The sequence below is a fragment of the Bacillus sp. EB106-04-04-XG123 genome (assembly GCF_058791855.1).
In genome coordinates this window covers 519,044-576,714 of the sequence record NZ_JBYTDZ010000001.1, presented here as the reverse complement: position 1 = coordinate 576,714, position 57,671 = coordinate 519,044, and the positions used below count along the sequence as shown (strand labels likewise).

Annotated in this window: 55 protein-coding genes, 3 pseudogenes and 3 riboswitches (2 of these 61 running past the window's edge); of the genes and pseudogenes, 43 read left to right on the top strand and 15 right to left on the bottom strand. The window is 40.7% G+C overall.

Annotation, left to right across the window (positions count from 1 at the left end; genetic code table 11):
* Positions 1-597, bottom strand: partial view of an acyltransferase family protein gene (locus AC3WTB_RS02925; protein WP_492333278.1) — the 5' portion only. The gene continues 423 nt to the left of window position 1, outside the view; the window shows 597 of its 1,020 coding nt (coding positions 1-597); its start codon is at positions 595-597; its stop codon lies off the left edge, out of view.
* 293 nt (positions 598-890) lie between these two features.
* Here AC3WTB_RS02925 and AC3WTB_RS02920 point away from each other — a divergent pair, with 293 nt between their 5' ends.
* From AC3WTB_RS02920 to AC3WTB_RS02910, 3 genes are all read left to right on the top strand, one after another.
* Positions 891-3,101, top strand: coding sequence for a PAS domain S-box protein (locus tag AC3WTB_RS02920; RefSeq protein ID WP_492333277.1), 2,211 nt, complete (start codon positions 891-893; stop codon positions 3,099-3,101).
* A gap of 1 nt (position 3,102) precedes the next feature.
* The gene (locus AC3WTB_RS02915) at positions 3,103-3,594 is read left to right on the top strand and encodes a methylated-DNA--[protein]-cysteine S-methyltransferase (RefSeq protein WP_492333276.1); all 492 of its coding nucleotides are present in this window, start codon (positions 3,103-3,105) and stop codon (positions 3,592-3,594) included.
* 89 nt (positions 3,595-3,683) lie between these two features.
* On the top strand, positions 3,684-3,821 hold the full coding sequence (locus AC3WTB_RS02910; RefSeq protein WP_162860203.1) for a hypothetical protein: 138 nt from the start codon (positions 3,684-3,686) through the stop codon (positions 3,819-3,821).
* A gap of 24 nt (positions 3,822-3,845) precedes the next feature.
* Here the strand turns inward: AC3WTB_RS02910 and mtnA are convergent, their stop codons facing one another.
* Entirely contained in the window at positions 3,846-4,907 is a 1,062-nt protein-coding gene (gene mtnA / locus AC3WTB_RS02905; RefSeq protein WP_059376918.1) for an S-methyl-5-thioribose-1-phosphate isomerase, read from the bottom strand.
* A 6-nt stretch (positions 4,908-4,913) separates the two neighbouring features.
* On the bottom strand, positions 4,914-6,107 hold the full coding sequence (gene mtnK, locus AC3WTB_RS02900) for an S-methyl-5-thioribose kinase (RefSeq protein WP_330545004.1): 1,194 nt from the start codon (positions 6,105-6,107) through the stop codon (positions 4,914-4,916).
* Positions 6,108-6,187: 80 nt separating this feature from the next.
* A riboswitch (SAM riboswitch) is annotated at positions 6,188-6,345 on the bottom strand.
* Positions 6,346-6,509: 164 nt separating this feature from the next.
* Between mtnK and AC3WTB_RS02895 the strand changes: the two genes are divergently transcribed.
* The 6 genes from AC3WTB_RS02895 to AC3WTB_RS02870 all read left to right on the top strand — a co-directional run bounded on the left by AC3WTB_RS02895 (position 6,510) and on the right by AC3WTB_RS02870 (position 11,556).
* Positions 6,510-7,700 (top strand): pyridoxal phosphate-dependent aminotransferase, encoded by a 1,191-nt coding sequence (locus AC3WTB_RS02895; RefSeq protein WP_492333275.1) that lies wholly within the window; start codon positions 6,510-6,512, stop codon positions 7,698-7,700.
* A gap of 44 nt (positions 7,701-7,744) precedes the next feature.
* Positions 7,745-7,846: riboswitch (SAM riboswitch) on the top strand.
* A 102-nt stretch (positions 7,847-7,948) separates the two neighbouring features.
* On the top strand, positions 7,949-9,169 hold the full coding sequence (gene mtnW, locus AC3WTB_RS02890) for a 2,3-diketo-5-methylthiopentyl-1-phosphate enolase (RefSeq protein ID WP_268502099.1): 1,221 nt from the start codon (positions 7,949-7,951) through the stop codon (positions 9,167-9,169).
* The gene (locus AC3WTB_RS02885; protein WP_492333274.1) at positions 9,169-9,864 is read left to right on the top strand and encodes a 2-hydroxy-3-keto-5-methylthiopentenyl-1-phosphate phosphatase; all 696 of its coding nucleotides are present in this window, start codon (positions 9,169-9,171) and stop codon (positions 9,862-9,864) included. Before mtnW ends, AC3WTB_RS02885 begins: the two co-directional genes overlap by 1 nt.
* Entirely contained in the window at positions 9,828-10,466 is a 639-nt protein-coding gene (locus AC3WTB_RS02880; protein WP_059376919.1) for a methylthioribulose 1-phosphate dehydratase, read from the top strand. Before AC3WTB_RS02885 ends, AC3WTB_RS02880 begins: the two co-directional genes overlap by 37 nt.
* Before the next feature lie 16 nt (positions 10,467-10,482).
* The gene (locus tag AC3WTB_RS02875; RefSeq protein WP_024426834.1) at positions 10,483-11,013 is read left to right on the top strand and encodes a 1,2-dihydroxy-3-keto-5-methylthiopentene dioxygenase; all 531 of its coding nucleotides are present in this window, start codon (positions 10,483-10,485) and stop codon (positions 11,011-11,013) included.
* Positions 11,014-11,313: 300 nt separating this feature from the next.
* Positions 11,314-11,556, top strand: a complete 243-nt coding sequence (locus tag AC3WTB_RS02870) for an aspartyl-phosphate phosphatase Spo0E family protein (protein WP_039178071.1) — start codon at positions 11,314-11,316, stop codon at positions 11,554-11,556.
* A gap of 46 nt (positions 11,557-11,602) precedes the next feature.
* Here the strand turns inward: AC3WTB_RS02870 and kinD are convergent, their stop codons facing one another.
* Positions 11,603-13,108: a sporulation kinase KinD gene (kinD, locus tag AC3WTB_RS02865; RefSeq protein WP_492333273.1), complete on the bottom strand. Its 1,506-nt coding sequence runs from the start codon at positions 13,106-13,108 to the stop codon at positions 11,603-11,605.
* Between the two features lie 204 nt (positions 13,109-13,312).
* Here kinD and mhqR point away from each other — a divergent pair, with 204 nt between their 5' ends.
* Entirely contained in the window at positions 13,313-13,768 is a 456-nt protein-coding gene (gene mhqR / locus AC3WTB_RS02860) for a MarR family transcriptional regulator MhqR (protein ID WP_034281539.1), read from the top strand.
* Between the two features lie 28 nt (positions 13,769-13,796).
* Here mhqR and motB read toward each other — a convergent pair whose 3' ends face one another.
* From motB to AC3WTB_RS02845, 3 genes are all read right to left on the bottom strand, one after another.
* Positions 13,797-14,567: a flagellar motor protein MotB gene (gene motB / locus AC3WTB_RS02855; RefSeq protein WP_039178076.1), complete on the bottom strand. Its 771-nt coding sequence runs from the start codon at positions 14,565-14,567 to the stop codon at positions 13,797-13,799.
* Positions 14,560-15,354, bottom strand: a complete 795-nt coding sequence (gene motA / locus AC3WTB_RS02850; RefSeq protein ID WP_024424680.1) for a flagellar motor stator protein MotA — start codon at positions 15,352-15,354, stop codon at positions 14,560-14,562. Before motA ends, motB begins: the two co-directional genes overlap by 8 nt.
* A gap of 377 nt (positions 15,355-15,731) precedes the next feature.
* Positions 15,732-17,834: an ATP-dependent Clp protease ATP-binding subunit gene (locus AC3WTB_RS02845; protein WP_059376921.1), complete on the bottom strand. Its 2,103-nt coding sequence runs from the start codon at positions 17,832-17,834 to the stop codon at positions 15,732-15,734.
* Positions 17,835-18,078: 244 nt separating this feature from the next.
* Here AC3WTB_RS02845 and AC3WTB_RS02840 point away from each other — a divergent pair, with 244 nt between their 5' ends.
* The 6 genes from AC3WTB_RS02840 to AC3WTB_RS02815 all read left to right on the top strand — a co-directional run bounded on the left by AC3WTB_RS02840 (position 18,079) and on the right by AC3WTB_RS02815 (position 22,211).
* Positions 18,079-19,122, top strand: coding sequence for a YkvI family membrane protein (locus AC3WTB_RS02840; RefSeq protein ID WP_058838977.1), 1,044 nt, complete (start codon positions 18,079-18,081; stop codon positions 19,120-19,122).
* A gap of 71 nt (positions 19,123-19,193) precedes the next feature.
* Positions 19,194-19,238, top strand: a riboswitch (PreQ1 riboswitch).
* Positions 19,239-19,397: 159 nt separating this feature from the next.
* Positions 19,398-20,054, top strand: a complete 657-nt coding sequence (queC, locus tag AC3WTB_RS02835) for a 7-cyano-7-deazaguanine synthase QueC (RefSeq protein WP_366204678.1) — start codon at positions 19,398-19,400, stop codon at positions 20,052-20,054.
* A complete protein-coding gene (gene queD, locus AC3WTB_RS02830) occupies positions 20,055-20,495 on the top strand; it encodes a 6-carboxytetrahydropterin synthase QueD (RefSeq protein WP_366204679.1) in 441 nt (146 codons plus the stop codon). It abuts the gene before it with no gap.
* On the top strand, positions 20,488-21,219 hold the full coding sequence (gene queE, locus AC3WTB_RS02825) for a 7-carboxy-7-deazaguanine synthase QueE (RefSeq protein ID WP_047202223.1): 732 nt from the start codon (positions 20,488-20,490) through the stop codon (positions 21,217-21,219). Before queD ends, queE begins: the two co-directional genes overlap by 8 nt.
* 15 nt (positions 21,220-21,234) lie before the next feature.
* A complete protein-coding gene (gene queF / locus AC3WTB_RS02820) occupies positions 21,235-21,732 on the top strand; it encodes a preQ(1) synthase (protein WP_003211403.1) in 498 nt (165 codons plus the stop codon).
* A 260-nt stretch (positions 21,733-21,992) separates the two neighbouring features.
* Positions 21,993-22,211, top strand: coding sequence for a nitrile hydratase subunit beta (locus AC3WTB_RS02815; RefSeq protein WP_151284240.1), 219 nt, complete (start codon positions 21,993-21,995; stop codon positions 22,209-22,211).
* A 123-nt stretch (positions 22,212-22,334) separates the two neighbouring features.
* Here AC3WTB_RS02815 and AC3WTB_RS02810 read toward each other — a convergent pair whose 3' ends face one another.
* Positions 22,335-22,523, bottom strand: a complete 189-nt coding sequence (locus AC3WTB_RS02810; protein ID WP_003211747.1) for a YkvS family protein — start codon at positions 22,521-22,523, stop codon at positions 22,335-22,337.
* 167 nt (positions 22,524-22,690) lie between these two features.
* Here AC3WTB_RS02810 and ykzS point away from each other — a divergent pair, with 167 nt between their 5' ends.
* The 6 genes from ykzS (at position 22,691) to AC3WTB_RS02780 (ending at position 29,223) form a co-directional block, all read left to right on the top strand.
* Entirely contained in the window at positions 22,691-22,885 is a 195-nt protein-coding gene (ykzS, locus tag AC3WTB_RS02805) for a protein YkzS (protein WP_039178090.1), read from the top strand.
* Between the two features lie 306 nt (positions 22,886-23,191).
* Complete coding sequence (locus tag AC3WTB_RS02800; RefSeq protein WP_058837793.1) at positions 23,192-23,842, top strand: cell wall hydrolase; 651 nt, start codon at positions 23,192-23,194, stop codon at positions 23,840-23,842.
* Positions 23,843-23,955: 113 nt separating this feature from the next.
* A complete protein-coding gene (locus AC3WTB_RS02795; RefSeq protein WP_039178095.1) occupies positions 23,956-25,272 on the top strand; it encodes a polysaccharide biosynthesis protein in 1,317 nt (438 codons plus the stop codon).
* 54 nt (positions 25,273-25,326) lie between these two features.
* Complete coding sequence (gene stoA / locus AC3WTB_RS02790; protein WP_125586301.1) at positions 25,327-25,815, top strand: endospore biogenesis thiol-disulfide oxidoreductase StoA; 489 nt, start codon at positions 25,327-25,329, stop codon at positions 25,813-25,815.
* Between the two features lie 290 nt (positions 25,816-26,105).
* Positions 26,106-28,025, top strand: coding sequence for a heavy metal translocating P-type ATPase (locus AC3WTB_RS02785; protein WP_492333272.1), 1,920 nt, complete (start codon positions 26,106-26,108; stop codon positions 28,023-28,025).
* A 103-nt stretch (positions 28,026-28,128) separates the two neighbouring features.
* Complete coding sequence (locus tag AC3WTB_RS02780; RefSeq protein ID WP_075611328.1) at positions 28,129-29,223, top strand: M24 family metallopeptidase; 1,095 nt, start codon at positions 28,129-28,131, stop codon at positions 29,221-29,223.
* Between the two features lie 54 nt (positions 29,224-29,277).
* Here the strand turns inward: AC3WTB_RS02780 and AC3WTB_RS02775 are convergent, their stop codons facing one another.
* Positions 29,278-29,421, bottom strand: coding sequence for a hypothetical protein (locus AC3WTB_RS02775; protein ID WP_180272402.1), 144 nt, complete (start codon positions 29,419-29,421; stop codon positions 29,278-29,280).
* A 93-nt stretch (positions 29,422-29,514) separates the two neighbouring features.
* On the opposite strand from AC3WTB_RS02775, the gene AC3WTB_RS02770 reads away from it, so the two are divergent.
* The 11 genes and pseudogenes from AC3WTB_RS02770 (at position 29,515) to AC3WTB_RS02720 (ending at position 41,070) form a co-directional block, all read left to right on the top strand.
* The gene (locus AC3WTB_RS02770) at positions 29,515-30,504 is read left to right on the top strand and encodes a LacI family DNA-binding transcriptional regulator (protein ID WP_492333271.1); all 990 of its coding nucleotides are present in this window, start codon (positions 29,515-29,517) and stop codon (positions 30,502-30,504) included.
* Positions 30,505-30,565: 61 nt separating this feature from the next.
* Positions 30,566-31,414 carry a glucose PTS transporter transcription antiterminator GlcT gene (gene glcT, locus AC3WTB_RS02765; protein ID WP_175297138.1) on the top strand — a complete coding sequence of 283 codons (849 nt, stop codon included), beginning with the start codon at positions 30,566-30,568 and terminating at the stop codon, positions 31,412-31,414.
* Positions 31,415-31,615: 201 nt separating this feature from the next.
* Positions 31,616-33,715 (top strand): glucose-specific PTS transporter subunit IIBC, encoded by a 2,100-nt coding sequence (ptsG, locus tag AC3WTB_RS02760; RefSeq protein WP_039178107.1) that lies wholly within the window; start codon positions 31,616-31,618, stop codon positions 33,713-33,715.
* Between the two features lie 93 nt (positions 33,716-33,808).
* Positions 33,809-34,075 carry a phosphocarrier protein HPr gene (locus AC3WTB_RS02755; RefSeq protein ID WP_003211078.1) on the top strand — a complete coding sequence of 89 codons (267 nt, stop codon included), beginning with the start codon at positions 33,809-33,811 and terminating at the stop codon, positions 34,073-34,075.
* Positions 34,075-35,793 carry a phosphoenolpyruvate--protein phosphotransferase gene (gene ptsP / locus AC3WTB_RS02750; RefSeq protein WP_492333270.1) on the top strand — a complete coding sequence of 573 codons (1,719 nt, stop codon included), beginning with the start codon at positions 34,075-34,077 and terminating at the stop codon, positions 35,791-35,793. The genes AC3WTB_RS02755 and ptsP overlap by 1 nt, the downstream gene beginning before the upstream one ends.
* 115 nt (positions 35,794-35,908) lie before the next feature.
* Positions 35,909-36,136, top strand: coding sequence for a transcriptional regulator SplA domain-containing protein (locus AC3WTB_RS02745; protein ID WP_003211490.1), 228 nt, complete (start codon positions 35,909-35,911; stop codon positions 36,134-36,136).
* 82 nt (positions 36,137-36,218) lie between these two features.
* Positions 36,219-37,247: a spore photoproduct lyase gene (gene splB / locus AC3WTB_RS02740; RefSeq protein ID WP_039178111.1), complete on the top strand. Its 1,029-nt coding sequence runs from the start codon at positions 36,219-36,221 to the stop codon at positions 37,245-37,247.
* 116 nt (positions 37,248-37,363) lie between these two features.
* A pseudogene (locus AC3WTB_RS02735) lies at positions 37,364-38,386 on the top strand (cache domain-containing protein); the annotation flags it as partial.
* Positions 38,378-39,325 (top strand): methyl-accepting chemotaxis protein, encoded by a 948-nt coding sequence (locus tag AC3WTB_RS02730; RefSeq protein WP_369880170.1) that lies wholly within the window; start codon positions 38,378-38,380, stop codon positions 39,323-39,325. The pseudogene AC3WTB_RS02735 and the gene AC3WTB_RS02730, both read left to right, overlap by 9 nt.
* 73 nt (positions 39,326-39,398) lie before the next feature.
* Positions 39,399-40,184 (top strand): SDR family oxidoreductase, encoded by a 786-nt coding sequence (locus AC3WTB_RS02725; RefSeq protein WP_059376947.1) that lies wholly within the window; start codon positions 39,399-39,401, stop codon positions 40,182-40,184.
* Positions 40,185-40,197: 13 nt separating this feature from the next.
* Complete coding sequence (locus AC3WTB_RS02720; protein ID WP_144490627.1) at positions 40,198-41,070, top strand: NAD(P)-dependent oxidoreductase; 873 nt, start codon at positions 40,198-40,200, stop codon at positions 41,068-41,070.
* A gap of 106 nt (positions 41,071-41,176) precedes the next feature.
* Here the strand turns inward: AC3WTB_RS02720 and AC3WTB_RS02715 are convergent, their stop codons facing one another.
* Complete coding sequence (locus tag AC3WTB_RS02715) at positions 41,177-41,977, bottom strand: CAP domain-containing protein (RefSeq protein WP_039178119.1); 801 nt, start codon at positions 41,975-41,977, stop codon at positions 41,177-41,179.
* Positions 41,978-42,314: 337 nt separating this feature from the next.
* Here AC3WTB_RS02715 and AC3WTB_RS02710 point away from each other — a divergent pair, with 337 nt between their 5' ends.
* Entirely contained in the window at positions 42,315-44,441 is a 2,127-nt protein-coding gene (locus AC3WTB_RS02710) for a peptidoglycan D,D-transpeptidase FtsI family protein (RefSeq protein WP_126681757.1), read from the top strand.
* 156 nt (positions 44,442-44,597) lie between these two features.
* Positions 44,598-46,427 carry a PAS domain-containing sensor histidine kinase gene (locus AC3WTB_RS02705; protein ID WP_059376958.1) on the top strand — a complete coding sequence of 610 codons (1,830 nt, stop codon included), beginning with the start codon at positions 44,598-44,600 and terminating at the stop codon, positions 46,425-46,427.
* A gap of 25 nt (positions 46,428-46,452) precedes the next feature.
* On the opposite strand, the gene AC3WTB_RS02700 is transcribed toward AC3WTB_RS02705, so the two are convergent.
* Positions 46,453-47,622, bottom strand: a complete 1,170-nt coding sequence (locus AC3WTB_RS02700; RefSeq protein WP_492333269.1) for an aminotransferase A — start codon at positions 47,620-47,622, stop codon at positions 46,453-46,455.
* A gap of 293 nt (positions 47,623-47,915) precedes the next feature.
* Here AC3WTB_RS02700 and AC3WTB_RS02695 point away from each other — a divergent pair, with 293 nt between their 5' ends.
* Positions 47,916-48,800, top strand: coding sequence for a cation diffusion facilitator family transporter (locus AC3WTB_RS02695; protein ID WP_492333268.1), 885 nt, complete (start codon positions 47,916-47,918; stop codon positions 48,798-48,800).
* 64 nt (positions 48,801-48,864) lie between these two features.
* Here the strand turns inward: AC3WTB_RS02695 and AC3WTB_RS02690 are convergent, their stop codons facing one another.
* On the bottom strand, positions 48,865-49,017 hold the full coding sequence (locus tag AC3WTB_RS02690; RefSeq protein ID WP_180272403.1) for a hypothetical protein: 153 nt from the start codon (positions 49,015-49,017) through the stop codon (positions 48,865-48,867).
* Between the two features lie 301 nt (positions 49,018-49,318).
* Here AC3WTB_RS02690 and AC3WTB_RS02685 point away from each other — a divergent pair, with 301 nt between their 5' ends.
* Together AC3WTB_RS02685 and AC3WTB_RS02680 are read left to right on the top strand one after the other, a co-directional pair.
* Positions 49,319-49,858: an RDD family protein gene (locus AC3WTB_RS02685; protein ID WP_268474445.1), complete on the top strand. Its 540-nt coding sequence runs from the start codon at positions 49,319-49,321 to the stop codon at positions 49,856-49,858.
* A gap of 119 nt (positions 49,859-49,977) precedes the next feature.
* A pseudogene (locus AC3WTB_RS02680) lies at positions 49,978-50,470 on the top strand (IS3 family transposase); the annotation flags it as partial.
* A 133-nt stretch (positions 50,471-50,603) separates the two neighbouring features.
* Here the strand turns inward: AC3WTB_RS02680 and AC3WTB_RS02675 are convergent.
* Positions 50,604-51,182, bottom strand: coding sequence for a hypothetical protein (locus tag AC3WTB_RS02675; protein ID WP_410559513.1), 579 nt, complete (start codon positions 51,180-51,182; stop codon positions 50,604-50,606).
* Positions 51,183-52,284: 1,102 nt separating this feature from the next.
* On the opposite strand from AC3WTB_RS02675, the pseudogene AC3WTB_RS02670 reads away from it, so the two are divergent.
* The 3 genes and pseudogenes from AC3WTB_RS02670 to AC3WTB_RS02660 all read left to right on the top strand — a co-directional run.
* Positions 52,285-52,446, top strand: a pseudogene (locus AC3WTB_RS02670) (IS3 family transposase); the annotation flags it as partial.
* A gap of 209 nt (positions 52,447-52,655) precedes the next feature.
* Positions 52,656-53,966: an MFS transporter gene (locus tag AC3WTB_RS02665; RefSeq protein ID WP_492333267.1), complete on the top strand. Its 1,311-nt coding sequence runs from the start codon at positions 52,656-52,658 to the stop codon at positions 53,964-53,966.
* 73 nt (positions 53,967-54,039) lie between these two features.
* Positions 54,040-54,948 (top strand): chemotaxis protein, encoded by a 909-nt coding sequence (locus AC3WTB_RS02660; RefSeq protein WP_024424709.1) that lies wholly within the window; start codon positions 54,040-54,042, stop codon positions 54,946-54,948.
* Between the two features lie 36 nt (positions 54,949-54,984).
* On the opposite strand, the gene AC3WTB_RS02655 is transcribed toward AC3WTB_RS02660, so the two are convergent.
* Complete coding sequence (locus AC3WTB_RS02655; RefSeq protein WP_008356877.1) at positions 54,985-55,446, bottom strand: YkyB family protein; 462 nt, start codon at positions 55,444-55,446, stop codon at positions 54,985-54,987.
* A gap of 234 nt (positions 55,447-55,680) precedes the next feature.
* On the opposite strand from AC3WTB_RS02655, the gene AC3WTB_RS02650 reads away from it, so the two are divergent.
* A complete protein-coding gene (locus AC3WTB_RS02650) occupies positions 55,681-55,857 on the top strand; it encodes a hypothetical protein (protein WP_180272404.1) in 177 nt (58 codons plus the stop codon).
* A gap of 92 nt (positions 55,858-55,949) precedes the next feature.
* Here the strand turns inward: AC3WTB_RS02650 and AC3WTB_RS02645 are convergent, their stop codons facing one another.
* Entirely contained in the window at positions 55,950-56,867 is a 918-nt protein-coding gene (locus AC3WTB_RS02645; protein WP_492333266.1) for an AraC family transcriptional regulator, read from the bottom strand.
* Between the two features lie 113 nt (positions 56,868-56,980).
* On the opposite strand from AC3WTB_RS02645, the gene AC3WTB_RS02640 reads away from it, so the two are divergent.
* On the top strand, positions 56,981-57,671 hold the 5' portion of the coding sequence (locus AC3WTB_RS02640; RefSeq protein WP_492333265.1) for a DMT family transporter. 206 nt of this gene lie beyond the right edge of the window; the window shows 691 of its 897 coding nt (coding positions 1-691); its start codon is at positions 56,981-56,983; the stop codon falls past the right edge of the window.

Sequence of the window (57,671 nt, the reverse complement as noted above, 5' to 3'; positions counted from 1 at the left end):
CAGGAAGACAGCCATTAATACAAAAAGTGCTGCCAGTTTTCCTTTGCTTGTACGAATGAATTCAAAATGCTGCTTTTTTAGATAGAATCCAGCTAAAAACATAGGCAAAAAGACAAACGTACGTGATAAGCTGAGTGTATTGCTGATGCTGTCCACATAACCGACAAGTAATGCAATCGATAAACTGACGATCATCGCCCAGTGGAACGGCAGTTTTGAAAAAGGAATGAGCAGCAAATTCCAAAAGAATAAACTAATTAAAAACCATAAGGACCATTGCGGATCAATTGGATTTAAATTGGCCATGCTTTGATCCTGTAATAGGTAATAGTAAACCGAATAGATCACCTGAAAGATTAAATATGGGATGATCAGCTTAACGGCGACTTTTTTCATAAAGCCCGGTTTTCTAAACCCTTTTGCAAAAAAGCCAGAAACTAAAATAAAGGCGGGCATGTGAAAGGTATAAATAAACTTGTATAAATAGAGCATCCAGTCATTATCGTGAATGAATGATCGTAACAAATGACCAAAAACAACTAGAAAAATCAGAAGGAATTTCGCATTATCAAAATAACTATCTCGTGAAGATGCCATAACATCACCTTTCCTGCTCGATTTCAAACATAAATGTTCTAAGTGCACTGTTCCCTTATTTGCCCCATTCTAAAATACATTTTCGCTTAATTCGCTATTTGATGTGAAATTGTAGAACGGTTGTAAAAGAAGCGTAAGAAAAGTGAATTGTTATACAATCCTGTCATCCAAATGAAATAAATGAGACAGTCTTCGTGTAAAAAGTTAACTTTTTTTATGAGTCGAATGAAGGAACAATGAAAATATTGTAGAAATATTGTAGAGGAATGAGGCTGGAAAAGGAGTGTAAGAGAATGACTGAAACGCTCGATGGCAATAGATTAACCCCTGCAGGAGATATCAGAAAATTAGAAAAAGAGAACGAATATTTGCGAACTGAGTTGATGCAGCAAAAAATGCTGTTAAATAAGACGCTAGATGCCATTTTTATATTTGATCAACACCTCAACATCATCCAAGCCAACGAAGCAACATGCAGGCTTGTTCAGACACCGAAAGAAGACCTCCTCAATAAATCCGTTCTAGATTTCCTATACGGCATCCCGAAAGATAAAGTTGAATGCTCACTCGATCTATTTTTTCGAAAAGGTACGTTAAAAAGAGAAATCTCCATTCAGCTGGAAAATGGCGAAACAAAATACATTGAATTTGTCGCAGAGCATGACACGATGAATCAGCAATATATAGTGGTCATGCGAGACATTTCTTCAAAGAAAATATTAGAACGAGAACGCTCCATGAATGAGCAGCTGTTCAAAGATTTGTTTGACCGAGCCATTGACGGGATGGTCATATTTGATCAGGATGGCTGCATGATTGATGCGAATCATTCTTTTTGTCAGAGCTTTGAACTGCAAAAGACGGATTTAACCGATCGCTATTTACATGAATTTGTCGAAGGCGATAATCTTCCAGCTTTGCAGCATCTTTTAACGTCACTTAAAGAAACAGGGAAAGCAAAAGGGGAGCTTCCTGTTACCCTTCAATCTGGCCAGCAAAAATTATTCGAACTCACCATTACATCAAATGTGATGAGTGGTTTTTATATGTCCATCATGCGGGATATTACAGAAAAAAGGCTAATGGAAGAGAAGCTGTTAAAAAGTGAAGAACGCTTTAGAGAAATTTTCGAAAATGCAATGGATGCCATCATTATATGGGCGGACGATGGAGAGATTGTGAGAGCCAATGAATCAGCCTGCCGAATTTTTGAATTACCGATGCACTCGCTGATTGGCAAAAAGCTCACCGACTTTCTCGTCAAATCTGATAAGAGATATAGACCAACAAGAAGACGTTATATCCGCAATCATGAAATAAGGGAAGAGCTATTGTTCAAAATGGCAAATGGGCAGTATAAAGAGCTTGAGTTTACATCAAAGTATGCGGTATTAGAAGGACAGCACTTAACCATTTTACGTAATGTAAGTGATCGAAAAAGAATGGAGCAGGAGCTGCGCGAAAGTGAGCTCAAATTCCGTAAAGTATTTAATGGGTCAATGGACGGCATTGTTCTTTTTGATAATCAATACCGAATCATTGAAGTCAATCCATCTGCAAGCGAGCTGCTTCAATTGAAGGACGATCATTTAACAGAAATGAATCTTTTCCACATCCTTGCCCCTTATCAAATTGAAAATTTGGCTCAACCAGCCGAGGCGATGTCATTAGATGAAATGGACAATGAGGTTCCATTTGTACTGAACCATCCAGATCAGCGTATACTGGAATTCTCTTTTAAACGCAACATTATCCATAATATGAATTTGGCGATCTTTAGAGATGTGACAGAGCGGAAGGAACTAGAAGAGCGGGTGAGAAAATCAGATACCCTTCATGTGGTCGGAGAGCTTGCTGCTGGAATTGCTCATGAAATTAGAAACCCGATGACAGCCTTAAAAGGATTCATTCAGCTGTTAAAAGGAAATATAGAAGGGGAGTATTCGCTCTATTTTAATGTCATCACATCAGAGCTGAAAAGAATTGAATCCATCATCACCGAATTTTTGATTTTAGCGAAACCGCAAGCCATTGTATATGAAGAGAAAAATGTGGTGCAAATTGTGAAGGATACGATGGATCTCCTGCACGCACAAGCGAATCTTGGCAATGTTCAAATGCATCTCAATGTGCTGGACGAGATACCACTGATATATTGTGAACAAAACCAATTAAAGCAGGTCTTTATTAACATTTTAAAAAATGCAATTGAAGTCATGCCGCGCAAAGGAAATGTCTATGTGAGCATTCAGCGAAAGGGCGAGGAGCATATTGTCATTTCCTTGCGTGATGAAGGCTGCGGAATGGCGGAGGATAAGCTAAAGCGTCTAGGTGAGCCTTTTTATACAACGAAAGAAAGAGGAACTGGACTTGGGTTAATGGTTAGTTATAAAATTATTGAAGAGCATCAAGGAACCATTGAGGTAGAAAGTGAGGAAGGCGTAGGAACCGTCTTCCATCTCACGCTTCCACTAAGGCAGCAGAAACAAGAAGGAGAGCAGTAACGTGTATTATACCGTCTATCACGCACCCATCGGGGCATTATACATACTAGAAAAGGACGGTGCCATCATCGAGGTGATGTTTGATGATGAGCCGTTTTTAGCAAAAAAGCAGGCAATGAATCTAAACCAAGCAGATACGCCTGTCTTACAAGAAGCGAAAAAGCAGCTAGATGAATATTTCAAGGGAGAGCGTCAAGTATTCGATCTCCCGCTCAAGCAAACAGGTTCTCCGTTCCAAGAGCAGGTGTGGGGAGCATTGTCGACCATTCCATATGGTGAATCAAAAAGCTATGCAGACATTGCAGAAGCGATAGGCAATCCCAAGGCTGTAAGAGCCATCGGACAAGCTAACAGACGAAATGCATTACCTATTTTTATTCCGTGTCACAGGGTGATTGGAAAAGACCGGTCTCTGACGGGCTATGCAGGATCGAAGACAGACATGAAAGCGGTCCTCCTTGAATTAGAAGGCATCCCATTTGTTCAAAAATAAATCGATTGACCTGTTCCGAATTTTTCCTAAGCGACATATCCTTTTATTAAGCTAAAAAAGTTGGTTGAGGGAAAAAGGAGGGCGCTGGCATGTTTTGGGGCAAAAAAGGTAAAATGTATGCCGTTACGTCACTATGTGTCAAAATGAACGTCTTGACGGAAGAACAGAAAAAAGAAATCTTAACAAAAACGAATCAAGAAACAAAAAAGCGCGGTGCTCTTAAATGACAAGAACACGGCGCTTTTTTACGATCATTGGGAGATGCTTTCGGCGAAAAGAGCATCAATCTCTTCTGCATAGTTCGATGTGATAATTCCCTTTTCTGTAATGATGCCTGAAATAAGATGATGAGGAGTGACATCAAAGGCGGGATTGAATACTTGAACATCGGGCGGTGCAATGGGGACACCGTTTAATTCCTTTACTTCCAGCGGGTCGCGTTCTTCAATTGGAATATCTGACCCGTCACGGGTGGATACATCAAAGGTTGAAAGCGGTGCTGCTACAAAAAACGGAATGTGAAAATGTTTGGCTAGAACGGCAAGACCTAACGTTCCAATCTTATTCGCTGTATCTCCATTACGGGCGATACGGTCAGCTCCAACAATGACAGCAGAAATTTGCTTTTCTTTCATCGTATGGGCGGCCATGTTATCTGTAATGAGTGTCACATCCACGCCGCCTTGCATGAGCTCCCATGTTGTCAGACGAGCGCCTTGAAGAACAGGGCGTGTTTCACATGCATAAATGTGAAGGTCAAGATTTTTCTTTTTGGCTAAATAAAAAGGAGCAAGGGCTGTTCCGTACCGGCTCGTTGCGATGGAGCCTGCATTACAAATGGTCATGATACGGTCACCTGATTTAAAGAGCTGGAGTGCATTTTGACCGATTTGTCTGCATGTTTCTTCATCTTCAATTTGAATTTGAATGGCTTCATGGACAAGATCAGTTTTAGCTGCATTCACTGATGCTGCACGCTGAATGCGCTGCAGCAGCCGGTCTAATGCCCAGGCGAGGTTCACAGCGGTTGGACGAGCACTGTTTAAATATTCTTTGATTCGAATCACTTCTTGTTTAAAAACATCGATTTCTTCTGTCTCAATGGCTTGCGCACTAAGTGCCAGTCCAAATGCTGCTGTAATGCCAATCGCAGGCGCTCCGCGTACTTTTAATGTCACAATTGCATCATACACATCTTCTTTCGTATATAAATGCTCAAAGACGGTTTCGGCCGGTAATTTTTGCTGATTTAAAATGTGAATACGGTTTTCTTCCCATTCGACAGAACGGGGGACTTCAAATTCTTTTGACAAAACCCGTCACTCCTTTACAGATGGCTGGAATAATGCGACGAGGTCAGACGCTGTTTCCACTGCATGATATTGTTTGATAAATGTTTTTCCAAGTGTCAGTGCTGCTTTTTTCTGCTGAATCCGTCTAGTTGGAGATGGAATCGCATCAAGATCAGCGGCATGAGCAAGACCAATTGTTCGGCGGACAAGCTCACAGCCGGCAAAGCCTGTCGCTTCTTTTAAAATCCGGTCAAACGTTGTTTCTAAAAAGCTGTCCGATACACTAAATGCTTCAATGCTGTCCTCTTTCCAAGCTTTTGTGAACACTTCTTTGAATGTTGACCATACATTGACGACATGGTCAAAAAGGTGCTGCTGCTCGTGTTCATTCTCGCGAGATAAAGCATTCAGGAACAGATTGGCGATAAAGTGGCCGATATCGAATCCAAAGGGACCGTAAAACGCGAATTCTGGATCAATGATTTTCGTTTCAGTCTCATTTGCAAAAATACTGCCTGTATGAAGATCTCCATGAACCAATGTTTCAGCTGATGTCAGGAAGATACGCTTCAATTCTGCTGCTTTGGCTTGCAGCTCAAGATCTGCCCAAAGCGCTTCTGCTGATTCTCTTAATTCTTCTTCGAAGTCATTTGTTTCACTATCAAAGAAAGGGTCTGTGAAGACGAGTTTTTCTGTGATATCACACAGGTCAGGGTTCGTAAATTGCTTCACAAATTGTTTTTTGATTTTAGGATTTGTCGCAAAGTCAGATGTGTAAAAAAGTGTTTTTCCTAAAAATTCTCCAACATGATCAGATAAATGCGGATATTGTTTTCCGGCAATTAGCCCTTTTCTGACGATTTCTAAGTGTGAGAGATCCTCCATGGCTGTCACTGCAAGAGCTGTATCCGAGTAATAGACCGCTGGTACGAGATGCGGCGCATATTCTGACTGTTTGATCAGGGCAGCACTTTCAATTCTTGCCCGGTCTAATGTAAGAGGCCAGCTCTCACCAACCACCTTTGCATAAGGCAGCGCCTGCTTGATGATCAATCCTTTTTCTTGTTTGTGATCATAAATATGAAAGACGTAATTTAAATTCCCGTCGCCGATTTCAGTACAAGTCAAATGACTGCTTTCTTGGATTAAGCCAAGTCTAATTGCGAGTGCAACTGCCGAGCTTTCTGTTAGTTCTTCATATGATGCCGTAAGTGTAACCAATTGCTTCCCCTCCAAATCATATAAAAAAGCCTCTTTCTCCTGAGAGAAAGAGGCTTGATGGTGTGTATGCTCAAAGCCTCTCTTATCTCTCAGCACATGCGTCTGATGGAATTAGCACCGTGCCCTATAAGACAATTGTCTTGGCGCGTTACTTGCTGCGCCCCACTTCACAGTGGTATTAACGGTCGGTTGCTGTTGGGGTCAAAAGGCCAAATCCCTCGCCCAACTCTCGATAAGAGAAATCAATATGTAATTGTTTCGTGTCTGTTTGCATTTCTTAATTCAAGATATTATCAGAGCTGCGCTTTACATGTCAATCTTTTTTCAAAATTGCTTTACAATTCATAAAACAATCCATTACAGTGATTGTATTGTTACGTAACTTGAATAGAAGGTGAAGAAATGGAATTCCAGCAATCAGATGTGTTGAAACAATTACCGAAACAATTTTTTGCGTCCCTTGTCCAAAAGGTGCAGAAAAAAGTGCAGGAAGGGGCAGATATCATTAATTTGGGGCAGGGAAATCCTGATCAGCCAACTCCTCCCCACATTGTAAAAGCCATGCAGGAAGCGGTAGCAAAACCTGAAAATCATCAATACTCCTCATTCCGTGGAACAGCGAAATTAAAAAAGGCCGCTGCCGCTTTTTATGAAAGAGAATATGGCGTTACGCTTGATCCAAAGACGGAAATTGCGATTTTATTTGGCGGGAAAGCAGGGCTTGTTGAGCTGCCTCAATGTCTGCTGAATCCGGGTGATACGCTTCTCGTCCCTGACCCAGGTTATCCTGATTATTGGTCAGGTGCTGTACTTGCTGGAGCTCATATGGTGACCATGCCACTTCTTGAAAAAAATGATTTTTTACCTGACTACGATTTGCTGCCTGAGGATGATAAGAAAAAGGCAAAATTAATGTATTTAAATTACCCCAACAATCCGACGGGGGCTACGGCAAGCCGTTCATTTTTTAAAGAAACCGTTACATTTGCGAAAGATCACAAGCTTTGTGTTGTCCATGATTTTGCATATGGCGGCATTGGATTTGATGGGGAAAAGCCGATCAGCTTTCTGCAAGTAGATGGAGCGAAAGAGACGGGAATAGAAATTTACACATTGTCTAAAACGTACAATATGGCAGGGTGGAGAGTAGGATTTGCAGCAGGGAATCCGTCTGTTATTGAAGCGATTGAGCTTTATCAGGATCATTTGTTTGTCTCGTTGTTTAAAGCCACGCAGGATGCAGCAGCGGAAGCCCTATTAAGCGATCAAACATGCGTACGGGTGCAAAATGACCGATATGAGAAAAGGCGGAATGTGTGGATAGCTGCCTGCAAAGAAATTGGCTGGGAAGTCAGTGCACCAAAGGGATCATTTTTTGCTTGGTTAAAGGTGCCAGAAGGATATACATCTGAAGCCTTTTCTGATTTATTATTAGAAAAAGCACATGTTGTTGTAGCGCCAGGTAACGGCTTTGGTGCTCACGGTGAAGGGTACGTGAGAGTAGGGCTTCTTACAAGCGAGGAGCGGTTACAAGAAGCTGCTCAGCGCATCGCTGCCTTGAAGCTGTTTGAAAAAAAGCCATTGACAACATAAAAAAATGGTGCGATAATTCAGGCAATATTTAAGAAAATTGAATATTCTTATCAAGAGTAGGCAGAGGGACTAGCCCAATGAAGCCCGGCAACCGACTTCCATGAAGCACGGTGCTAATTCTTGCAGCAAGCGCTGAGAGATAAGATTCGGAAGAATGACACGAAACAACCTCTTTAAGGCGCTCAAGAAGCACTTGAAGAGGTTTTTTTATTGAACATATGCATGATGCAATCGAAAGGGGATTCCTAGTGAGTGAATTACTGGCAACATACGTATTAACACATCGAGAGGATGAACAAATAAATCGAAAAGCGGAGCAGATCGCGCTTGGTTTAACAGTTGGATCATGGACGGATTTGCCGCAGCTCAAAAAGGAGCAGCTTCAAAAGCATAAAGGCCGAGTTGAAAAAGTATTAGAAAAGGCTGCTCCAGCCGAAAATGGTCTTTATCAATCAGAGGTGACCATTGCTTATCCTGAGGCAAACTTTTCAGCAGATTTACCAGCTGTTTTCACGACAATTTTTGGAAAGCTTTCACTAGACGGAAAAGTGAAGCTAGTCGATATCCAATTTTCTGAAGAATTTAAAAAAAGCCTGCCAGGACCGGTATTTGGAATTGATGGCATACGAAATAAGGTAAATGTATTTGATCGTCCATTATTGATGAGTATTTTTAAAGGTGTTATCGGCCGTGATATGCAGGATTTAAAAGAGCAGCTCCGTTTACAGGCATTAGGCGGGGTTGACCTCATCAAAGACGATGAAATTTTATTTGAAAGTCCATTAGCTCCTTTTGAAGAGCGAATCAAAGAAGGAAAAGAGATTTTAAAAGAAACCTATGAAGAGACAGGACACCGCACGCTGTATGCTGTCAATTTAACGGGCAGAACCTTTGACCTGAGGGATCGAGCGAGAAAGGCCGCTGAACTTGGAGCAGATGCGCTCTTATTCAATGTCTTTGCTTACGGTCTTGATGTCATGCAAAGCTTAGCTGAGGATCCAGATATTCCACTGCCTATTATGGCGCATCCCGCAGTGAGTGGTGCATTGACATCCTCTCCTGAATATGGATTCTCGCATTCTCTTCTTTTAGGCAAATTAAACCGATATGCTGGCGCTGATTTGAGCCTCTTTCCCTCACCTTATGGATCGGTTGCACTTCCGAAAAAGGATGCCCTTGGAATCTATGAAGCTTGCGTGAAAGAGGATACGGTTCAAAAAACATTCCCTGTCCCGTCAGCAGGCATTCATCCAGGAATGGTTCCAGTATTGATCAAAGATTTTGGAATTGATCATGTGATTAACGCAGGCGGAGGCATTCACGGACATCCGCGGGGAGCCATCGGCGGAGGGAAGGCATTTCGTTCGATCATTGATGCCGTGATACATGAAGAGTCTATCCAAGATAAGGCGGCTTCCTGCCAAGACTTAAAAGCGGCACTTGATCTTTGGGGAAGGGTAGCAGAATAATGAAAAAACCAATTGTGTGTTGTGATTTTGATGGAACAATTACAAAAAATGATAATATCATCCGCATCATGAAACAGTTTGCACCGAGTGAATGGACGAAACTGAAGGATGGTGTCCTGTCAAAGGAAATTACCATTCAAGAAGGCGTTGGGCAGATGTTTCAATTACTGACAAGTGATCAGAAGGAAGCCATTCAATCATTTATTTTAGAGGATACAGAGATTCGAGAAGGATTTAAGCAATTTGTGGATGAGGTAAAAAAAGCAGACATTCCTTTCTATGTACTTAGTGGGGGGATGGACTTTTTTGTCTACCCCATCCTCGAAGGCATTGTCGATCGAGACGATATTTATTGCAATCATGCATCATTTGGGGAAGAGCATATTCAGATTGAATGGCCGCATGCCTGCGATACGCAATGTCAAAATGGATGCGGATGCTGCAAGCCCTCAATCATTCGAAACCTGACTCATGAGGATGATTTCATCATCATGATCGGAGATTCAGTGACTGATGTGGAGGCAGCGAAACATGCAGATCTTACGTTCGCGCGCGACTACTTGCTCAATGAATGTCAAGAGCTTGGGCTCGTACATAAGGAGTTTGACACATTTATTGATCTACACGCGCAATTTGTTCAAATAAAGGAAGTGAAGGAATGGCAGACGCAAAGAGCAAACGCTGGCAGGAGCTAGCAGACGTTAAACGTGAACTGGCCCAAAGAGACTGGTTTTTCGGAACAAGCGGTAATTTATCGATCAAGGTGTCGGATGATCCAATCACGTTTTTGGTGACGGCAAGCGGCAAAGATAAACGAAAAGAAACAAACGAAGATTTTGTGCTAGTAAATGCGGCAGGCCAGCCCCATGATCCGAACGAGACGCTTAGACCATCAGCTGAAACACTGCTTCACACGTACGTGTATGAACGGACGAAAGCAGGCTGCTGCCTCCATGTCCACACCATTGATAATAATGTGATGTCAGAGCTGTATGGGGATAAGGGAGAGATTCGTTTTAAAGGCAACGAAATCATCAAAGCGCTTGGTTATTGGGAAGAGGATGCAGAAGTGTCGATTCCGATTATTGAAAATCCAGCTCATATTCCGCATCTTGCAGAGCAATTTGCCAAACATCTGACACTAGAGGCGTCATCTGGTGCTGTACTCATTCGCAATCACGGCATCACGGTCTGGGGAAAAACAGCCTTTGAAGCAAAACGAGTATTAGAAGCATATGAGTTTTTATTTAGCTATCACTTAAAATTAGCGCTGTATCAACAGCAGCTTGTAAGATAAAAAGGAGGAAAAGCAAATGGCGACGATTTTGATTCACAATGAAGAGAACACATTACTTGAGAACGAGCAAGAGGTTGCATCATATTTAGAAAACCAAGGGGTTATTTATGAGCATTGGGATATTGAAAAGCTGCCAAACCGTTTATCAGAAAAGTATGATTTAACCGATGAGGAAAAGGAAGAGATTTTGACTGTTTTCCAAAAGGAAATTCAAAGTATTTCTGAAAAAAGAGGGTACAAAGCGCAGGATGTGATTTCATTATCTGATGCCACGCCAAATCTTGATGAACTGCTCCAAAACTTTAAACGTGAGCATCACCATACAGATGATGAAGTACGCTTTATTGTGAGCGGGCACGGAATCTTTGCTATTCAAGGCAAGGATGGCGTCTTTTTTGATGTGAGATTGAACCCAGGTGATTTAATTTCTGTTCCGCCAAACATCCGTCATTACTTTACACTTCAAGAGGATCGCAAAGTGGTTGCAGTTCGCATATTTGTCACAACTGAGGGCTGGGTGCCAATTTACGAGGAAGAAACGGTTTAATGATAGAGCTGATCATTCCGCATGAGGCGGAAGATCAGCTTTTTTTTAGGAAATTAGACATAAAATGTGAAAGAAAATAGTTGATTTTGATCTTCTGTATAGGATAAAATTCTGTTTAATCAATGTGACAGTCCTGTCCAAATTTGAAGTTTACCCCCAAATTTGATTGGGTAAAAGGTCTTTAGGCTGTAAAAAATTAAATAAAATAAGCATATTTAATTTAATTTACAAATAAAGTATAATTTTGGTGTCGGATCATTTTGAGCATAGACAGTCGAAATCATTGCGGGAGCTGAGATCATGAATATTTATGTAAGGAAAGAACAATTGCTGATGTCCATTGATGAGAAGAGAAAACAGATGGTAGAAGCTGCTCAAGTGGAAGGGTACACTGGTGAGATGACAATTAAATATAGTCAAGAACTGGACAACCTGATGAATGAGTATCAGCATCTTCTTTTTCATGAGAAACAATCTGCCCCCTCCTTTCATGATCTTGTGTCTCAAATGAGTCTTTTATCTGTGAACCGTCCCTCTTATTGACATGAAAAACCGGTCTTGCATAAGCAAAACCGGCTGACATCTTCAGCTATGCTGAGTGAGCAGAAGGAAGCATGATCATAACAGTCGTTCCTTTATTCACTTCGCTACGAATATCAATTGTTCCGCCATACATCGAAATGATTCGTTTACACACGACAAGCCCAAGACCCGTGCCTTTTTCCTTCGACGTAATAAAGGGGAGGAAGATGTGCTTTAACATCTCTTCTGGTATGCCTTCACCTGTATCCGCTACTTTAATAATGACATGTTCTTTTTCAGCTTCGATCACAATCTTCAAATGACCGCCGTTTGGCATTGCTTCTAAAGAGTTCTTTGCTACATTTAAAACCACTTGTTTAATATGATCCTTCGTGCAATACACGCCCACATCTTGAATCGTATTGATTTGCAAGTCCACTTCGACATTATAAAGGTTTGCCTCAGAGAAAACGATCGGCATGATCTCACTTACAATTTCTTTTACAGAGTTATTCTGCCATTTTTCTGCCGTTGGTTTTCCTAATACAAGAAATTCACTGACGATTTGGTTGATCCGTTTAATTTCTTCCTCGATGACAGAAAAATAGAGCTGATCTTCTTCTGAATGATACTTCTTTTGCAATAGCTGGATAAATCCGCTGATCCCAGTTAATGGGTTGCGAATTTCGTGTGCTGTACTTGCTGCGAGTGTTCCGATCAATTCAAGCTTTTGCGCTTCATTTTGATGACGCTCCTGCTGAGTTTGCCGCCTTAACACGATATACTGGACTAGTGTGAATAAAATATTTAATAAAATAAACGCACTGGATAAAGGGATGAGCATCACAGACAGCACTTCACTTGTTGAAGCACGCTGCGGAAAGACCTCCAGCTTCCAGCTGTTTTCATCTAAATATGTAGACACGGTGCTGCCGCCCTCGGGTACTGGCTGTGGACCGCTTGTAAACACGACATGTCCATTTTGATTCAGCATCTTAAAATGAAGATCAGGGTTCAATACATTCATAATATTTCTTAAATAATCAATTTGAATGGCGGCAATCAGCACATTTGTGACCTCTTCGTTTTCATCGAGAACAGGCACGCAAATGGAGAGAATCCGCTGTTTTGTAATTCGGCTCACATAGTTGTCTGTGATCACGGTCTGCTTGGTCACTTGAATGCGTTTAAAGTAATCTCTGAATGATAGGTTGATTTTTTCCTTTAACGGGGTGGTGCTTGCTGTTACATTTCCTTTTTTGTCTAGGAGATACAGACCTGAAAAACGAGGTTCTTGTTTATAGATTTTCTCTAGGATGTTTTGTACTTTTTTCGTCTCAAGCGGCTGGTCAAATCCCATGGCAAGGGAAGTTAATCTCGCTTCTGTTTCACTTATTAAATAATTCATTTGGTTTTTGTGAATATTTAACATAAGTGTAGCGGTTTGTTTGTTCTTTAAATCGATTTTTTCAGTTTCTTTTTCGTAGATAAAATAACTAATGATTAGGGTTGGAAGCATGACCAAAATAAGGTAAAGCCTGATCTTCTTCCAAAACCCTTTGAGTATACTCATCATTCATCGCTCCAACGTATTACCTAATAGACTTATTATAGCATTGAACCTATCTTTATTACGATGACTTGTGTGATTTTTAAAAAATTAGGTGATTCGTTCTGGTCTCATTTTCGTGCTAAAGATGGATCAAAATGTTGACATTTTACTTATTGTTTATTAATGTCACATTAGTGGGTTGCATTTCATAAAGGATGATAAAAAATGGAAAATCATAATGTCGAAAAATCATTAAAATTATTTATTGTATTATCACGTGCCTATCGCTCAATTAATCATCACATGAACAAACATATTGTGAAGCACGGGCTGAATCCAACTGAATTTGCTGTGCTAGAATTGCTGTATCATAAAGGTGATCAGCCGCTTCAGCAAATCGGTGATAAGATTTTACTTGCAAGCGGCAGCATCACGTATGTGGTCGATAAATTGGAGAAGAAAGAACTCCTCAGCCGGAAGGCTTGTGCAGAAGACCGCAGGGTGACATTTGCGCATATTACAAAGCAGGGACGAGCTTTGCTTGATGACATCTTCCCAGATCATGCGAAAGAAATTCATGAGATGATCAGTGTCCTGAGCGAAGAAGAGAAAGATGCCTGCATCGATATGCTCAAACATGTAGGGCTGCGTGCAAAGCATTTATATGATCATCAAGAATAAATAAAAAGGAAGCCGCTGGCTTCCTTTTTTATTTCGCTTTTTTCTCAATCGGTAAAATGAGTACTTCTACACGCCGGTTTTTACTTCTGCCTTCTGCTGTATCGTTTGAGGCAATCGGTTTGAATTCGCCGTATCCTTTTGTACTAAAGTTCTCTTGATCTAGATTACTGTTTTCAAGAAGAATATTTAAAAAGTTCACAGCACGAATGGCGCTTAAATACCAGTTTGATTCAAATTCTGAATTTCTGATCGGTACATTATCCGTATGTCCGCTAATGACAATGTCACGAGCTGGATTAATGACGAGCAGCTTTGAGATTTCTTTTGCTAACGGGACATCCTGAGAGCGAATAACTGCCCGGCCAGAATCAAAGAAGATACTGTCCTCAATCGTAATGAGAAGTCCTTCATCCGTAAGCTTTGTTTCGAGCTTGGAACCAAGTTTTTTATTTGCAATGAATGAATCGACCTGCTGTTTGACCTTTGTGAGAACCGCTTGGTCTCGAGCCTTTGCTTTGGCTTCTTCATCTTTCTCTTCCTCGGCTGCTTTCTTGACTTGGTTGCTGTGTTCAGTTTCTTCCGTGCTTTGCATGCTGGATTGATCCATGACACCAGTACCGCCAGTAAAAACAACATTAAAAGACTTAGCCATCTGTTCATATTTTGCCGCATCAATCGAACTAGATGCAAAAAGCACAATGAAGAGGGCGAGAAGAAGCGTCAGAAGATCGGCATAAGGGATAAGCCAGGATTCATCTACATGGTCTTCATGATCATGGTTTTTACGTTTCCTAGCCATTTTGATTTTCTCCTTCTTCAATGACAAGATTTGCACGTTCTTTTGCTGGTAAGTACATAAGAAGTTTTTGTTCAATGACTTTTGGAGATTGACCTTCAAGAACAGAAAGAATGCCTTCGATCATAATCAGACGAAGCTTTACTTCTTCCTTTGATTTACGCTTCAATTTGTTGGCAAATGGGTGCCATAATACATACCCGGTAAAAATCCCAAGCAGTGTGGCGACAAAGGCAGCACTGATTGCATGTCCAAGTGCTTCAATATCTCCCATGTTGGCAAGTGCTGCAATAAGTCCGACAACGGCGCCAAGTACCCCTAGTGTCGGAGCGTATGTACCAGCTTGTGTAAAGATTAATGCGCCTGACTGATGTCGTTCAGACATGGCGTCAACTTCTTCTGTTAAGACGTCTCGAATAAATTCAGCACTTTGGCCGTCAACTGCCATGCTTAACCCGTTCTTTAGAAAATCATCATCGACTTCCTCAAGACTTGCTTCTAATGCCAAAAGACCTTCACGACGCGCAATTTGTGCCCAGTTTGAAAATAGAGGGATCATTTCTTGAATCGTTGGAAGCTGGCTGTCTTTGAAAATTTTGCCGAACAATTTTGGTGTTTTCTTAATTTCACTAGAAGGGAATGCGATGACAACAGCTGCAACCGTCCCAACAATGATGATTAATATAGCCGCCGGGTTGAGAAGAGCAGTTAGACTCACACCTTTCAAAACCATACCGACACCTAGTGCAATAAATGCTAAAATAATACCAATTAACGATGTTTTGTCCATTATCTCACCAAATCCTTTAACTATCTTTTTCTATAGTTAATATCGGTGTGTTCCAGAAGGGTTTTAGTCAGAATATAAAATTAAGACAGTTTCTGTGAAGAATTTTTGACGAAAGCGCTTTCTGTATATGTAAAAAGAAGAAACTCCCTCATATAAAGGGAGTCTCCATTTAATCATTTTGTGCTGGTTCATCTAAATGAAGCAGCTCTTTTAATTTTTCTTCATACATGATTTTGACAAGATCGTAGCTCCAATTCATCATGTGATCCACCTCTTTTTCTTCTATCGTAAAGGAAAAGAGGCGGGGGAGCGTCAGCGTTCAGATGGAACTTAGCCACCGCAACATGATGGAGGTGCATATCATCCTGAAGATGTAGTTATCCTTTTTTTACGACGATTTCGTCATGTTCAACATCCACAGTAAATCCAGAAAGCTGCTCCTCTTCAAGCAGGATCTCTGTCATTTGATCTTCAACGTGCTCTTGTATGGTTCTTCGAAGTGGACGAGCACCAAATGCAGGGTGATATCCAAGCTCTGCGATTTTTTCTTTCGCTTCATTTGTGACATGGACTGTTAAATTCTGCTCTTTTAATTGCTCTGACAGCTCATTAAGCAGAAGATCAACAATCTTCACTAAGTCCTCTCTGTCTAGTGAATCAAATTGAATGATGCTGTCAAAACGGTTCAAAAATTCTGGTTTGAAATAGCTGCTGAGCGAATCAATGAGTGATTGTTCCTCAATCGCTTCGTCCTGATCAGACTGGAAGCCGACCTTGACCGTTTTATCTGCGCTGCCTGCGTTACTTGTCATGATGATGACTGTATCTTTAAAGCTGACCGTTCTACCTTGGCTGTCTGTTAAACGGCCATCTTCCATGATTTGAAGGAACATATGCTGTACATCTGGGTGTGCTTTTTCGATTTCATCCAGCAAAATGATGCTGTAAGGTTTTCTGCGCACTTTTTCAGTCAGCTGGCCAGCTTCATCGTGTCCAACGTAACCAGGAGGAGAACCGATGAGTTTGGACACAGAGTGTTTTTCCATGTACTCACTCATATCTAAACGAATGATCGCATCTCTTGAACCGAATAATTCTTCAGCCAGCGTTTTAGACAATTCGGTTTTCCCTACACCTGTTGGTCCAACGAAAAGGAAGGAGCCTGTCGGTCTATGTTTCGATTTTAATCCAGCTCTGCTTCTTTTCACGGCTTTCGCCACTTTATCAACCGCATGCTCCTGCCCAATTACTCGTGCTTTTAGACGGACGTCAATTTCTTTCATTTTGGTTTGTTCGTCTGCTTGCAGTTTGCCGACAGGAATGCCTGTTTTTTGTTCCACAATGGCCTGAATGTCCTCTGCTGTGACGATATGCTCTTTGTCAGTTGTTTTGTTTTGAAGTCTTGCTTCAATGGCTTCTTCTTCATCGCGAAGCTTCGCTGCTTTTTCATATTGTTCTTCTTTTAGCGCAGCCTGTTTTTCTGCGGCAATTTGTGCTAGTCGGTTTGTCAGTTCATCTTCACTTGCTGCATCAATGGAGAGGTTCGCTTTTGAACCAGCTTCATCCATTAGATCAATGGCTTTATCCGGCAAATGTCGGTCTTGAATATACCGGGAAGATAATTGAACGCACGCTTTGATGGCTTCATCTGAATAGGTGACACCATGATAGGCCTCGTACTTATCTTGAATGCCTTTTAAGATGTCGATCGCTTCATCTGGTGTTGGCTCATCCACGATAACGGGCTGGAAGCGTCGTTCGAGTGCAGCATCTTTTTCAATTTGGCGATATTCTTTTAATGTCGTCGCACCTACTAGCTGCAGTTCGCCTCTTGCAAGGGCTGGTTTTAAAATGTTTCCAGCATCCATTGATCCTTCTGCAGATCCTGCGCCCACAAGAAGGTGGATTTCATCTACAAATAAGATGATATTTTTACGGCTCTGCAGTTCTTTAATTAACTGCTTCATTCTTTCCTCAAATTGACCGCGTACACCTGTGTTTGCGACAAGTGAAGAAACATCTAATAAATAGATTTGTTTGTTCTTTAATTTATTTGGTACATCACCGCTCGCAATTTTCAGTGCGAGTCCTTCTGCGATCGCTGTTTTCCCAACACCTGGTTCACCAATAAGAACAGGGTTATTTTTATTTCTTCTATTTAAAATCTCAATGACTCTTGCGACTTCTTCATCACGGCCAATGACTGGATCAATTAAGCCAGCATTTGCTCCATCTGTTAAGTTACGGCCAAGCTCATCGAGTAAGCCTTTTTGTTTTGGCTGCTCCATGTTTGGGGCATGACCTGCCTGCTGAGAGAAGAATGAACTTCCTCCAAAAAGCTGAGGTCCCATTTTCATTTTTGACTGCTCCATCAAAGAGGTATAGCAGTCTTCACATAAAACCATTTGGCTCCGGGACGAATTTACTTGCATATTCAGGCGAATAGTTGCTTCATTTACTTGACAATGTTGACAACGCATTTGCCATGACCTCCTTAAAATAAAGTTTGACTTTATTTGACCAATGAATGTTAAAGAAAATGGTCTGTTGTTTGACCATCTTTGACTATAGTATACTCTGACCTATTTTGACTTTCAACTGTTTTGCTCAATGACAGATAAAAATCCTTTTTTGCATTTAATCATGGTTTGTCCTTCTTTTCAAGGAACTTGTCTCATAGGATAAAAAAGAGACAATCGAAAGTGATGGGTGCGGAGGGGTCACATGAAACGTTCAAATGAATCCGCTTTTCAGCTTGCCTTTGTATATGTAGGAACAGTGGTTGGAGCTGGGTTTGCGACAGGGAAAGAAATCGTAGAATTTTTTGTTCGTTTTGGCTGGATTGGACTATTAGGAATCCTGATTAGCGGTGTAATTTTTACTGGCCTTGGTGCAAAAATGATGCTGATTTCGAAACGAATCAAAGCAGAATCTTATCAAGATATGAACCGTTTTTTATTTGGCGCAGCTGCGAGTCGATATATTAATATTGTGATGTTTTTTATTTTACTCGGTGTTACCTCAGTCATGATTTCAGGTGCAGGGGCTATCTTTGAAGAACAGCTTGGCATATCCAAGGAGTATGGGATCTTTTTGACGATCATTCTGAGCGTCATTGTACTCTTTAAAGGTTCAAAAGGGCTGTTTGGTGTTAACGTCCTTGTCGTTCCAATGCTGATTTTCTTTTCATTGATTGTGTTTCTTGATTCATTTGTTTTTAGCAGCAGTGAAAGTTATGTTCTTGCGCTGCAAATGGGTGAGGGCGAGTGGATACTATCAGCAGTGTCCTATGGTGCCTTTAATTTAGCACTGTCACAGGCAGTGTTAGTACCCGTTGCAAATGAAATGACCTCTGAAGCAGTCATTAAAAAGGGAGCGGTGCTTGGGGGCGTCATGCTGACACTCATTTTGCTTGCTTGCTTTTTATCTCTTTCCTCATTAGATATGCTGGAGGCGTTTGATATTCCAATGGCCCAGGTGGTGTATCAAGTTGCAAACTCCATTCATCTCATTTATTTATTTGTCATCTTCGGTGAAGTTTTTACATCCGTCATAGGCAATTTATACGGGCTGGAGAGACAAGTAAGGGCATATATCCGAATGAACAGCATCTTTACGATATCCCTTATTCTCATATGCTGCTATGTGATTAGTAAAATTGGTTACGGTACACTGATATCAACGGTTTACCCGGTTTTTGGATATGTCAGCATCTTTTTTATTCTCTTTCTTTGTCTAAAAAAAGTGCCTGCATCGCTAGGTAAGTAAAGAAAGGATAGCCTGCATGAAGAATATGTGGTACACTATCCTCTGTGAAAATTGAACAAAAATCCGTGAAGACGGGAGAGGTTCTAGCAAAACCCTCTATAAAAAACTAAGGACTTGCCGTATCCTTGGATGTGGCATTTTTTATTTTTTATGGCTGGGACACCTCATACACATGTAAAGGTGTCTTTTCTTTTGAGAAAAATAGGGGTTTTCAGGAGCCTTTCAGATGCAGTGTTGTACGGTTGTACGCATCTGCAAAAGGAGGAGAACAGAAAATGAAAAATGAAAAAGCAGTCGTTGTCTTCAGCGGGGGACAGGACAGTACGACATGTTTATTATGGGCACTTCAACAATTTGAAGAGGTAGAAACAGTGACCTTTCATTATAATCAGCGTCATCAAGAAGAAATTGATGTCGCCAAAGGAATTGCTGACAAGTTAGGTGTGAAGAATCATTTATTAGATATGTCACTTTTAAATCAGTTGGCACCTAATGCTTTAACAAGAGATGACATTGACATTGAGGAAAAAGAAGGAGAGCTTCCTTCTACATTTGTGCCAGGAAGAAACTTAGTGTTCTTATCCTTTGCCTCTATTTTGGCGTATCAAATTGGAGCAAGACATATTATCACTGGTGTTTGTGAGACAGACTTTAGCGGCTATCCAGATTGCCGTGACGAGTTTGTGAAATCTTGCAACGTCACAGTGAATTTAGCAATGGAAAAACCATTTGTGATTCATACACCACTGATGTGGCTGAATAAAGCAGAAACATGGAAGCTGGCAGATGAGCTCAATGCACTGGATTTTGTGAAAAATGAAACGCTCACTTGCTATAACGGCATCATCTCTGATGGCTGCGGGGAATGTCCTGCGTGTAAGCTGCGGAAAAACGGCTATGACACTTATATGGAAATGAAGGAGGCAAAATAAGTGCTTTCTCAAATCTATCCACAAACCGATCATCCATTTTCATTTGAATTGAACAAAGACATGCATGTATCGGCTGCCCATTTCATCCCGCGAGAAGATGCGGGCGCATGCAGCCGTGTTCATGGTCATACGTACACCATCAACATCACAATTGCGGGCGACGACCTAGATGAATCGGGTTTCCTTGTCAATTTTAGTACATTGAAGAAGCTCATTCATGGGCAGTACGATCACACGCTGCTCAATGATCATGAGGAATTCTCATTAAACGATCGATACGCGATGCCAACCACTGAGGTGGTGGCAAAGACCGTACATGACAAAGTCGCAGCGTATTTATCGACTTTAGTGAACAAGCCAACATGTGTTCAAGTCTTTGTCAGAGAAACACCAACAAGCTACTGCATTTACCGCCCGAAACGGGTTGAGATCAATGGCTAAAGCGATTCCTGTATTAGAAATCTTCGGTCCAACCATTCAAGGAGAAGGAATGGTGATTGGACAAAAAACGATGTTTGTCAGAACGGCTGGCTGTGACTACTCTTGCAGCTGGTGTGATTCATCCTTTACATGGGACGGCTCAGCGAAGCATGATATTCAGTGGCTTGAGGCAGAAGACATTGTCAAAGAATTAAAAAGAATAGGCGGACAGGCTTTTTCTCATGTCACCATTTCAGGAGGAAATCCTGCGCTTTTAAAACAAATGGAATCCCTCATTGATTTGCTGCATGAAGAAGGGATTGATACAGCGCTTGAAACACAAGGGACGATGTATCAGGAATGGTTTTTGAAAATTGATGACTTAACCATTTCCCCTAAGCCGCCAAGCTCGAATATGAAAACAGATTTTACGAAACTAACACGTATCATAGATGAGCTGAAAAACGGAAATAGATTGCAGCATGCAAGCCTGAAGGTCGTGATCTTTGACGATCGTGATCTAGCGTATGCGAAGGATGTTCATGCGAAATACCCTGAGCTTCCTTTTTATTTGCAGGTAGGAAATGATGACACGACGACAGGTGATGATGCGTACTTATTGACGCATTTATTAAAGAAATATGAAGCGCTTGTAGATCAAGTCGCACAAGATCCAGACTTAAACCGCGTAAGAGTGCTGCCGCAGCTGCACACGTTATTGTGGGGAAATAAACGAGGCGTATAGAAAGGAAGAGATGTCATGACGACAAGAAAACCGGAAGAATTAGAAGGTGTCACGTTACTAGGAAACCAAGGAACCAATTATTTGTTTGATTACGCACCACAAGTGCTTGAAACGTTCCCAAATAAACATACAAATAGAGATTACTTTGTAAAATTCAACTGCCCAGAATTTACATCACTATGTCCGCAAACAGGACAACCGGATTTTGCAACAGTTTATATCAGCTACATCCCAAATGAAATCATGGTCGAAAGTAAATCCCTAAAATTATATTTGTTCAGCTTCCGTAACCACGGTGACTTCCATGAGGATTGTATGAACATTATTATGAACGACTTAATCGAATTGATGGACCCAAGATATATTGAAGTTTGGGGCAAATTTACGCCAAGAGGCGGTATTTCAATTGATCCGTATACGAACTATGGGAAACCTGGGACAAAGTATGAAGAAATGGCATCGTATCGTATGATGAACCATGATATGTATCCAGAAACGATTGATAATCGCTAATAAATAGGAAAAGACATGCCAGATGCATGTCTTTTTTTATGGGATTGTAGCGATTCAATCATAAAAAAAGAGAAGAGTCATGTCACTCTTCTCATACGAATGGGAATAGAACTTGCTAGGACGGCTGGGGGCTACCAGCTCGTAAATATATTATACATGACAGAACGTATGTTTGTAAAGTCGAATCATGCTTTTTTTGCTAATCTCATTTGATTTAAGATAAAATAGAGGTATTGAATGGTAAATTGGAGGCGTTTGATTTGGCAAACAAAGAAGAGCGGGCAGAGCAGCTGCTAATGGAGCTTAGAGAAGAGCTTCAAATGCTTGAACATCAAAACAAAGAACGGTATAAATGGAGTGCCTCCACATTGCTTGGAGTGATTGCCCTCTTGATTGATAAAGGAGTGATCACCCCTGAGGAAATCGAGATGTACAAGACGAAGGCGGAAATGCAAACCTTTCATACGCAAAAAGACTGACCCCTTTTTAAGTGGTATCAGTCTTTTTCATATGTGATTGTTCAAATAGAGCAAAGTTGTCAAACGAGCCAAATTTGCTTTATATATACGTATGTACCGAGCGTCTGTTTTGAGGATTGCAAATTAATGTACGGAGTCTTTGATGATTTTATAGTTTTTATGATTAACGACTGTTAGTGAATCCAGTTCTAAATCTCTATAGTTGTCCATAATGGTGACATCCACAATGACAGAGTTTTCATTCACTTTTTCAACTACACCTGTTAAACCATTTCTAAATTCGATCACATTTCCAATTTTTGCAATCTTCAACCGATCCCTCTCCTTTAAAAACAGATTTCATTCCCTATTAAAAAGTATTTTGCAATATTTTCATACCAATGTAAAGGATAAAGACGTTTTTGTTTTGTTTTCGTTGTATGCTCTTCTAACGAATGGTATATTTAATATTTGATCATGGCTGAAAAGGAGCGGTTTTTTTGACTGAAGAACAAATCCTCACAATCATCGAATCTTTACGGAATGGGACGGAAAAACAGGTGACCATCCAAAAAGATGACTTTTTAACGTTTCGTTCTGTTTTGGTGAATCAAGATGATTTTAAACATTTTCGCGGAATCGCCAAACATGGTGGAGATGTTATTTTTGAATATCTTACAGAAGCAAGAAGCTAAAGCTTTTTCTCATTGATGAGAGAAAGCTTTTTTATTTTCGTTCTTTTGTCATACTTCAAACCACTTTGATACATATGAAAAGAAAATGTAATAACCCATAAACAGGAGCATAAGGATGATGATAGGTGAAAAAGGGACCTTTTTAAGCGCTAACAATTCCATTTTATGTGCGCAAAACTAGGACATGCCATTTAATGACGGAATTTGGACAGGCATGTAAATCTTTGTGCGTGAAAATAGAATGAGGTCTTGTTAGAGTGGACAAGTATCTTACAGCCTACTTTAATTAAAGGAGGAAAAAGGCGAATGATTAAAATTCATACAGCTCTTTTTGTCATCCTTATGCTGGTTGCAGCGATGAAGATGGACAATATACAAGAGCAGCAAGGCACATTAAGTCACGAACTTTCACAAGCACCTGTTAAACATCAGCTTTCATATATAGATCAAGGTCACGATCAAGTCATCCCAGCATTTTCTGAAGAGAAGCGTCAGCCAAAAGTGAAAATGCTAAGTACGTCAACAGAAGAAAAGTCTTCAAAACCGAAGCAAAAGAAAAAAGTAAAATCTGAAACGACGAATAAGGCAAGCGGCAAACAGTATTCTAATGAAGAAATGGACTTGCTTTCTCGATTGGTTCACGCTGAAGCGAAAGGTGAATCTTACGAAGGGAAAAAAGCGGTAGCAAGCGTTGTTTTAAACAGAGTAGAGCATCGTTCTTTTCCTGACAGCGTGAAAGGTGTGATCTATCAGCGAAATGCTTTCCAGCCAGTATCGAATGGAAGTATTCATGATAAGGCAGATCAAGATTCCATTAAAGCTGTGAAGCAGGTAGTAAAAGAGCATGACAGAACAACAAAGGCTATCTATTTTTATAATCCAAAAACGGCAACAGATCATTGGATTCGTTCCCGCAAAATTGTAGAACGCATCGGACGTCACGTATTTGCCGTATAAAGAAAAAGAGCGATCAATGAGATTGCTCTTTTTTTGTCTTCAATTATTAAAATATTTTTTAGACTTGTCTCATAGAATGTGAAAAGAATTTGCTTTAGACAAGGGGAGGCTACATGAATCGATTTGTAAAAGGGGTCATTCTGCTATCTGTCGCAGCTTTTATTGCGGAGTGTATCGAGTTTTTAGTCAATATGATTTTAGCGAGAGAGCTTGGAGAACATGGAATGGGTTTATATATGAGTATCCTTCCAATCATCATGCTTGTCCTTGTGATCGCCAGCTTAGAGCTGCCAGTCTCCATTTCTAAATTCATTGCAGAATCACATGAGCGTCTCCACAAAAGTATGCTCCGTCATGCCTTTAAAATGACGCTTGTGGTGACAAGTACAACAACAGGTATAGCAGCCATTGTACTGCCTTTCATTCCAGTGTTTCAGTCGTATCATCCGCTTATGAAGGGCCTAGTGCTGTCACTTATCCCGATTATTGCGTTTACCTCCATTGCCCGCGGCTACTTTATGGGAAAGCAGCAAATGGGCAGAATCGCTCTAGCCAATATGATGAAGAAAACAATCCAGCTGATCTGCTTATTTTTGTTTTTTCATTGGTATTCGTTTGATATTGAAACAGCAGTACTCATCGCCATCGGTGTCATTGTTGCGAGTGATCTTGTCGTCTTTATTTATTTATACTCCCAATACGTCATGGCGAAAAATGCTGTGAATGTCAGGTCTGTTGAATTAAGAGGGATTGATGTGCGAAAGCGCCTATTAGCCGTTTCCATACCGACAACGGGCATGCGCATCTTTCATGCGATCGCTAATGCGGTTGAACCATTTTTAATCAAAGGAGCGCTCGTTGCAGCAGGCATCTCTGGAACACTTGCTGTTGATCATTACGGCATGCTGGCTGGTGTCGCAATGTCAATCGGTTTTTTCCCAGCGTTTATCGCTCATTCGATCATGATTGTGATGATTCCGAGTGTCTCTGAAGCCTATGCTTTAGGTCAGTATGATCTTGTGAAAAAACGTGTCAGACAGGCAATTCTCATAACGTTTGGATACGGGGTGCCGGCAGTGATGGTCATGTATTATTTTGCTTACCCGCTCACACAGCTCTTTTTTGATTCACCGCAAGCTGCTGTCTATTTACAGCTGCTTTGGCCATACTTTTTATGCCACCTGTTTGTGATGCCGTTTCAAGCGTGTTTAATCGGTATGGGGCTCATCAAAGATGTGTTCCTACATAATATATGGGTGCATGTCGTCTCTTTTTCTATGGTGTATTTCCTCGGTTCAATGGAAAGCTTGAATATGATGGGGGTCATTTTAGGGATGAACACAGGCATGCTGCTTTTGACTGCCCTGCATTATGCGACGATTTGTAAGGAGCTCGGCGTTTCAATGTTTCTTACATTGAAAAAAGCTTGAATGTCATCACCATCGAGAGGGCAAGCTATAAGAAAACTGGGAAGGAAGATCCTGATGAATCGTAAACGTCTACCCGCCAGTCTTCTAATGATGACCATGCTGCTATTTCTCATGAGCGCAGCAGCGGAAGCAAAAGAGCCTGTGATGGCGCCAAGAATAGAGGCACCGACATTAACTGGTGAAATGCAGATGGTTCCCACAAAAGGGAAAAAGACCATTTTGCATTTTTGGACAACATGGTGTCCGTCCTGCAAAATGGAACTGCCCGAATTTGAACAGATTGTGAAAGAAAATCAGAGTGATGTTGACATATTGACCGTGAATTTACTAGGTGCTGAACAAAGTAAACATGCTGTTGCCCAATTTGTGAAAGACAGAAGGTTTACATTCCCGATCATACTAGATGAACACGGAGAAATGATGAAGAAATATCAAATTATCACCATTCCAACGACCTTTTTGATTAATGAAAAAGGAGAAGTGGTGAAAAATCATGTAGGTCCACTGACGAAAAAACAAATCAAAGAGTGGACGAATTCGTAGAACCAATCCTTTCTGTGAAAGAACCAATTCTGTTGGTTCTTTTTTTGTGTTCATTTGCTTTTCATCTGAATACACTGTGCTCAGAAGAAGAAGGAACGGTCTATATCAATAATGATAATTATTATCAAAAAGAAATTATAATAATTATTAATTGAAAATTGTTCAGAACCTGTTATAATGAGTTACAGACCAATAAAAAGCTTGAAATAGCAGAAAATATAGATGGAATAAGAAACGGGCAACGATTGATAATGTGAAAACGATTATCAATTAGAGAGGAGAAAACAATCATGAATGAGAATACAGCACTTTACCAAACGACAAATCAAAAGGAATCGAAATGGTCCTTACATAAATGGGCACAGCACGGAGAATTAATTGCAGCAGGGATATCGGGGATTCTCATTTTAATTGGATGGTTTCTAAAAGATGAGAGCATGTGGAGCATTCCTCTTTTCATCCTGGCATTTGTCATTGGTGGTTTTGCAAAGGCGAAAGAAGGAATTGAAGAAACGATTTCGTCTAAGACCTTGAATGTGGAACTTTTAATGATTTTCGCAGCAATAGGCTCAGCTCTGATCGGCTATTGGGCAGAAGGCGCTATTTTAATTTTTATTTTCTCACTGAGTGGTGCGCTAGAAACGTATACGTCAAATAAAAGCAAGAAAGATTTAACAGCTTTAATGAGCATTGCACCAGATGAAGCAACTTTAATTGAAGAAGATGGTACGACCATTCAAATCGCCGCTTCATCATTAACACCTGGTGACCGTATTATGATCAAAGCTGGGGAACGCATTGCAGCAGATGGTGTGATTTTAAGCGGGAGAACAAGTGTGGACGAATCTGCACTTACAGGCGAATCTGTTCCACAGGAAAAGGGGCAGGGGGAAGACGTATTTGCAGGAACAGTGAACTTAAATGGTTCCTTAACAGTGGAAGTCACTAAACATAATGAAGAAACGCTTTTCCATAAAATTATTAAACTTGTCGAATCCGCTCAAGAAAGTGTTTCGCCAAGCCAAGCATTTATTGAAAAATTTGAGGGTGCCTATGTAAAAGGTGTGCTGATCACCGTCGCAATTTTAATGGTTCTGCCTCATTTTGTACTCGGCTGGAGCATGAGTGAAACCTTCTACCGGGCAATGGTGTTTATGGTCGTTGCTTCACCTTGTGCTCTAGTTGCATCCATAATGCCAGCAGCACTGTCATTGATCTCAAATGGCGCGAGAAATGGAATGCTTGTCAAAGGAAGTGTCTTTTTAGAAAAACTAGGCACAAGCAGCATGATTGCTTTTGATAAAACGGGGACGATTACAAACGGGAAGCCAGCCGTAGAGCAAGTCGTTATGGCTAAAGGGCAGGATGAATCTGCTTTTTATCAGGCGCTCTATCAAATTGAGAGTCAATCAAACCACCCATTAGCGAAAGCAATTTCTGATATGGCAAAAGAGCACCAAACAGAAAGATCAGTCCATGTCACCATTGAAGAAACTTCTGGATTTGGTGTGAAAGCACAATTAAATGGGGAAACGTGGCGGATTGGGAAGAAAGACTTCGCTGGTAAGGCGTCAATCGACCGCGAGATGGAAGAGACAGGTGATGACCTTTCAGCGCAAGGATACACAGTGGTCTACGTTCAAAAGGGTGAAGAAGTTGTTGGCTGTCTTGGCCTTAAGGATCAAATCAGACCTGAAGCTAAAAAAATGATTCAAGAACTAAATGATTTAGGCATCCAAACCGTCATGCTGACAGGAGATCAGCAAAAAACGGCTGAAGCTATTGCGCAGGAAGCCGGCATCCAAACTGTCGTGGCTGAATGTCTTCCAGATGAAAAGGTACATGAGGTCAATCAATTAAAAAAACAAGGTAATTCAATCATCATGGTAGGAGACGGAATCAATGATGCGCCAGCACTCGCCACAGCAGATGTTGGGGTTGCGATGGGCGGAGGCACAGACGTTGCTTTAGAGACTGCGGATCTCATCTTAATGAAGAACAATTTAAATAACCTAACAAAGATGATCCGTCTTTCAAGAAAAATGAATCGAATCATTAAGCAAAACATTGTTTTCTCATTAACGGTGATCTGTCTGTTAATTTGTGCGAATTTCTTACAAGTGCTTGATTTGCCTTTTGGCGTCATCGGGCATGAAGGAAGTACGATTTTGGTCATTTTAAATGGTCTGCGTCTACTTCGTGCATCTTAGTTAATCATCAAGGCGCACTGGATATATGCCAGTGCGCTTTTGTGCGAAATACAGCAAAAACTGATACAATAGACCAGTAGTAAAACGTGTGAGGAGGATCATGATGAACCGAATGAAGAGCTTGTCTTCTTGGCTTAAGAAAGAAGACATTCAAGGTGCATTTATACATACAAAGGAAAATGTGTTTTATCTATCTGGATACTTCACAGAGCCGCATGAAAGAGTGATGGGGCTGTTTGTGTTTCAAGAGGCAGAACCATTTTTTATTTTGCCTAAAATGGAAGTCGAGCAGGCAAAAAATGCAGGATGGTCCGGCGATATCATTGGATATGAAGATCATGAGAATCCATTTGATTTCATTCAATCAGCGATAGAAAAACGAGGTGTTCATGCCGCGCGTCTTGCGATTGAAAAAGAATCGATACCGCTTCAAAGAGCAGAGCAGCTCCAAGCTGTCACCGGGGCAGAAATGTTCGTCCGGGCTGAAGATGAGCTCAATCAGCTCAGACTGATTAAAGATGAATCTGAAATTGCTACACTCAAAAAAGCGGCTCAATTAGCAGATGAAGGTGTAAAAATTGGAGTTAACGCCTTAAAAGAAGGAATCACGGAAACAGAAGTTCTCGCTGTCATTGAATATGAACTAAAGAAAAAAGGCATTCAAGGCATGTCCTTTTCAACCATGGTTCTCTTTGGTGAAAAATCAGGCGAGCCTCATGGAAATCCTGGGCAGGCAGCCTTAAAAAAAGGCGATTTTGTGTTATTTGACCTTGGTGTCATTGTCGATGGATATTGCTCAGACATCACAAGAACATTCATCTATCAGGAAGCTTCTGAAAAACAAAAGGACATTTATCAAACCGTCTTAAATGCAGAAATGGCAGCACTTGAAATGAGTAAGCCCGGCGTTAGAATCGGTGATCTTGACTTAAAAGCCCGCGGGCTCATCACAGAAGCGGGATATGGTGAATATTTCCCGCATCGCCTCGGACATGGGTTGGGGGTTTCTGTTCATGAGTTTCCTTCAATGAGTCAGGCAAATGACGACCTTCTGCAAGAAGGTATGGTGTATACGATTGAACCAGGAATTTATGTCCCGGGAGTCGGCGGCGTAAGAATTGAAGATGATGTTCTCATTACGGCAGATGGTCCAGTCACTTTAACCAATTATCCGAAAGAGCTGACAATCATTAAGTAATGAAAAAAATCACGATGAACGTCCAGGTCTTGGAAGCGTCATCGTGATTTTTTATCACTCTTCTCGATCCTTATCAACAAAAAAATCATCAATTGATTCAAACGGTTTGATTTTATGTTCTTTTCCTAAAGGATGTAATGCAAAACGAGCAGAAAACAAAACAGTCATACATAATATAATCCATATGATGAAACCCATCTTGAATTCCCCTTTCCATCCAGTGATTTGTTCAGCTCACATACATCTTAAAGTATGAAACGCTTACCATATCAAGAGAAAGTAGGAGAAAAAATGGCAAACATAAGGGAGATTGCGAAAAGAGCGGGTGTATCTGTGACAACCGTATCACGTGTGTTGAATGAGCATCCTTATGTTAAAGAAGAAAAAAGGGAACGTGTTCTACAAGCGATGGAAGAGCTCAAGTATACGAGAAACATCCAGGCGGTCCATTTAGCGAAGGGCTATTCGAATATGCTTGGCATCGTCCTTCCAAACATTGAACACTCTTATTTCAGCGCACTCGTCACAGGTATTGCAGAAAAAGCACAGGCGCGCGGCATGCATTTTGCTTTATTTCAAACAGGATATGATCCATTAAAAGAAAAAGAAGCGTTAATGAGTTTAAAAGAGCGCCGTGTGGATGGTTTAATATTTTGTTCAAATGCGTTAAGTGATAGGCATATTTTAAAGTGGCAGGAATCAGGACCGATTATATTTTGTCATCCTGCGCCGCACGATAAGTGCTCAACCGTGTCGATTGCGCATGACCAAGCATTTAAGGAGGGCCTGCATCATTTGGCGGCATGCGGACATCAACGAATTGCGATCGTTCTTGCGAGAACAGAAGGAGCGAATAGCGAGTCGCGCCTTCAAGCTTATCAAGACATGATGCAATCCCTCGGGCAGACCATTGATGAGGAATGGATCATCGAAGGGAAGCTATCCCTGCTTGATGGGAAGCACTTATTTGCAGAATGGCAGAAAATGAAAAATCGTCCTACAGCTTTATTCATTACAAATGACGAAGTCTCTGCAGGCTTTTTATTAGAGGCGCAGCGTCATGACATAAAAGTAGGAGAATCACCAGCCATACTCAGCTTTCAAAATAACCAATTGAGTGAGGCGCTAGGGATTTCCAGCATTCATATTCCCCTCAAACAAATGGGGCAGGAAGCGTTTGACTTGTTTGACCGTGCATTAAAGGGAGAGAAATCAGAGAAAAGAATGCTGCCATTTCGCCTGATTGAGCGAACAACTACCGTTTTGAAAAACAATCGTTGACGCACGTTTCATCTGTTTTGTACGATAAGAGGGATTGAAAAAGAAGGAGGTGGGGATGTTCATGGAATCCTTCACCGTTGATAAAGCGTTAAATAATAATGTCATCATCGCAAGGCACCCTTCTTTGGGCGAAGTGGTTCTGATTGGGAAAGGGATTGGCTTCGGTAAAAAATCGGGGGATGTTCTCGATCAAGACGTGTTTGAAAAAATGTTTGTGTTAAAAAATACGAAGGAACAAACAGAATATAAACAACTGCTTCATCATATTGATGAGAACATGATCGAGCTTGCCAATGACGTCATTTATCATATACGAGAAAAAATGGGGCAACGGTTGAATGAGCATATTCATGTTGCACTGACCGACCATATTGCGTTTAGCTTTAAGCGGGTGCAGCAAGGCTATGATATCACGAACCCTTTTATGCTTGAGACGCAATCGCTATACCCGAAAGAATACGAGGTCGCAAAGGAAGTCGTTGAACTGATTAACGAGCGGCCAGATGTCAAAACGAAGCTGCCAGAAGGAGAAATCGGCTTTATAGCGCTCCATATCCATTCAGCTTTGACGAATCGGCCATTATCTGAGGTGAACCGTCATTCGCAGCTGATTACACAAATGGTCCAAGTCATAGAAGATTCATTTCATATGAAAGTAGACAGAGAAAGTATTCATTATTTACGCTTATTACGCCATATTACGTTTTCAATTGAACGTATTAAACGGGGAGAATCTTTAGAGGAGCCAGAAAAATTGCTTCATCTATTGAAAAATGAATATCCTTTATGCTACAATACTGCTTGGAAAATGATCAAAATTTTGCAGCATGCATTGAAAAAGCCTGTACAGGATGCTGAGGCTGTCTACTTGACACTTCATCTGTACAGATTGACAAATAAAATTTCATAGTTTCCTTGAAACGTGTAACTGATTCGATCAGGCATGAGTGACTTAAGGTAAATACAGGATAAGATCCTGTTATTTGCGCAACCTTATATCACCATGCCTTTTTTGCGTTTGAAAGTGAAATGTAAACGGTTAATTATGAAATGTACGTCAGGGAGCAGCCCAAATGTATGTTGTAAGCGAAAACAAAAGGAGGTTCAACCAGTGTTTAAATCACTTTTTGGTGTGTTGCAAAAAATTGGACGAGCTCTCATGCTTCCAGTTGCGATCCTTCCTGCTGCCGGTATTTTACTAGCACTTGGGAATGCGATGCAAAATCCGCAGTTGATTGATGTAGCTCAATTTTTAAGCAATGATACAATTCAGCTTGTTGCAAGTGTCATGGAGAATGCGGGGAACATCGTCTTCTCGAATCTTCCGCTATTATTTGCTGTAGGGGTTGCCATCGGTCTTGCAAATGGAGACGGAGTGGCAGGGATTGCCGCTATCATCGGTTACCTTGTCATGAACGTAACGATGAGTGCCGTATTAATGGCCAACGGATCTATTCCATCCGATTCAATCAAATTGGCTAAGTTCTTTAAGGAAAGCCATCCAGCATATGTGAATATGCTCGGTATACCGACCTTGTCTACCGGCGTTTTTGGCGGGATTATCGTCGGGGTATTAGCCGCTTATATGTTTAATAAATTTTACAAGATTGAGCTTCCGCAATACCTTGGCTTCTTTGCAGGTAAGCGTTTTGTTCCAATCGTCACTTCTATTTCAGCACTTATTTTAGGGCTTTTGATGCTAGTCATTTGGCCGCCAATCCAAGGTGCATTGAACTCATTTTCAACAGGACTGCTTGCAGCAAATGAGCCGCTGGCTGCCTTTGTATTCGGAGTCATTGAACGCTCATTAATTCCGTTTGGTCTGCACCACATATTCTACGCACCATTCTGGTATGAATTTTTTAGCTATAAGAGCTTATCAGGAGATATTATCCGTGGAGACCAGCGTATTTTCATGGCGCAAATCAAAGATGGTGTTCAGCTGACAGCTGGTACATTCATGACAGGGAAATATCCGTTCATGATGTTCGGTCTTCCAGCAGCAGCTCTTGCGATTTACCATGAAGCAAAACCAAAGAATAAAAAGCTTGTAGCAGGAATTATGGGATCAGCAGCCCTTACTTCTTTCCTAACAGGGATCACTGAACCGCTTGAATTCTCATTCTTGTTTGTAGCACCGATATTATTTGCGATTCACTGTGTATTTGCTGGATTATCCTTTATGATAATGGATATTCTAAACGTGAAAATCGGGATGACCTTCTCAGGAGGGTTAATCGACTTCTTCCTATTTGGTATCCTGCCGAATAGAACCGCTTGGTGGCTTGTCATTCCAGTAGGTCTCGTACTTGCTGTCATTTACTACTTCGGATTTAGATTCGCAATTCGCAAATTTAATCTGAAAACGCCAGGCCGCGAGGATGAAGCAGCAGACGGAGCAAGTGAGGCGAAGTCTGAAAAAGGGAATGACTTGCCTTATGAAATCCTTGAAGCAATGGGTGATCAAGAAAACATTAAGCACCTTGATGCTTGTATCACGCGTTTACGTGTTACTGTCAATGATCAGAAGAAAGTGGACAAAGACCGCTTGAAAAAGCTTGGCGCTTCTGGTGTTCTCGAAGTAGGGAACAACATCCAGGCAATTTTCGGCCCGCGTTCTGATAATTTAAAAACACAAATGCAGGATATCATTGCAGGCCGCACGCCTCGTCCAGCGAAAGACCCTTCTGCAAAAGAAGAAGTCAGCCAGCAGGTCGAAGAAGTCATTGCAAAGCCGCTTCAAAATGAACAAGGGGAAGAAATTTTTGCTTCACCAATTACAGGGGAGCTTCATCCAATTACAGATGTACCAGATCAAGTATTCTCAGGGAAAATGATGGGTGACGGTTTCGCTATCTTGCCAACAGATGGAACGGTTGTTTCACCGGTAAGAGGGAAGATCTTAAATGTGTTCCCGACGAAACACGCCATTGGCCTGCAATCTGACGGTGGACTTGAAATTTTAATCCACTTCGGAATTGATACGGTCGGCCTCAAAGGAGAAGGATTTGAAGCATTTGTACAAGAGGGAGATCAAGTAGAAATCGGTCAAAAACTTTTAGAGGTTGATATTGATAAAATTAAGTCTGAAGTACCATCTTTGATGACACCAATTGTATTTACCAACTTAAGTGAAGGACAATTTATTGACCTTCAAGAATCCGGTGAAATCAAAGCTGGACAAGAAAACATCATGAAAATTTCAAAATAATTTTCATAACTGCCGTTCTTGTTAGATGACAAGCTCGGCAGTATGATATAATATTGTGGATGTATTAATTGTATAAAAAGGAGATTGATAAAAATGGCTCAACAAACATTCAAAGTAACTGCAGATTCTGGAATTCACGCACGTCCTGCAACAGTTCTTGTACAAACTGCAAGTAAATATGATGCTGATATCAACTTAGAATATAATGGTAAAACAGTGAACCTGAAATCTATTATGGGTGTAATGTCTCTAGGAATTGCGAAAGGTGCTACAATCACAATCTCTGCTTCTGGTTCTGATGAAAATGATGCACTTGCTGCGCTTAAAGACACAATGAAAAGTGAAGGCCTAGGCGAGTAATGCAACAACTGAAAGGAATCGGTGCTTCAGCAGGCGTTGCAATTGCAAAAGCATATCGTCTGGAAGAACCAGATTTAACAGTTCACCAAAAAGACATCAACGATCCAGAGACAGAAGTGAAGCGTTTTGAAGAAGCAATTCATGTTTCTAAACAAGAACTTGAAGCAATTAAAGAACATGCGCTAAAAGAACTTGGCCAAGACAAAGCAGATATCTTTTCTGCCCACCTTCTTGTGTTAAGTGATCCTGAACTGCTTAACCCAGTAAAGGATAAAATTAGTGCTGACAAAGTAAATGCTGAATTTGCTTTAAAAGAAACAGCGACAATGTTTGTCACAATGTTCGAAGCAATGGACAATGAATACATGAAGGAACGTGCAGCGGATATTCGCGACGTCACAAAACGTGTTATTGGACATTTACTAGGCGTTGACATTCCAAATCCAAGCATGATTTCTGAAGAAGTCATCATCATAGCTGAAGATTTAACACCTTCTGATACTGCTCAGCTGAACAGACAATTTGTTAAAGGCTTTGCGACAGATATCGGCGGTCGTACTTCTCACTCAGCGATCATGGCGAGATCTATGGAGATTCCAGCAGTTGTTGGGACAAAAGAAGCAACAAAAACGGTGAAAAACGATGATCTGATCATTGTGGATGGTATTACTGGAGACGTCATCATTCAGCCTTCTGAAGATGAAGTGAAAGCGTATCAAAAAAAGCATGAAGACTACTTAGCTCAAAAAGCGGAATGGGCGAAACTTGTTGACCAGCCAACGGTTACAAAAGACGGCGTTCACGTAGAGCTAGCTGCAAATATCGGAACACCTGAAGATGTAAAAGGTGTACTTGAAAATGGCGGCGAAGCAGTCGGATTGTACCGTACCGAATTTTTATACATGGGCAGAGACCAGCTTCCTACAGAAGAAGAGCAGTTCGATGCGTATAAAACCGTTTTAGAAAAGATGGAAGGGAAAGCAGTGGTTGTTCGCACACTAGATATTGGTGGCGATAAAGAACTTCCTTACTTGCAGCTTCCAAAAGAAATGAACCCGTTCCTTGGCTATAGAGCTATTCGCCTTTGCCTGGAAGAGCAGGAGATTTTCAGAACTCAACTACGCGCCTTACTTCGTGCAAGTACATATGGAAACTTGAAAATCATGTTCCCTATGATCGCGACATTATCAGAATTTAGAGAAGCAAAAGCCATTTTACTTGAAGAAAAAGAAGCATTGGTTGCCTCTGGTACAGACGTTTCTGATTCCATTGAAATCGGAATGATGGTAGAAATTCCATCAACGGCTGTCATCGCAGACCAATTTGCAAAAGAAGTAGATTTCTTCAGTATTGGAACGAATGATTTGATTCAATACACAATGGCTGCTGATCGAATGAACGAACGAGTGTCTTATCTTTACCAGCCTTACAACCCAGCGATTTTACGTCTCATTACGCTTGTGATTGAAGCAGCGCATAAAGAGGGTAAATGGGTCGGCATGTGCGGTGAGATGGCAGGAGATGAAATCGCAATCCCGCTTCTACTCGGATTAGGATTAGATGAATTCTCAATGAGTGCAACATCCATTCTTCCAGCTAGAACACAGCTAAGCAAGCTATCTAAGGAAGAAGCTGCATCATTTAAAGAGCATATTTTATCACTTAGCACAACAGAAGAAGTGGTTGATTTCGTCAAGAAAACATTTCAACAGAACTAAGTGAATGAAAACCAGACAGGTGAAACTGTCTGGTTTTTTTGTCGAATTTTATCATATTGAGTCATATTGGGCAGTGAGAAGGGCACCCTATTATTAAAAAATGGAGGTGACCAGATTGCCTTTCTCAGACTATAAACCAGGTGATCAAGTATATGTGATTTATCGAAATCCACATGCTGCAAACGTAGCACAAATTAAAGAAGCAGAAATTGTTTCACATCCTTACAACGAAGAAGAGCTTGCCCTCTTTTTACTTGAAACGTATCATCCACTAGCACCTGATGATGCTGTTTTTCCAACATATGAAGAAGCAGAAGCACTTTATCAAGACTTATTTGAATAAGGGAGATTTTAGAAAGGATAAAAGCCATCCTGTGCGGTTAAAGTAACGGTATAAAAACGTTAAAGGTAAGGATGTGCTTAATATGATCAAACCTTTCGTCCCCCAGCTTGTTTACATTGAACCCCGGGCGTTAGAGTACCCGTTAGGACGAGAGCTGAAGGAAAAGTTCGAGGGTATGGGAATCGAAATAAGAGAAACAACCTCACACAACCAGGTAAGAAATATTCCGGGGAAAAATGACCTGCAAAAATATCGTAACGCGAAGTCAACGCTTGTCATTGGTGTGAGAAAGACATTGAAGTTTGACTCGTCTAAACCATCTGCAGAGTATGCGATCCCATTTGCAACAGGATGTATGGGACATTGTCATTATTGCTATTTGCAAACAACAATGGGAAGTAAGCCCTACATTCGAACATACGTCAATGTAGAAGAAATATTAGATCAAGCTGAGCAGTACATGAACGAGCGAGCGCCAGATATCACAAGATTTGAAGCATCATGTACTTCAGACATCGTAGGAATTGATCATTTGACACACACTCTCAAACGAGCGATTGAATACTTTGGGCAAACCGACCTAGGAAAGCTTCGATTTGTCACGAAATTCCATCATGTTGATCATCTGTTAGATGCAAAGCATAATGGCCGGACAAGATTCCGTTTTAGTATTAATGCCGATTATGTCATTAAATATTTCGAGCCTGGCACATCACCGCTTGATCAGCGGATTGAAGCGGCTGTTAAGGTCGCAAAGGCAGGCTATCCTCTTGGCTTTATTATTGCTCCCATCTACATCCACGAAGGCTGGCAGGAAGGATATAAAGTTTTATTTGAAAAGCTCGATGCAGCCCTTTCTGATGATGTGAGAGACGATATCACCTTTGAAATGATTCAGCATCGCTTTACAAAACCAGCAAAGCGTGTGATTCAAAAAAACTACCCGAAATCTAAATTAGAATTAGATGAAGAAAAAAGACGATACAAGTGGGGGAGATATGGGATTGGGAAATATATCTACCAAAAAGATGAGGAACAAGAACTAAGAGAGACGTTAGAATCATATATTGATCAGTACTTTCCGTCTGCAAAGATTGAATATTTTACTTAAAGCAAGCCTATAGGGCTTGTTTTTTCTATTTAAATTTTCTTACAACTATTGAATGCTTTACCCATTTTGCCGATATATAAAATAAGGTGTGAAAGTAGATGTAGGGGTGTGAGGAGATGTTTAAGAAACTTCAAGTGAGAATAGCTGTTTTCATCTCAGTTATTTTAATTTTAACCGTCGTGGCTGTTCAAGTGGGTTCTAACTTAGTGTTAAGACCACTTATTGAACGAGATGCAAAAACCACCGCAGCAGCAACGGCAGAAAGCCTGAAAGACATTATTACAGAAAAGCTTGATAATTACGGCAATACCATTAACAAAGTGGCAACAAGTACAATGACTGAAGAATTTGCGCAAAAACAAACAAAACAAACATTAGCTTATGAAACAGATGCACTAAAAAAATTGCAGGAACAGGATAAACTCATTTCGTTTACCTATATTGGAACAATTGATGGCAAAATGCTCGGCTTCCCAGAGTTCGATCTTGGCGAAGGCTATGATCCATCTAAACAAGGCTGGTTTAAACAAGCAGCCGAAAAGCCTGATCAGGTCGTTTGGACAGATCCATATGTAGATGAAGCAACGAAAAAAGTGATTGTCTCAGCCACGAAGGCGATTGTCAAAGATGGAAAGGTCATTGGGGTCGCTGGACTTGATTTGAAGCTGTCCTCGATTCAGTCCTATATCAATGAACAAGAGATTCCTTATAAGGGGACCGCTTTCTTAGTTGATGGCACAGGCACCCTTTTGGCGCATCCAACAGAGCAAGGAAAAAATATATCAAAGGTCGCTTCTGTGAAAAAAGCGATCGACAACTCAGGTATTGATGACAGTAAAGAACTGACGGTCACATCTAAAATCAAAGAAGCCGATTGGACGGTTGGTGTCAGCTTTGAGAAAAAGCAACTGCTTTGGATTACAGAAAAAATGAATCAGACAAGCATCATTATATCCGTCATTGCCATTATTCTTGCGATGATCCTCAGCTTCTTATTGGCAAGAAGCATAACTACGCCAATCAAGCGTCTAATAGAGCACGCTCGTAAGGTGTCAGAAGGCGATTTAACAAGCACGCTTGAAACGAAGTCTCAAGATGAAATTGGTTTCCTTACGAAAAGCTTTAATCAAATGACCGAGGACATCAGGGAGTTAATTGAAAAAGTGAAAGGGGCTTCAGATCAAGTTGTGGAATCAGCGGATGAAGTGACCCAAATTTCAAATGAGACCTTGCTGTCTAGCGAACAGATTGCAACCGCGATTCAAGAGGTGGCAACAGGGGCGACTAAGCAGGCGTCGGATGCAGAAACGATTAATGAGAAATCAGAGCAATTGTATGAGAAAGTGCGCCATATGGGTGAACTCGCCACACAAATGCAAACCAACTCAAAATCATCTGAAGATGCAAGCTATAAAGGGCTTGATGCACTTGGTGTGCTCGTCCAAAAATCAACACAAGCGAGCGATGAATCGAAAAAGGTTGAGCAAATGCTGCTAGATCTTGAGCATAAAACGAAAAATATTGAAAACGTCGTGACTGCTATCTCTGAAATCTCTGATCAAACGAATTTACTTGCACTGAATGCAAGTATTGAAGCGGCGAGAGCAGGAGAAAGTGGACGAGGATTTGCTGTAGTTGCAGAAGAAGTCAGAAAGCTTGCTGAACAATCTGCGCAGTCAACAAAACACATTAGTGAAACCGTCAAACTCATTCAAGATGAATCGAAGAAAGCGGCGGAAGCGATGACAGCAGCAAGTAGAATGAATGAGGAACAAGGTGATGCCATTAATGCAACAGGTGAGGCACTCAGCAGCATCACAATGGAAATGCAGGCACTTGTCGGTTCAATCGACAGCATTCATACACAGATCAATGAAATGACAGAAGAACAGCAGAAGATGAGTGAATCCATTCAAAGTATTGCTGCTATTTCAGAAGAATCTGCTGCCTCAGCTGAGGAAGTGCATGCGTCTACAGATGAACAAGTTCAAGCGTTAGAAAGAACGAAAACCTCAACTGAAATGCTAAACGAATCAAGCCAGGCACTGCGTCAGGCGGTTGACCGATTTAAGGTGTGATTCGCGGAAAGGAACCTTGCGACGTGAGCAAGGTTCTTTTTGTATGATAAAATGAACGAGAGGAGGTGCTTACATGGATGTCAAACTAACTGGAAAAAAAGCATTGGTCGCTGCAAGCAGTCAAGGTATCGGAAAAGCGATTGCCTTTGCTCTAGCAAAAGAGGGAGCGGATGTAATGCTCTCGGGAAGACATGAACAAACGCTGAAAGAAACAGTCAACGAGCTGTCTCCATTTGCCAAAGGACAGCTGACTTATCAAGTATGTGACGTATCTGACGCCAGGCAAATTAAGGCGCTTGTTCAAGCGGCGGCTGGCGATGAGCAACGTCTAGACATTCTTGTGAACAATACAGGCGGACCTAAAACAGGAACGCTTGACACCTTAACAGATGAAGATTGGATCGAATCATTTCAGCTTCATTTACTCAGCTATATTCGGTTATTAAAAGAGGCATTACCTTATTTGAAAAAACGTGGTGCACGTGTGTTAAACATTGCGTCAATGTCAGTGAAAGAACCGATCCCAGGCTTGATGCTGTCGAATACATTTAGACCAGCTATAGCCGGCTGGACAAAAACAGTCGCTCAGGAGCTGGCAAAGGATGGTGTTTTGATCAATACGTTAGCACCCGGAAAAATTGAAACAGACCGCGTCAAACAGCTGGAAAAGCACCGCGCACAAAGAGAGAATCGAACGGTTGAAGAAATCAAAGCACAGGCTGAACAAGCGATCCCGCTTGGCCGCTATGGACAGCCAGAGGAATTTGCAGCATATGCAGCTTTTCTTTTATCTGAAGCCAATACATATATGACAGGTCAAACACTGATCATCGATGGTGGCTTGACAAAGTCTCTTTAAGGAGGAACAAGTGATGGCACAAATCAAAACAGTTGGTTTTATAGGAATCGGTGTAATGGGGCGCAGTATGGCAGGACATTTAATGGATGCAGGCTATGAAGTGATCGTTTATACAAGAACGAAAGCAAAAGCAGACGCATTGATTCAAAAAGGAGCATCATGGAAGCCGGCAGTAAAGGACATTGCAGAAAGTGCAGATGCCGTCATCACAATGGTGGGATATCCATCGGATGTAGAAGAGATCTATTTAGGTGAAGATGGGCTTGTGGCACATGCCGCGCCTGGAACATATCTCATTGATATGACGACCTCGAAGCCTCAGCTTGCAAAAGAAATTGAGTTGAAAGCGAAGGAAAGAGGTGTATTTGCATTAGATGCACCTGTATCAGGGGGAGACATAGGAGCTCAAAATGGCACGCTCGCCATTATGATCGGCGGAGAAAGGTCTGCCTATGAAGCCTGCCTGCCGGTATTTGAGCAAATGGGTGAAAACATTCAATATCAAGGACCGGCAGGAAGCGGTCAGCATACAAAAATGTGTAACCAAATTGCCATCGCAGCGGGGATGGTCGGTGTCGCAGAGGCAATGGCTTATGCCGAAAAATCAGGGCTTGATCCAAAGCAGGTGCTCAAAAGCATCACAACAGGTGCAGCAGGCAGCTGGTCATTGTCAAACCTTGCACCAAGAATGCTGAAAGGCGATTTCGAGCCAGGGTTTTATGTGAAGCATTTTATCAAGGATATGGGCATTGCACTTGAAGAAGCAGAGCTGATGGGAGAAGAAATGCCAGGGCTCTCACTTGCGAAATCACTTTATGAAAAGCTGAGTGAACAGGGCGAAGAAAACAGCGGGACACAGAGCATCTATAAATTATGGGTCAAATAAAAAACTGCCCCGCCTATGTGGATTGCAGCGTGTAAACAAGCCCTCGCATTGCTGAAAAAGTAGAAAATTAAAAACCTGTCCCAAATAAGGACAGGTTTTTTTGATATTATTTTCCGATGAATTGCTGCGTCCAGTAGTTTCCAGATTTCACATAACCAACACCGATATGTGTATAGCTTTTGTTTAAGATGTTCGCTCTGTGGCCTTCACTGTTCATCCATGCTGTCACAACTTCTTGAGGAGATCTTTGACCTTGGGCAATGTTTTCACCTGCTGATTTGTAAGTGATACCGAATTGCTTCATTTGATCAAATGGAGATCCATAAGTTGGGCTTGTATGAGAGAAATAGTTTTTATCTTTCATATCTTGAGATTTTGCGCGAGCAGATTTGCTTAATTTAGAATCCACAGAAAGTGCCTTTAAGCCTTGCTTTGCACGCTCTTTATTTGTAAGCTCAACCACTTCTTTTTCAAATGCATTTAAGCTGCTGTCTGCTTTTGATGCATTTGTGTCTTTTTGGTCAGCTTTTGTGTTGCTATTGCTGTTTGTGTTTTCTTTTGCTGGAGTGCTTGGTTTAGAAGCAGTTGGTTTTTTCACTGATTCTTGTTTTTGTTCTTGTTTTGCTTTGTTTACTTCTTTCACTACTTTTGTTCCAGTAACAGGTTGACCGCTCTTGATCAGCTTGTTTAATAGAGCTTCGATCTCTTTTTGATTTGACTTGCTTAGCTTGTTTACATCTGAAGAGATATGTAATTTTGCTGCTAATGTATGAAGATCAATGGCTTGATGCTGTACGTTTATCACTTGTTTCAGGTTAAGCTCCTTCGCATCAGCCGAATGTCCCCCAGTGAATGTGATGAGTGCAGCAGCTGTCAGCGCTGAAAAAAAGAATGATTTCTTCTTCATATTGTAACTCCTCCTAAAATCTTTGTTTTGTTTTCTCACAAAAAATCATACCATGGACTTTTTGTTATAAACGTACCAGCATCCTCCATTGACAATACCAGTTTGTCATTTTTGTTAAAGTCATAGTAAGAGCCGCTTCATATCAAAGGATGGGGCATCCTTCCATTTAAAGAAAACGACATAAACATACCAATATTTTAAAGTGTTAGTATATTTTTTTGCAGATTAGGGATTGACAGCTTTTTTTCACTCGTTTCGCTGTAACAACTATTACAAAAGTGTTACAATAATGAGTGGTAATTGTAAAAGATTGAAAAGGATGAGAGGAGCTACATAAGTGGGAGAGAAACAGCATCAAGGTGCTGCCGAGCAGAAAAAAATGAAGCGCCGGAACGCCTGGAGGATTAATCTCTTTTTCTTCGCTGTATTTAGTTTATTTGCTGGACTTGTGATCAAGCTTGGTGTGCTGCAAATCGTCAATGGTGAAGATTATAAAAAGCAAGCCAACCGAACAGAGGTCAAAACGGCATCATACCCGTCTCCAAGAGGAAAAATGTATGACGCGAGAGGAAGAGTCGTCGTTGATAACGAAAGTGTACCTGCCATCGTTTATACATCAGAAAGCGGTGTGAAAGCGAAGGATAAGATTAAGGTAGCAAGAAAGCTTGCGACTTATATAAAAATGGATACTGATTTTTTGAGAGAGCGTGACATTCGGGATTTTTGGCTGGCGAGCCATCCAAAAGAAGCGGATAAGCTCATTTCAAAAACGGAGAAAAAGGATATCGATGCAAAGGATGTCTATCCGCTTCAAGTAGAGCGTGTCCCAAAGAAAGAAGTCAAAGCGATTGAAAAGGATGCGGAGGAAAAAGCTGTTGCAGCGATCTACCGTAGATTTACAGGTGGATATGCCTTTGAGCCTCAAATCGTGAAGGCAATGGACCCAAACGAAGAGAAAAAAGGTGACGAAAAAGTTGCTTTACTCGATGAAACGAAAGAATCAAAACAGACTTCATCCGTGAGCTTGACATATGAAGAGATTTCACTTGTCTCAGAGCATCTTGATGAACTGCCAGGTGTGAACGTCATCAACGACTGGACAAGAAAATATCCGTATGAAAAGACCCTTTATAATGTACTTGGCGGTGTGACCACACCAGAGCAAGGAATCATTAAAGAGCGCGAAGATTACTATATGGCAAGAGGCTACTCGCGAAATGACCGTGTAGGGAAGAGCTATTTAGAATATCAATACGAGGATTTTCTAAACCCAGAGAAAGCGACCGTTCAATATACACAGGTTGGCGGGAAGCTGCTTGATGAGATCAAGCGGACAGAAGGACGAAGAGGACTTGATCTTGCGCTGACATTTGATATGGAGCTGCAAAAGGAAGTCGACAAAATCGTCGAATCAGAGCTTAGATCGGCCAGTGCGAGAAACTATATGATGGATCGTGCCTTTGTCGTCATGATGGATCCTCACACAGGGGATGTTCTCGCCATGTCGGGCAAGAAAATGGACGGCAGAGACGTCACAGATTATGCGATCGGAACATTTACCACCCAGTACGAAATGGGCTCTGTTGTCAAAGGAGCCACAGTACTTGGCGGTTATCAGGACGGGATGTCACACAATCAGGCCTATATGGATACACCGCTCTTTTTTGCAGGAAGTAATGGAAAGCCGAAACAGTCTTACAAAGTTCTTGGATGGGTTAACGACATTCAGGCACTCCAAAAAAGTTCCAACGTCTACATGTTCCAAGTAGCGATGAGAATGGCGGGCATCACCTATCAAAAGGATGGTCCGTTACCTGCAAGGCCTGAGCACTTACAAAAAATGAGAAACTACTATGCGCAATTCGGTCTTGGCGTAAAAACAGGGATCGACCTGCCGCAGGAATCAAGCGGGATGCAGACGCATCCTAAGACGGTCGGCGGACTTTTGCTTGATGAAGCAATTGGTCAGTATGACACGTATACACCGCTCCAAGTGGCACAATACATGTCGACAATTGCCAATGGAGGCAGCCGTATTCAGCCAAGAGTAGTGAAAAGTGTTCATCTTCCAACGAAGAAGGATGAAGTAGGCCCAGTCGTAAAAAAATATGAGCCGAAGGTGCTGAATACGATTAACAACTCGAAAGCAGATATTGACCGCGTAAAAACGGGACTGAAAATGGTCACATCAACAGGCGGAACTGCCGCTGGCCGATTTGGTCAGCATGATGTCGCGGGAAAAACGGGTACAGCGCAAACCTTCTACTATGGCGCCAACCGCAGCTGGTGGGGAAATGCCACGTACAATTTAACCTTTGGAGGATATTATCCTTCTTCTAATCCAGAGGTAGCGTTTAGTGTCGTGACACCTTATGTCTCAGATAAAGATCCTGTCATTAAAAATATCCCAAGTAAAATTGTGGATAAGTACGTTGAATTACAAAAGAAATATGAAAAACAATAAACCGCAGGGAGCACAGCAGCAGAAAGTGCTCCCTTTTTGCTGAAAATATGGACGTTTCCCTCGATGACAGAAGGAAAATACGGGTTTTCTAGCGAATCTTTTTTATACATCAATCTAAGGACAACCCTAAAAAATGAAAAGGAGGGTCGGACGACGATGGAACAACAAATGAAAGATTCGAATCAATTGTATTCGAACATCGATTTACATGCCGTTCTTTCTTCTAATGGCCGCTTTCTCTACATTTCTTCCAACTGTAAGCAGCTTTTGCTCTATGAACAAAAGGATTTACTAGGGTGTTTTTTGAAAGACTTTGTTCATACCGAAGATCAATTTCTCGTCGAAAGTTATTTTTACAATCAGCACATGCTAGAGGTTTGCCACTTTAGACTGCTAAGAAGTGATCTGACAGCTGTATGGGTCGAAGCAAGCATTGATTTTGTTGCTTGTGATGGGTTAGACAACGAAGTAAGTAGAGAAATGATCCTGAAAATGAGGGTGCTGGATACTAAGCCCCAAAAAGCAGCATTTCAAGAAGCATCAAAAGTAGCAGAACAGTCGCTAGGCAGTCTGCCGGCTTTCCAAAATGTCGGTGAAGCTGAACAATTGATTGCCATGCTGCCAAATCCGTTATGTATTACGACTTTAGGGAAAATTGTGTATGCGAATGATGCGATGCTGCAATTAATGGGGGTAAGTGCAAGAGATGACATGATCGGCAAGTCCGCGTTTGATTTTATTGCTGAAGAGTACCATGATATTGTCAGAAGCCGCATAACAAGGCTGCAGCAAGGCCTTCCAGTCGGAATGATTGAACAGATATGGAAGCGTCAGGATGGGAGCAGTATTCATATTGAGGTAAAGTCATCACCGACGATTTATCAAAATCAGCGGGCAGAGCTTTTGCTGCTAGTGGACATCTCATCCCGTAAAAAATTCCAAACTGTTCTTCAAAAAAGCCGGGAAAGGTATCAGCTGCTCATTCAAAACTCCATTGACACGATTGCGGTCATCCATGATCACAAATGGGTGTTTATGAATGAATCAGGCATTAAATTATTTGAAGCCGAGCATTACGATAAATTAATAGGAAAGGATATCTTTCATCAAATTCATTCCTGTGATCAGCAGAAGGTCAAAAAGAGTTTATCTCGTATTATTGAAAGAGCATCAGATTCCGAGATTGTCACGATGAGCTGTCATACGTTTAAGCATAAGCTGATTTATACAGAAATGGTATGTATCCCAACTACATTCTTTGGAGAAACAGCGGTTCAAATTATTTTAAGAGATATATCCGAACGTAAGCAGACAGAAGAGCTCATGCTCCGCTCAGAAAAATTATCGATCGCAGGTCAATTGGCGGCTGGCATTGCACATGAAATCAGAAACCCATTAACCGCCATCAAAGGCTTTTTACAGCTCATTAAACCGAAAACAAAAGATCGCGATCAATACTTCGAGATTGTTTTCTCTGAACTGAGCCGAATAGAAATTATTTTGAGTGAGCTGCTAATGCTGGCGAAACCGCAGCAAACGTCCTCAATGCAGACGCTTGATTTGAAAAAAATCATCAGCGAAGTTACGGCTTTGTTAGAAACACAAGCGAACTTAAATGGCATTTTAATGAACACAAGTGAGATAGAGGAAGGTCTCCTGATGAACGGGGATCAAAATCAGCTCAAGCAAGTGTTTATCAATTTAATCAAAAATGCCGTAGAATCCATGCCGGACGGAGGAAAGGTAGACATCACGGCTAAAGCAGAAAGTGATGGAATACTTGTCACCATTCGTGATGAAGGGGTCGGCATTCCAGAAGCGGTGATGAAACGGATTGGAGAGCCCTTTTTAACCACAAAGGAAAAAGGAACTGGGCTTGGCCTTATGGTCACATTTAATATTTTAGAAAATCATAATGGGACGATCCGTGTGGATAGTCAGCCTGAAAAGGGCACCGTATTTCACATCATGTTTCCTGCAAAATAAAAACAACGGCAAGAGAGCCGTTGTTTCAATCTAGCGAATGAATGGAACGTTTTTCAAGTACAAATTGTTCTAGCCGGTCAAGTCCTTCTTTCAGCGTTTCAAGTGAATAAGCATAAGACAGGCGCACATACCCTTCGCCGAGTGGAGAGAAAGCAGAGCCTGGGACGACCGCAAGTCTTGTACTTTCTAACAGCTCCATGCAAAAATCAAAGGAACTCATCCCAAACGATTCAATGGATGGAAAAATATAAAAAGCGCCAGAAGGTTTAATCACCGGAAGCCCCATAGAAATGAGCCGATCATATACATAATCGAGTCTTTTCTTATATTGCTCTCTCATGATCAGTGCATCATCCACACCATTTGTCACAGCTTCAAGTGCCGCCTTTTGTGAGACAGCCGAGGCACAAGACACGTTATATTGATGTACTTTTAATACATGTTTAGCAATTGGAGCTGAAGCAAATAAAAAGCCAATTCTCCATCCAGTCATGCTATGAGATTTAGACAGTCCATTGATGACAATGGTCTGTTCTTTTAAGAAAGAGGCAATTGAATGATGCGGCCGGTCAAATGTCAGCTCACTGTAAATTTCATCGGATAAAATAAAGATGTCTTTTCCTTCAAGGAGCTGGGCAATTTCTTTCAATTCTTCTTCTGAAAGCGTGACACCAGTCGGGTTTGAAGGGTAAGGAAGAACCACACACTTTGTCTTTTCCGTTAACGCATCCTCAATCAGCTTGGCATTCAATTTAAAGCCGGCATTCGTTGTGTCGATATGTACAGGTACTGCACCGCACATTCGAATGATCGGTTCATATCCGGGGTATACAGGTCCAGATAAAATGACCTCGTCGCCTTCTGTTAAAATGGTTCGAAACGCAGCATCAATTGCTTGACTTGCACCTGTTGTCACAATGATTTCTGACTCTGCATCATAATCAAGATTCACTTTCTTCTTGATATAATGCTGGATCGCTTGTCTTAGCTCTAAGAAACCAGCATTGTGAGTGTATGAGGTGAAATTCTCGTCAATGGCTGCTTTGGCAGCTGTTTTGACATGATGCGGCGTATAAAAATCGGGCTGGCCTATCGTCAATGAAACGACATCCTCATATGACGATACGAGATTTGAAAATGTTCGAATGCCTGAAATTTCAATATCCTTTACTCTTGGATTCAGCAAATGCTCCATTTCTCATCACCTTAAAAATTTATGTTTTTATCCTATTTTACCATTCACTGCATAAATGTCATCTGCGAAAGGCACTGGATATCGTTATATGTAGTCTATTCTCCTATCCATCACCGCATGAGTGATATATTAAAGAAAGAGCAACATTTATTATAGCGTAACCTCAAGAGAAAATACAGGCTGTGATGAGAATGATTAGAAAACGGCAAAACTGCGTAAACTGAAAGAACGTGAGAATCAGGGTCATGGGAATGGCTTTCATAGACATACGATCTCCTAAAGGAGGACGATAGATGAAACAATCAGCGAAGACATCGAAAATCGCGTTTCTATCCGTGCTGAGCAACACATTTGTTGTCATCTTAAAAATCATTGTGGGTCTCTTAACCGGATCTGTTGCGGTTTTATCAGAAGCCATTCATTCGTTTCTCGATTTAATGGCGTCGTTTATTGCATTTATTTCTGTTCGTATTTCAAGAAAGCCAGCAGATTCTAAACATCCTTATGGACATGGAAAAGTCGAAAATATTTCTGGAACGATTGAGACCCTGCTCATTTTCGTTGCTGGCATTTGGATTATATACGAATGTGTTCACAAATTAATGCATCCAGAGCCAGTTAAGCTACCCGTGCTTGGCATTGTGGTCATGTTGCTAGGCGCGCTCATCAATTTTGTTGTATCGAGGATTGTGAACAAAGAGGCTGAGCGAGTACATTCAGTCGCCATGAAATCAAATGCATTGCACCTTTTAACGGATGTGTATACGTCACTAGGGGTGGCATTCAGTTTATTGCTTGTAGCATTAACCGACTGGTATTTCCTAGATCCGATCATTGGAATGATTCTGGCCCTCTTTATTATGCGTGAAGCGTTTAAACTCATGAAGGAAGCCTTCCCGCCGCTTGTTGATGCTCGTTTAACACCAGAGGAAGAACAATCAATTGAAGCGATCATTCAAGGATTCAGTCAAGAATTCATTGAATATCATGACTTTCGAACAAGGCGGTCTGGTGCAGAGGAATATATTGATTTTCATTTGATCGTAGATGGAAAGACAGCCATTGAAGATGTTCACCAATTATGTGATCGAATTGAAGAGAAGATTCAGCTGGAATTTCCGCATGCGCAAATCTTTATTCATGTGGAACCTGAAAGTGAAAGAAGTTTACAAACGTAAAAAAGGCGATCAACCTATTCTCAGGTTGTATCGCCTTTTTTTACGCTTCATCTATGAAATGAAATCAATATCCATAAGCAGTATCGTAGTCTTCGTACCAAGAGATATAAGCTGTGTCATCGTTTGACAAACCATGCTTCATATCTAAATAATCAGCTTCGCAAATATCTTCAATAACAGTCATTTCGTTGTTCTTTAATAATACGACAGTTCCCATCATGAACACCTTTCTTTAAAAAATCCTTGACTATTGTACCATTTGAAGAATCATTGTCAACAGAAGAATGGAAACATGACGAAAATATCACAAAATGTTAAAAAATCAGGAGGTAAAAGAACTAGAAGTGCCATCATTTTCACAAATTTTCAGTATTTATGCACATAAATCATTTAGATCAAACTGATCTAAAATGTATGTAAAAGTGTAAAGCTGCATTGATCTTGCTATATTCATAGGATATAATAACGAATGATTATAAGAAATTTATAGAAAACATACATAATAAAGGAGAAATAGGATGGAAACCAACATAACAGAACCACACATTCAAGAAAAGAAGCATCCTGAGCTAGCAGGCGTAGGCTATCGTTTTCTTGCACATCTTTTGGACGGTATCATTATCGGAGTACCAATTGCTTTTATCATGTTTATTTTGGCGTCAGTCTTTTTTGTCTCAAGCCCAGGTGCAGCTCTGATGATGGATGACGACAGTTATTACTATTCTTCAACCGTCATAACGGATGAGGAATGGGAAGCTATTATGGGACTGATCATTTTCTATATAGGGGCAATCTTGATGGGGACCGTGGTCACATGGCTTTATTACGCCATCATGGAATCATCAAAATTACAAGGAACACTCGGGAAGATGGCTCTTGGCATCAAAGTAACAAAAGTCACAGGCGAAAAGGTCACATTCGGGCGTGCAACTGGCCGCTTCTTTGCAAAAGGCTTTTTGTCTCCGATCTTATATATTGGCTATATCATTGCCTTTTTCACAGAGAAAAAACAAGCACTTCACGATTTGATTGCAAGTACAATTGTTGTGAAGAGATAATGAAAAAAGCACCTCTGCTATATGGGGACTGACCCCATAAAGTGAGACAAATAAAAAACACCTTCAAGTTTGAAAACGGATCGTTGTAATCCGAAATAAAACATGGAGGTGTTTTTTCTATGGGGACAAGAATCAGTTATCCGGTTGAAGTCAAACAGAAGGCTGTAGACATGAGATTGGCAGGCGTATCTATGAAAGAGGTCATGCAGGAATTGAATATGAAGAATAAGACGCAGGTTCAGACATGGGTGAAGTGGCATAAGGCTGGGGATACACACCGGTTCGAACATCCTGTTGGAAAACAATATACTTATGGAAAGGATCCCGAGTACTCTTCCGAATTAGAGAGACTGCAGGCAGAAAATCGCTATCTGAGTCAACAGAATGAAGTTTTAAAAAAGTACAATGAATTGGAAAGGAAGTTGATAAGGAAACGTCAATCAAACTAGTAGAAAAATTGTGCAAAATGATGACAGTACAGGACATTTGTGTCCATTTAGACAACTCATGCGCTTCGTACTATAGATGGAAAAAAATCTGACAAAATCATTCTAAAAAACAAGTAGAGGAACAAATCGGCATGTTGTGCGAGAGCACAAGTATCGATATGGATAACTAAACAACCAATTACCGATCAACTCTCGGCAATTGGCTTTATAAAGGTGTTTTGATCCCTGTCTCAAAAACGGGGGTCAGTCCCCCACTGGAGCCTGCTTTTTTATTTATTGTTGCTTAACAGTAATTTTTAAGGTATTTTTACAGTATATGCTAAATCAACAAACATAATATTTACGCCTACATCAACTTTCTTATATTTGTTTTTAACTGCCCATGCAACAGCACCAGAAGTTCCAGCAGTAATAGCCGCAGCGGCTCCAGCACCCCATGGTCCAGCAGCAGCAATTCGACTTGTGTACCAACCGATATATCCGGCTGCAAATCCACCTGCTACTATGGCATTCATGCTTCTAACTTTCGGTCCTAATTTGAGGTGTAAACCTACAAAACCTAATGTCTGCATGTCACCTTTTTTCTCATTCTCTTCAAAGCTAAATTCTTCTGATTTCATTGAAGTCATTAGTAGACTGTCGTGTTCTGAAATTCCCATTTCCATAAGGGTTTCTTTATCAGCTGTAAAATGAATTTTTCCATCCTTATCTAATTCGAAGTAATTAGATAGTTTCTCTGCTAATTCCAATTGTTTTTTATCTTTACTGACTGGATGGGTCTCATTATTACCTTGACTGGCATAACTAATCGTTGGAGAAGAGAAACCAAATGTAATAGTAAGCACACATAACACTACTAGAAATTTTTTAAACATACGTACCACTCCTATTTGTTTTTGGGGTAACGCATACATGATATTTCCTTCTATTGGGGTGGAATACTTAGAGGTTAAGGAGAGTAATAAAATGTATTTATTCTTATTCACTTTGATTTACTGTGTAATCACACATATTTTTAATTTGTCCTATGAGATTTCTTTTGGGGTGTATTTTATTGGTCTAGGTTTGATCAAAGGACTTTCCAGTGGGGAAATTAAAGACATCTTTAATTTCAAAAAGACAAGGGATGTGTTGAAAGAAAACAGATTTATAGATTCTTTGATGGAATTGTTTTCTTTGGTAATAGTGTTTATTAATGTATACATAATTGATTATGAACCATTCTCTCCCTTTGAGTTTGTTTATACTTTTTTCTTGATTGTAGTTCTGTACAGGTTCCTATTTTGGGGGATCATAAGAGAGTCTAAAAAATGGTTGCATAAAGAGTCATAAGAGACATGGACTTATAAAAATCACTCACTTTCTTTGATATATTCCCATGCTACCATTTATTTCTTTTTAATTGGTAATATAATGGAAAATTTATTTTTCAGTTGCGGTGTCCGCAATATAGGTTCTTTTAAATGATGCCTAAAATTTGATGGCGAGATACCGTCGAAAATTCAAAAGTGATTGCGAGATGCTGAAAATTTTCAAAATTGGAACGAGTATGGATATATTGCAAATTATGCTAGTATTTAACATAAAAAGGGATGTTGAAAGGGGAGAGTTCTTGTATGAAATTTAATGCCTTACTGCTTTCAATCGTTTGTGCTAGTTTATTAATCGTTAGTGTGTCTTCTTTTGTCACCCAGCAAGATTCAAATGTGTCAGTTGCTTCAAGAAAGGCTACATGATGATATGTCTTATTCGATTTGGTACACCTTTTTGGGTCTGTCTTTTTGTTAAATTGAAATGATACAAATGCGCTTTTACTCTAAGGATAACAACATAAAATAAAAAGAAACAGGTCTAGCTGGGACCGACCCCATAAAGTGAGATAAATAAAAAACACCTTCAAGTTTGAAAAGGGATCGTTGTAATCCGAAATAAAACGTGGAGGTGTTTTTTCTATGGGGACAAGAATCAGTTATCCGGTTGAAGTGGCATAAGGCTGGGGATACACACCGGTTCGAACATTCTGTTGGAAAATAATATACCTATGGAAAGGGCCCCGAGTACTCTTCTGAATTAGAGAGACTACAGGCAGATTGCTATCTGAGTCAACAGAATGAAGTTTTAAAAAAGTACAACGAATTGTAACAACATTCGTATTCAAACGAAACTAAACCACCAATCCAATCACCGATCAACTCTCGGCAATTGGCTGTATAAAGGTGTTTTGATCCCTGTCTCAAAAACGAGGGTCAGTCCCGTGTTTTTTTTCATAGATCGCTTGTATGGAAGAGGGAAACAGCACATAAAATAGAATGATAGTGAAAAATGAGTCAGGGAAGGGAGACAATCGATTGAGAACAGGAAAAAAGACCGCACAGAAAAAAGGGACAGGCTTCGGGCTGTTTTTGACAGCACCTGTGCTGGCCTGGGCTTTGTATGATTTTGCAAATACGATCTTTTCATCAAATATGATCACCATTTTCTTCCCGTTTTACTTGCAGGAAACGATCGGGGACAGTGCGAGAATGGACCAGATCGCAAGTACCTTTATTTCTTATGCAAACGCATTAGCCAGCTTTTTTCTCGTCATTTTTACACCTTTATACGGAGTGCTGATTGATCGTACAGGAAAAAAGAAACGCTACATTACGGTGTTTACGTTCATATGTATTGCTTGTACGGTGTTGATGGGGATTTTTGCTGGGATTGATTTCTCAAGTGAATGGTTTGGGCTGCCTGTTTCTTTATTGGTCGTGGTTACCTTGTTTGTGATCGCAAAGTTTTTCTATCATTCTAGTCTTGTTTTCTATGACACCATTTTGCCCGATCTTGGGACAAAGGATGAAATCCCGCTTATTTCTGGATTTGGTATCGCCGTTGGCTATTTAGGAACACTTGTGGGTCTCTCTGTTTATTTACTTGTCGGCAATGACCAGTTTCATGAAGCATTTATCCCAACAGCCCTTTTATTCCTTCTCTTTTTCCTACCTTTTCTCTTTTTTGTAAAAGATCCTCATCCGCTGCCTCAGCAAGAGAAAAAGGCATCTTTTTTCAGCGGGTATAAAGAGATTGTTCACACGTTTAAAGAGATGAAAAGGTACAAGCCAGCTTTTATTTTTATGATCGCCTTCTTTTTTATGAATGATGCCTTACAAACAGCAATTGCGATGATGGCTGTTTATGCCAAAATCATTATTGGCTTTACAGCTGGGCAATTTATTTTACTCTATCTTGTGTCGACCATTTCAAGTATCATTGGCTCCTTTCTGTTTGGTTATATCACAAAAGCGATAGGGGCAAAACGCTCGATTACCGTCGTGTATGTCATTTTAATTGTGGCGCTCATTCTAGCTGTGACAGCGGCAACCGAATGGGTCTTCTGGGTAGCTGGCAGTTTATTTGGGATTTCACTTGGCGCAAGCTGGGGGGCATCACGAATCTTGATTATTGGACTGACCCCGAAGGAAAAACGAGGACAGTTTTTTGGCCTCTTTGCCTTCTCAGGAAAGGTGTCTTCCATTATTGGGCCCATTATTTATGGCTCAGTTACCCTGCTGTTTGCAGACTACGGAAATCTCGCAAGCCGCCTTGCACTAGGGTCTTTGCTCATCCTTGCAGCGATAGGACTTGTGATTCATCAATTCGTTCGAGAGAAAGCGTAAAGAAACGTCAACTTTTTACCTATGCTGCCGATATAAAAAGTACAATCTAATATTGAAGAATAGAGGGATTTCCGTGGCTTTAAATAAACAAGAAATTTTACTTGACTCTGGTACCAATGAATTGGAAATTGTGAAGTTTGAAATTGGTGCAAATCAATTCGGCATTAACGTCATGAAAGTAAGAGAAATCATTCAGCCAGTTGAGGTGACGGTTGTACCGCACTCTCACCAAGATGTAGAAGGGATGATTAGTTTACGAGGCGAGATTTTACCAGTCATCAATCTATTTTCCTTTTTTAATGTCGAGTCAGATCAGTCGGAACAAGAGAAATATATTGTGACTGAATTCAACCAACGGAAATTTGTGTTCCATACAGGAACAGTATCACAAATTCACCGCGTCAGCTGGGAAGAGATTGAGAAGCCGACTGCACTGAATCAAGGGATGGACCGTCATTTAACGGGCATCATTAAGCTTGATGAAAAAATGATTTTCCTTCCAGATTACGAAAAAATCATTTATGATATTGAATCCGCTTCAGGTGTTGATACGTATCATATGTTTGACGGTGAGAAAGACGAGAGAAGAACAGGGAAGAAGCTGTATGTCGTTGAAGATTCTCCGCTTCTCATGCGTTTATTAACAAATGAATTAACCGAAGCAGGCTATAAAAACATTGTGACCTTTGAAGATGGCAAACAGGCATATGATCATGTCATGGATCTTGTCAGCAAAGGAATCAGTGTGACAGAAGAAATTGATATGATTATTACGGATATTGAAATGCCTAAAATGGATGGCCACCGGCTAACAAAATTGCTCAAGGACAATCCTTTAACAAATTCCATCCCGATTCTTATCTTCTCTTCATTAATCACTGAAGATTTGCGTCATAAAGGGGAAACGATCGGTGCAGATGATCAAATCAGTAAACCAGAAATTCATCAGCTGATTGAAAAAGTCGATCATTTTATTATCTAAACAAAAAACCACTCGGTATGAGTGGTTTTTTTCTGTTTAAAAATAACTTTCCCCGAGTCGTTTGAAGACGGGCTTTGTGTAATGTGATTTTTGTTTTGTGGCGGCAGGTTTTTCTTTTAAACCGACATACGTTTGAAGTATTTGCTTTGCTCGGTTTAATGACATATTCGCTTTCGGATTGCGATATGATTGATTTAAATTTCCTAAGTGTGGCAAAAATTCGAAGTCTTCTTTCGTTGGTGGCAGGTGAAAATAATAATCTCCAATTTCAATCAGCACGTCGGACTGTTGTTGACTATACTTGGGATTGTTAGAGAAATGTAGGCCCACTTTTCTTCCTTTACCTTCTTGCAATAGTTTTTGCAGCGCGCGTTTTTTCAAAAGATAAAGAAACTTGGGGTTTGGTGCGGTTTTAGCATGGCGGTTAACAGTATAAATGGCTTTTGCGATGTTTTCTGCTGTAGGTTCTATGTCTTTAGTATGAGCATAATCGTCCATTTTTTCTCTCCTTTGTCTTTCGTCTTCCTGTGCTTAGTATAAATTATACGTTTTTATTAGTAAATTGCAAATAGAGATATTGTAAAAAGAAAACCTTTGGTATAAAGGGATTATGGAGGGTTAAAAATTTTGTGTGTTCGAATCCCCCAATCTCCCCCAAAAAAACTTCAACTGATTCTATTTCTGTTGATTATATAGTATGTATATAAGCTATTAATGAAAGGAGGTAATATCATGACATTCAAAAAAGCATTCAATATAGGTTATCTTGTGTTGCTTTTATCTTTTGTTGTCGTATATTTCTTGCTTCCAGCCGATCAATTATTTACAGCAATTATGATCCTCACCGTACTATTCGGAGTATATCAATTTGTGATTTTTAAGAAACTAAAAGAACAAAAACAGCAATAAAAAACGCCCTTGTCTGCATTAGGCGAGGGCGATTGAAATGTAGCCATTCTCATCGTTTGTATTTACAAAAGCCATTTAAGACGCCTTCTGCATTATTTTTCTTCTATCCATTTTATCTGGAGAGAATCCAGCTGTTTTAATTTTCTATATGCTAAAGGTGTCGTATTTTTTATTCTTTTAAACAAATTGATAAAATAACTTGTGCTGTTAAAGCCTACTTGGTAGGCGATTTCTGTAATATTGAAATCCGTTTCTTGGAGCAGGACGAGGCTTTGCTGAATTCTATATTCATTTACATAATGCATGGGTGATTTCTTTAAAATGTCTTTGAAGGATCTGCAGCATTCTGAGCGACTTAACTGTCCTGCACGAGCAATATCTTCGAGAAGGATCTTTTCATAATAATGCTGGTGAATCCAATTCAGCATAAGTTTCATCCGTTCATTTTTATCGTGTTTACGCGCATCATGTTTCATTTGGAAGCCGTTTTGTAATAAGCATTTCCAAATGGTGATAAGCTGAATATTGAGTTCAAGTTCATAATATACCGGAGTTGCATCAATTAATTGTTGAATGGTTTGAATACATTGATAGATCTGCTTTGGCCAGTGATCTTTTCGGTTGAATAAAATATAAGGTGACTGGCTCGCACGCATATATGGATGGACAAATGTGGTGAATAATTCATTCGCTGTGATGAAATAGGGAGAGACATTTAAACAAACATAAGTACATGCCGTCCCATTCGCATCTTTTGCCATGTGCAGGCAGCCACTATTGATGAAAATGCCATCTCCTTGCTTTAAACATAATGTCTCTTCATTGATATGAAATTCAGCTTCACCCTCTAAAATAAAGACAAATTGAAACTCGTCATGCCAGTGAAGAGGGATGTAGCCGCTTCTATGATGACGAATTTTCGTATGATAAATAGCAATAGGCCATGTTGTCGTAGAATGCTCCGTTAATTCTTTCAGGTTGTAGTCAATCAGAAAATGATGGTTGTGCATAATTCTCCTCAATATTCTTTTATTTTTATGTTCAATTGATATATCAATATGTAACAAAGTGAACTACTATCAACTATATTATCATGATTTGTTGAGAATTGAGGAGAATGAAAATGAATAGGAGAAAGGGAATTTTACTTGTACTCATAGGCGCCATCTGCTGGGGAGTAGGAGGAACAATTTCACAAAAATTGTTCCAGCAATATCGGATTGATGTCAATTGGCTTGTGACGGTTCGGTTGCTCATTTCAGGAGGATTGCTTTTATTTGTTCATGTGATGACAAAAGAAAAAACACATCTGTTCGGTGTGTGGCAAAAGAAGAGGACAGCGATGCAAGTCCTTCTATTTGGGCTAATGGGTATGCTGGCTGTTCAATATACTTATATGGCATCCATTCAACATGGAAATGCTGCTGTGGCAACGCTGCTGCAGTATACAGCCCCTGTCATGATTATCGTGTATTTGGTCATTCGCAGGCAATCAACCTTCACTAGAAGAGATTTGGTCACAGTGGTATTGGCTTTAGCGGGTATGTTTTTCTTATTGACGAATGGTTCTATTTCAACATTAACCGTTCCATTTGTGGCAGTGATTTGGGGAATACTATCGGCTGTGTCGCTCTCGTTTTATACGTTATATCCGATCAGCCTGTTAAAACAATTCGACTCTCTAGTGGTTGTCGGCTGGGCGATGCTTATAGGAGGAGGCGCCCTTAGCTTGATCCATCCTCCATGGAAGGTCAATCTCACTCATTTACCTTTTGAAGCGTATGTCTATTTATTGTTTGTGGTCATATTTGGAA

Coding starts and splice junctions, on each gene's coding strand:
- AC3WTB_RS02700 (WP_492333269.1), bottom strand. CDS start 47,622: ATGGAGCATTTGCTGAATCCAAGAGTAAAGGATATTGAAATTTCAGGC.
- mhqR (WP_034281539.1), top strand. CDS start 13,313: ATGGAAAATCATAATGTCGAAAAATCATTAAAATTATTTATTGTATTA.
- AC3WTB_RS02785 (WP_492333272.1), top strand. CDS start 26,106: ATGAATGAGAATACAGCACTTTACCAAACGACAAATCAAAAGGAATCG.
- AC3WTB_RS02650 (WP_180272404.1), top strand. CDS start 55,681: ATGACATTCAAAAAAGCATTCAATATAGGTTATCTTGTGTTGCTTTTA.
- splB (WP_039178111.1), top strand. CDS start 36,219: ATGATCAAACCTTTCGTCCCCCAGCTTGTTTACATTGAACCCCGGGCG.
- AC3WTB_RS02800 (WP_058837793.1), top strand. CDS start 23,192: ATGATTAAAATTCATACAGCTCTTTTTGTCATCCTTATGCTGGTTGCA.
- AC3WTB_RS02895 (WP_492333275.1), top strand. CDS start 6,510: ATGGAATTCCAGCAATCAGATGTGTTGAAACAATTACCGAAACAATTT.
- AC3WTB_RS02885 (WP_492333274.1), top strand. CDS start 9,169: ATGAAAAAACCAATTGTGTGTTGTGATTTTGATGGAACAATTACAAAA.
- AC3WTB_RS02695 (WP_492333268.1), top strand. CDS start 47,916: ATGAAACAATCAGCGAAGACATCGAAAATCGCGTTTCTATCCGTGCTG.
- AC3WTB_RS02690 (WP_180272403.1), bottom strand. CDS start 49,017: ATGGGAACTGTCGTATTATTAAAGAACAACGAAATGACTGTTATTGAA.
- AC3WTB_RS02685 (WP_268474445.1), top strand. CDS start 49,319: ATGGAAACCAACATAACAGAACCACACATTCAAGAAAAGAAGCATCCT.
- queF (WP_003211403.1), top strand. CDS start 21,235: ATGACGACAAGAAAACCGGAAGAATTAGAAGGTGTCACGTTACTAGGA.
- AC3WTB_RS02920 (WP_492333277.1), top strand. CDS start 891: ATGACTGAAACGCTCGATGGCAATAGATTAACCCCTGCAGGAGATATC.
- AC3WTB_RS02870 (WP_039178071.1), top strand. CDS start 11,314: ATGAATATTTATGTAAGGAAAGAACAATTGCTGATGTCCATTGATGAG.
- AC3WTB_RS02880 (WP_059376919.1), top strand. CDS start 9,828: ATGGCAGACGCAAAGAGCAAACGCTGGCAGGAGCTAGCAGACGTTAAA.
- AC3WTB_RS02875 (WP_024426834.1), top strand. CDS start 10,483: ATGGCGACGATTTTGATTCACAATGAAGAGAACACATTACTTGAGAAC.
- AC3WTB_RS02845 (WP_059376921.1), bottom strand. CDS start 17,834: ATGCGTTGTCAACATTGTCAAGTAAATGAAGCAACTATTCGCCTGAAT.
- AC3WTB_RS02725 (WP_059376947.1), top strand. CDS start 39,399: ATGGATGTCAAACTAACTGGAAAAAAAGCATTGGTCGCTGCAAGCAGT.
- AC3WTB_RS02675 (WP_410559513.1), bottom strand. CDS start 51,182: ATGTTTAAAAAATTTCTAGTAGTGTTATGTGTGCTTACTATTACATTT.
- AC3WTB_RS02715 (WP_039178119.1), bottom strand. CDS start 41,977: ATGAAGAAGAAATCATTCTTTTTTTCAGCGCTGACAGCTGCTGCACTC.
- motA (WP_024424680.1), bottom strand. CDS start 15,354: ATGGACAAAACATCGTTAATTGGTATTATTTTAGCATTTATTGCACTA.
- AC3WTB_RS02910 (WP_162860203.1), top strand. CDS start 3,684: ATGTTTTGGGGCAAAAAAGGTAAAATGTATGCCGTTACGTCACTATGT.
- stoA (WP_125586301.1), top strand. CDS start 25,327: ATGAATCGTAAACGTCTACCCGCCAGTCTTCTAATGATGACCATGCTG.
- queC (WP_366204678.1), top strand. CDS start 19,398: ATGAAAAATGAAAAAGCAGTCGTTGTCTTCAGCGGGGGACAGGACAGT.
- glcT (WP_175297138.1), top strand. CDS start 30,566: ATGGAATCCTTCACCGTTGATAAAGCGTTAAATAATAATGTCATCATC.
- AC3WTB_RS02795 (WP_039178095.1), top strand. CDS start 23,956: ATGAATCGATTTGTAAAAGGGGTCATTCTGCTATCTGTCGCAGCTTTT.
- AC3WTB_RS02780 (WP_075611328.1), top strand. CDS start 28,129: ATGAACCGAATGAAGAGCTTGTCTTCTTGGCTTAAGAAAGAAGACATT.
- AC3WTB_RS02770 (WP_492333271.1), top strand. CDS start 29,515: ATGGCAAACATAAGGGAGATTGCGAAAAGAGCGGGTGTATCTGTGACA.
- AC3WTB_RS02755 (WP_003211078.1), top strand. CDS start 33,809: ATGGCTCAACAAACATTCAAAGTAACTGCAGATTCTGGAATTCACGCA.
- ptsP (WP_492333270.1), top strand. CDS start 34,075: ATGCAACAACTGAAAGGAATCGGTGCTTCAGCAGGCGTTGCAATTGCA.
- queE (WP_047202223.1), top strand. CDS start 20,488: ATGGCTAAAGCGATTCCTGTATTAGAAATCTTCGGTCCAACCATTCAA.
- AC3WTB_RS02720 (WP_144490627.1), top strand. CDS start 40,198: ATGGCACAAATCAAAACAGTTGGTTTTATAGGAATCGGTGTAATGGGG.
- AC3WTB_RS02730 (WP_369880170.1), top strand. CDS start 38,378: ATGACCGAGGACATCAGGGAGTTAATTGAAAAAGTGAAAGGGGCTTCA.
- AC3WTB_RS02705 (WP_059376958.1), top strand. CDS start 44,598: ATGGAACAACAAATGAAAGATTCGAATCAATTGTATTCGAACATCGAT.
- AC3WTB_RS02645 (WP_492333266.1), bottom strand. CDS start 56,867: ATGCACAACCATCATTTTCTGATTGACTACAACCTGAAAGAATTAACG.
- motB (WP_039178076.1), bottom strand. CDS start 14,567: ATGGCTAGGAAACGTAAAAACCATGATCATGAAGACCATGTAGATGAA.
- kinD (WP_492333273.1), bottom strand. CDS start 13,108: ATGAGTATACTCAAAGGGTTTTGGAAGAAGATCAGGCTTTACCTTATT.
- AC3WTB_RS02840 (WP_058838977.1), top strand. CDS start 18,079: ATGAAACGTTCAAATGAATCCGCTTTTCAGCTTGCCTTTGTATATGTA.
- AC3WTB_RS02655 (WP_008356877.1), bottom strand. CDS start 55,446: ATGGACGATTATGCTCATACTAAAGACATAGAACCTACAGCAGAAAAC.
- AC3WTB_RS02775 (WP_180272402.1), bottom strand. CDS start 29,421: ATGGGTTTCATCATATGGATTATATTATGTATGACTGTTTTGTTTTCT.